Genomic DNA, 46259 nt, shown 5'->3' on the forward strand with positions numbered 1-46259 from the left:
GCCAAGCATCAGAAACAGCTGTTTGCCCAGTTCTTGGCGCAGATCGAGACTGTCGCTGATGACCTCCAGGTTGTGGGTGAGTGTGCGGTTTTGTGATTGGGTGAGCTGCAGCACGCTGAAAATACCCAGCATCAGGCCCAGCAGGGCAACGGTGAGCAGGGCGCTGGTGCTGAGAAAAAGCTTGCTGCGCAGCTTCATAGGCCGAGCTGCTTACGTTTTCGATACAGCGTCGAAGCATCAATACCCAGTGTTTTTGCGGCTTGATCAAGGGTATCGCTGTTGGCCAGTATCGCGGAGATATGGGCCTTTTCCAGTTCCTCTAGGCTGAGGTCGGCACCGACGCGCGGTGCGCTGCTGGTCGTTGGTGCGCTCATCCCCAAGTGGCCGATATCGACCCATTCGCCGGGGCAGATGATGCTGGCGCGTTCGATCACGTTGCGCAGTTCACGAATGTTGCCGGGCCATTGATAGTCGAGCAGTGCCTTCAGCGCTTCCTCGCTGAAACCGCGTGCTGGGCGGGCGTAATCCTTAACGAAACGGGCAAGGAAGCGGTCTGCCAGGGTAAGGATATCGTCCGCGCGTTCGCGCAGTGGCGGCAGGTTCAGGGTGATGACGTTCAGGCGGTACAACAGGTCTTCGCGGAAATGTCCTTCCTTGACCATTTCAGCGAGGTCACGGTTGGTCGCTGCGAGGATTCGTACGTCGGCGTGGCGGGTCACCGGGTCGCCCACGCGCTCGTATTCCTTGTCCTGGATGAAGCGCAGCAGCTTGGGTTGCAGGGTCAGCGGGAAGTCGCCGATCTCGTCGAGGAACAGCGTGCCGCCGTCGGCCTGGTTGACCCGCCCCAGGGTACTTTCGCTGGCCCCGGTAAAGGCACCGCGGCTGTGACCGAACAGCTCGCTTTCCATCAGCTCGGCGGTCAGCGACGGGCAGTTGATGGTCACGCAGGATTTCTTGGCGCGGCGGCTCCAGCCGTGGATGGCGCGCGCCAGTTCACCTTTACCAGTGCCGGACTCGCCGAGGATCAGGATATTGGCATCGGTAGCGGCTACCTGCCGTGCGGTTTCCAGAATCGCCATCATCGCCGGGCTGTGCGAGTCGATACCGTCGCTGGGCTTGCGCACCTCGCCTTCCAGGGCTTCCAAGCGTGCGGATAGCTGGCGCACCTCCAACTGTTTGGCAGCAGCCAAGCGCAACTGATCCGGGCTGCACGGCTTGACCAGGTAGTCGGCGGCGCCGGCCTGCATCGCATCCACGGCGCTGTCGATGGCCGAGTGCGCAGTCACGATCACCACACGCATCCAGGGCGCGAGGATGCGCATCTGCGCGAGCACATCCAGGCCGTTTTCATCCCCCAGACGTAGGTCGAGGAAGCACATGTCGAACACCTGCCTCTGCAGCAGCGACTCGGTTTGCGCCGCGCTGTTGGCAGTGGTGACCTGATAGCCCTCGTCCTCCAGGCAATAGCGGAAGGTACGCAGGATAGCCGCTTCGTCGTCGACCAGCAGGATGCGCCCGCTCTGACCTGTTGCTTCCATTTACGTGCTCCATGGGGTGGATGGCAGAGATTAGTCCAGAAATCTTCGTGCAAGTTGCACGGCCAGTATGACGTGATCTTGCATCGTGCAAGCGGCCAGCTGCCATGACTTGGATTTAACCGGCTGATTTTAGTTGGTTTTTATTTTTTTGGCGGCTGGCATAACGCTTGCGACGTCCTTCTGACCGCTTTGCTGCGGCATTTTTGAATTACAGGAGGAGGCGTTACATGCTGTTGAGACAATCCGCACTGGCCATGGCCATCACCGGTCTTATTACCCTGGCACCGCTTGCACAGGCGGCTGAGGAGGGGATTGACCGGCAGTTGAGCGATGCCCGGCAGCAGGGTGCCATCGATACGGCATTCGCTCTGAACCGGCACCTGAGTCCTTTCGAGATAGTGGTCTCGGTTGACGACGGCACTGCGACCCTGAGGGGCGTGGTGGAAAACTCCGCTGAGCGCGAGCTGGCCGCCGAGCTGGCGGGCAGCATCGAAGGCGTCCGTGAGGTGAGCAACGATCTTGAAGTCGACCCAGACATAGAGGTTGCTGTCGTCGACGAGCAGGCGCGAATCACTACTGAAAAGACGCTGGCCCAACGCTTCGATGACGCCACCCTGGCAGCTACGGTCAAATCCAAGCTGCTGTGGAACAGCAACACCGAGGGCCTGGACATTCAGGTGCGTGCCGAAAACGGCGTGGTCAGCCTCAGCGGCAATGCCGGTACGCCGGTGGCCAAGGAGCTGGCCGGTGAGCTCGTCACCAATACCGAAGGCGTTCGCGAGGTGCACAACCACCTCAGCATCAACACGGCCGACAGTGCAGCGGCCGAAGCGCAGAACGCTGCCAATGATGCGGCCGCCTCGATCAGCGACACCTGGATCACCGGCAAGGTGAAGTCCAGCTTCCTGTACAGCCGCAACCTCGACAGCCTGAACATCAAGGTCGATACCCGCGAGGGCTTCGTGAGCCTCAGCGGCACCGTGTTGAGCAATGCCGAGAAGCGCCTTGCCGTCGAGACCGCGCGCAACATTCGTGGCGTGCGCGGCGTCGATGCCGACGCCCTGCGCATCGCCAGCTAAAGAGCAGCAAGGGAGGTGGTCGCCAGCGACCGCCATTCTATGCAGTGCCGCTGACGGCACTGCCTATAAAAGACAGGAACATCGCCATGAACAACAAGACCGAGCAACTCAACGAACTGATCGCCATCATCCGTGACGGCCAGCGCTTCTACGAACACGCCCATGATGAGGTCAAGGACGTGCGCCTGCAGGCGCTGTTCCGTGACATGTCGCAAACCAAGAACCAGGTGATTCAGGCCCTGTCGGTCAAGGTCGCTGCCAACCAGGAAGAGCCGACGTCCAGCGGTACGGTGGTGGGCAAGCTGCGCCAGGCTTATGCCGACGCGCGTGCCACGTTGTCCAGTGATGAAGAAGCCACTTATGTGGCGCAACTGGAAGAGGCGGAAGATCGCATCCTGCATGCTTTCGAGGATGCGCTGGAGAGCGCCGAGCCAGACGTGCGTGCATTGCTGGCCGTGGAAATGCCCAAGGTGCGTGCCTGTCATGACCGTATGCGTGATCTGAAGCACGCCATGTAAGCCGGTTGGCACAGGGATGTGCCGCCTTTTTCGTCGTGCAGAACGCCCGAGCTTTGTAACGTGATCGTGCAGGATGCCAATGATGGCACTTGGTTTTGTTTTTTAAATTGTTGATTTATAAGGATTTTATTTTTTATTAGAGCTGGCACGCAGGCTGCAATTCTATAAGTCATGAAAAGAACGCTAAGCCGTTCGGCAACGATTTAAAGGAGCTTCAGATGAACCTTCACCGCGCCCACACCGAGATCCTGATCCTAGCGGTCGCCGCTGTCCTGGTTTTGCTGTTGAGCGTGTCGTTCAAGGCTCCCCAGTCGCAAGCCGTCGAACCGCAAGTCTCCAGTCAGGTTCATGTGCCAGTCACCGTTCAACCTGCTGCTGTCTCTGCTGTTCCGGCCTCCTTTCAGACAGTAAGCCAGACCGTAAGCGTGCAAACCACCGGTGATTGGGTACGTGCTGACACCGTGGAAGCGCCAGTCAAGCAAACCCGTTGGGTGTTCTGAAACGCCTGCCGATTTTTTAACTGTTACACCCGTAAGACCTCAAAAAACCAAGGAGAAACGCCATGCTGAGTTGGGCCATTACCTTTCTGATCATCGCCATTGTCGCTGCCGTTCTGGGCTTCGGTGGTATCGCAGGCACTGCCACAGGTATCGCGAAAATCCTTTTCGTGGTGTTCCTGGTCATGTTCATCGTTTCGTTCATCATGGGTCGCCGCCCTCGGGGTTAGGCCATGACGATGAATCGATTCAAGACGCTCGTTGCCGCCCTGATGCTGGGCGGTAGCGCGGCGGCCTTGGCCGCCAACGATGGTGAATTCCGCCTCAACGATCTGCTCGGGAGCAATTCTGACTATCGTGAAGCATGGAAGGAGCTCATCCAGGATGAGGAGCGTTTGCCCGAATGGGTGATCAACCTCAGCGGCGTGGCTACGCCCATGAAGACGCTGGAAGAAGACGGCGACCAGTACCTGGTCGGGCAGTTGTGCGAAACATCCAACTGTTTCAATCAGCGCCTCTACGTTGCCTTCACCCCGGACAAGGATGACGCGTACGCGCTCTGGGTGCAGTTGCCCGAAGGTTTACCGGAGGACAAGACACCCAGTGAGCATGCTGATCTGCGTTGGCTCGGTGAGCCGGACGACGGAGTCAAGCAACTGCTACAGGAACAGTTGAAGAAAGACCCCAACTGGTACTGATGCTGCTGACGGCGCCTTCTGGCGCCGTTGCTCTATCTGTAATCCGACAAAATCACTGTCTCTCGTTTGTCACTTCCCTTACCTGGCCGCGTTATCATCAGCCGCTATGTTCTAGGGGGTGACGTATGCTCAACGGTCTGTGGCTGAGCTTTTTCGTGGTAGCGGCGGTAGCGGGGCTCAGCCGCTGGTTGCTGGCCGACGATCCAGCCGTATTCGCCGCGATGGTGGAAAGTCTGTTCGCCATGGCCAAGCTGTCGGTCGAGGTGATGGTGTTGCTGTTCGGCACGCTGACCCTGTGGCTTGGGCTGTTGCGTATCGCCGAGAAAGCCGGCCTGGTGGATGCACTGGCCCGGCTGCTCGGCCCGCTGTTCGCCCGGCTTATGCCTGAAGTGCCGCGTGGCCATCCAGCGCTTGGTTTTATCACCATGAACTTCGCGGCCAATGGCTTGGGCTTGGATAATGCCGCCACACCCATCGGCCTCAAGGCCATGCGCGCGCTGCAGGATCTCAACCCAAGCAGCACCACAGCGAGCAACGCGCAGATTCTCTTTCTGGTGCTCAATGCCTCATCGCTGACGTTACTGCCCGTCACTATCTTCATGTACCGCGCTCAGCAAGGCGCGCCTGACCCGACGTTGGTGTTTCTGCCTATTCTGCTGGCGACCAGTGCGTCGAGCCTGGTCGGCCTGTTCTCCGTGGCCATCATGCAGCGCCTGCGTCTGTGGGATCCGGTGGTGCTGGCCTACATGATTCCCGGCGCATTGCTGTTGGGCGGTTTCATGGCGCTGCTTGCCGGCATGTCCGCTACTGCACTAGCGGCCCTGTCGTCTTTGCTGGGTAATCTGACGCTGCTTGGGGTGATCGTCGCATTCCTGGTGATCGGTGCGTTGCGCAAGGTGCAGGTCTACGAGCAATTCATCGAAGGAGCCAAGGAAGGCTTCGACGTGGCCAAAAGTTTGCTGCCTTATCTGGTGGCGATGCTCTGTGCGGTTGGTGTGCTGCGCGCATCCGGGGCGTTGGAGTTCGCGCTTGATGGTATTCGCTGGCTCGTTGCCTGGGGCGGCTGGGATACCCGCTTCGTCGATGCGCTGCCTACGGCGATGGTCAAGCCATTCTCCGGCAGTGCGGCGCGGGCGATGTTGATTGAAACCATGCAGAGCCAGGGCGTCGATAGTTTCCCGGCGCTGGCTGCAGCGATCATTCAGGGCAGTACCGAAACCACGTTCTACGTGCTGGCGGTGTACTTTGGCGCCGTGGGCATCCAGCGTGCCCGGCATGCGGTGGGTTGTGCACTGCTGGCCGAGTTTGCCGGCGTGGTGGCCGCCATTTCCGTCTGTTATTGGTTCTTCGGCTGAGAGCGGCTGAGATCGCTCAACTGCCTGCCGGGCGTGGTGGCTGATCTGCGTGCTCGGCATCGGGCTCTGCTTGCGGTTCAGGTTCAGGTTCCGGTGCTGGGTCGGCCTGCGGCTCAGGCTCAGGCTCAGTTTCTGGCGTGGCCGCGGGCTCTTGCACTTCTGGCGGCGCCTGCTTGGAGCCTGCTGAAGGACTCGCTGGCGCACCCGCATCGGGCGTTACCGCGAAGCGCAGCACGCCGATCATCTGGCCTGCTTCGGTCAACACCTGAATCTGCCAGTCACCCTCCACGTCCTGCGGGAAGTTCTTCTTGTGCGTCCAGGCGCGGTAGCCTTTTTCGCGACCACCGTGGATATTCAGAGCGATACGTTCCAGTTCGCGACCTTCATGTTCCCAGACGTGGTAGATGCGCTCATCCAGTCCACGCGGCGCATTGATCGCCGTGTAAGCGTACAGGCCACTGCTGCGCAGCTGGCTGACGCTGAGTTCTTCGATGCCTTCGCCGGGCGAGCGATTCTGGTTGTCGAATTCAGTGGTGATAGCCACCTCGGTCAGCCACAGCGTGGCCGGAGGCACCCAGGTACGCCCCAGCCAGCCAACAGCGCCGATGGCCAGCGTCAGGCCGACCAGCAACAGACCGCGCCACCATTTACGCACGGTGATGATGCTGAACAGGCTCGGGAACGACAGCAGTACGGCCGCTGCCAGCGAAAACTGATAGCTCTCGGTGGTGTTGAGCTTGAAGATGATTGGCAGCGCCGTGAGCAGCACGGCGAACAAGGCCAGCGTGTGATACGCGAGGAAGATCCAGCGCCGTGGTGCCAGCCACTTGTAGTAAAGCGGGTCGATGATCGAGACCAGCGCCGCGCCTGCCAGTAACCCACTGAACATTGCCTGGCCACTGTTCCAAGTGGTGGTGATAAAGAAGAACGGTAGGACGAAGAACAGACTTTCCTGGTGGATCATCTGTGTGGCATAGCGCAACAGCGGGCGGGGTAGCTCGAAGCCGAAGCGGGCGGCGATGCGCTCGCGCAGCATATTCTCCAGAATCAGCCAGAGCCAGCTGATCAGCATCACCAGAGCGAGCACCTTGGCCAGCCCGGCCTGGCGGTCGACCAGTACGAAGCTCGCCACCCCGGAGAGAAAACCGAATACAGCGATGGCGCCCGGATGGCGCTGCATCAGCGCGATGATCCGGAAAACGAGATTTTTACTGGAGGTGATAAGAGGCAAGGCGGCTCTGATAGTGATCAAGAACGATGCGCAGGATACTGTATTTGCCCGAACCTGAGGCTTCCGCCGATCAGGCGCGGCTAATGTTCACAGCCTGGCAAACCGGCCGATTGAGCGCAGCAAGGCGAAAGCGGACGTTCGATTTGGTGGGCTTCAGCCCACCAATTGATGGCTCCCACGCTCCAGCGTGGGAGCCCAGGCCAGGGTGCTTTGCCTCGCTTGGCCTCGACATCGGACGCAGAGCGTCCCTGCAGGCATTCCCACGCGAAGCGTGAGGAACGATCAGATCGAACCCCGCAGCAGATGACCGCTTTCGCCTTTCTGCGGCCGCAGAGTGAATCAGCCGTGTCCGCTCTCAGTGCGCACCTGCGGCCTTGTTCAGGTCGCTCTCGTTCCAGCTGTCGTACAGACAGGCATCGCTGGCGGCCCAGCGTACACGCGCCTGGGCGCCGGGCTGCAGGGGTTGCAGGCCGCTGCCCATGGCTTTTAGGGTCAGGTGGCAGCCGCCGGGTGTGACCACGTGGCAGGTCAGGCTCTCGCCCAGGAACACCACTTCGGTGACCTGCACGGGGATCTCGTTCCAGCCGGCTGGCAGTGGCGTCTGCGCGGCGACTTGCTGTGGCAGCACCTGGGCTTTTTCCGGGCGCAGCATCAGCAGCACGTCCTGATCGTTCTTCAGATTGGCGGTCGGGGTGATCGACAGGCTCTGCTGCTCGAACTGCACGGCGGCCTGGCCACTGACCTTCGTCCGCAGGAAGTTGGAGTTGCCGAGGAAGGAGGCGACGAAGGCGTTTGGCGGGTTCTGGTAAAGGTCATAACCGCTGCCCAGACCGACGATCTTGCCGTGGCTGAAGATAGCGATACGCTGTGACAGGCGCATCGCTTCTTCCTGATCGTGGGTCACGTAGACGATGGTGATGCCCAGGCGCCGGTGCAGGTGACGCAACTCGTCCTGCAGGTCTTCGCGCAGCTTCTTGTCCAGCGCGCCGAGGGGTTCGTCCATCAGCAGGATTCGCGGTTCGTAGACCAGCGCGCGGGCAATTGCCACGCGTTGCTGCTGGCCGCCGGAAAGCTGCGCCGGACGGCGGTGCGCGAACTCGCCGAGCTGCACCAGCTTGAGCATGGCCTCGACCTGACGCTGCTGTTCGGCGGCACTCAGTTTGCGGATCGCCAGGGGAAAGGCGATGTTCTGGCGCACGTCGAGGTGTGGAAACAGCGAATAGCGCTGGAACACCATGCCGATGTCGCGCTTGTGCGGCGGCACGTTGACCAGGGATTTACCCTCGACCAGGATTTCCCCGGAGCTGGGGGTTTCGAAGCCGGCCAGCATCGACAGCGTGGTGCTCTTGCCCGAGCCGCTGGAGCCGAGAAAGGTGAGGAATTCGCCCTCCTGGATCTCCAGGGAAATGTTATCCACAGCGGTGAAGTCGCCGTAGTGCTTGTTCAGGTTGCGCAGGCTGACCAGCGTCTGTGGCGCCCGGTTTTCTTGGATGACAGCACTCATGAAATTCTCCTCGGCACTCAGGCTTTGACGTCGGTGCGCCGGCGCACGATGGCGGCGATGACCATGACCAGCAGGGAAAGACCGATCAGCAGCGTCGAGGCGACGGCGATCACGGGGGTGAGATCCTGGCGCAGCGTCGTCCACATCTTCACCGGCAGCGTCTGCAGGCCGGGGCTGGCCATCATCACGCTGAGCACCACTTCGTCCCAGGAAACCAGGAAGGCGAACAGGCCGCCGGCCACCAGGCCCGGACGGATCGCCGGGAAGGTCACCTTGACGATGGCCTGCAGGCGCGTGGCGCCGCAGATCACCGCGGCATCCTCGATGGACTGATCGAACAGCTTCAGCGAGTTGATGATCGAGATGATGGTGAACGGCAGCGCGACGATCACGTGGCTGACCACGAAGGCGAACAGCGTGCCGGTGTAGCCGAGCTTGAGGAACAGTGCGTAGACCGCCACGGCGATGATCACCAGCGGCACGATCATCGGCAGGGTGAACAGCGCGTACAGCAGTTCGCGGCCCGGAAATTTTCCGCGCACCAGCGCGAAGGCACTGGGCATGCCGATGGCGACCGCGCAGACGGTCGTCAGCAGGGCGACCTTGAGGCTGACCAGCGCAGCGTCCATCCACTGCGCGTTGGAAAAGAACTGCCCGTACCACTTGAACGTCCAGCCCGGTGGCGGAAACACCAGCCACTGCGAGGAGCCGAACGACAGCAGCACGATGAACAGAATCGGTAGCAGCAGGAACACGGCGATCAGCGCGGTGACCGTATTGAGGCCGTAGCGCAGGCCGCGGCCCATGGCATTGGGTGACAGCAGCATGGCGTTTACCTCGCAGTGCTGGAAGCCACCGGCGATTCCGGTTGCAGCTTCAGGTAGACGTAGAACAGCACCAGCGTGATGAGGATCAGCAAGGCTGCCGCCGCGCTGGCAATGCCCCAGTTAAGGAACGATTGCACCTGCTGGATGATGAATTCGGGCAGCATCATGTTCTGTGCGCCGCCGAGCAGTGCCGGGGTCACGTAGTAACCCAGGGACATCACGAAGACCATCAGGCCACCGCTGAAAATGCCCGGCCTGCACAACGGCAGGAACACCTTGAAGAAGTTGCGCCACGGGCTGGCGCCGCAGATCGAGCCGGCCTGCAAGACCATCGGATCGATGGCGCTCATGGTCGCCTGCAGTGGCAGCACGATGAACGGAATCATGATGTAGCTCATGCCGATCACCACGCCGGTCAGGTTGTGCACCATCTCCAGCGGCTGATCGATGATGCCCATGGCCATCAGTGTCTTGTTCACCACGCCAGAGGACTGCAGCAGCACCAGCCAGGAGTAGGTGCGTGCCAGCAGGCTAGTCCACATCGACAGCAGGACGATATTCAACAGCCAGCGGCCCCAGCCGCGCGGCATCAGGGTGATCGCCCAGGCCAGGGGGAAACCCAGCAGCAGGCTGATCACGGTCACCAGCCCGGCTACCGCGAAGGTGTTGAACAGCACCTTGGAGTAGGCCGAATTGGCGAACAGTTGTGCGTAGTTGCCCAGGCCCGGCTCCGGTTCCAGCACGCCGCGCAGCAGCAGGCCGATCAGCGGCGTCAGGAAGAACAACCCGAGGAATAGCAGGGCCGGCAGCAGGTACGGGGCGCCGCGCCAACGCGCCGCCCGTTCCGCGTTACCGTCGGCGCTGTCGCGCCGACGGCTTGCTGCACCGACCTCAGGGGTACGGAGCGCGGTCATTTCACTTCACCAGCCATTCGTTCCAGCGGGTGGCGATGTCCGCCCCGTTCTTCGCCCAGTAGGCGTAGTCCAGGGTGATCTGATCGCTCACGTGCGCGGTGGGCAGGTTCGGTGCCAGCACCGAGTCCAGACGCTGTACGCTGTCGACGTTGACCGGCGCGTAGGCGGTGAGGTTGGCGAAGTCGGCCTGGCCCTTGGCGCCGCTGGCGTGAGCCAGGAACTTCATGGCCGCGTCCTTGTTCTTGGCGCCCTTGGGGATGACCAGGAAGTCGGCCATGACCAGGTTCTGCTTCCAGCTTGCCGCCACGGGTGCGCCTTCTTCCTGCAAGGCATAGATGCGGCCGTTCCAGAACTGACCGATGCTCGCCTCGCCGGAAGCCAGGAGTTGCTGCGACTGTGCGCCGCCGCCCCACCAGACGATGTTTTTCTTGATGGTGTCGAGTTTCTTGAAGGCGCGATCCAGATCCAGCGGGTACAGCTTGTCGGCGGCAACGCCGTCAGCCAGCAGGGCCAGCTCGATCACGCCCGGGCTCGGCCACTTGTACAGGGCGCGTTTGCCGGGGTAGGTCGCGGTATCGAACAGCGCGCTCCAGTCTTCCGGCTTCTTGTTGCCGAGGCTGCCCTCGTTATAGCCGAGCACGAAGGAGAAATAGAACGAGCCAACGCCGTGATCGGAGACGAAGCGCGGGTCGATCTTCTCACGCTCGATGACGCCGAAGTCCAGCGGCTCCAGCAGACCTTCGGCGGCGGCGCGCAGGGCGAAGTCGGCTTCCACGTCGACCACGTCCCACTGCACGTTGCCGCTTTCGACCATGGCCTTGAGCTTGCCGTAGTCGGTAGGGCCGTCCTGCACCACGGTGACGCCGCTGCTCTTGCTGAACGGATCTGCCCAAGCGGCCTTTTGCGCGTCCTGGGTGCTACCGCCCCAGCTCACGAAGTTGACGGTTTCGGCAGCGGCCGTGGTGGCGACTGCTGCACTCAGAATGCTCGCGGCGAGCACCGAGGTCACACCTTTGATAAACACCATCTTGCTTGCCCTCTTTGTTGTGTTTTTTCGCAAGCGAGCGTTGTGCCCGCTTAACCGGAGCAGTGGATCCAGGGGATCTGAATGGCGGCCAATATCGGTGCTGTCTTTGTGGTTTTCCCTTGCGGGGCACACGATAAACTGGCTGGCCTTAGGGATATCATATTATGGTATTCCAAACTTTCCGCAAGCGCTTTGCCGCACTTCTTGTCTCGCTTGCACGACCGGTCATCCGTGGCCTTCGCTCACTCGAAGGGCACGGTCTCCACAACCTCCAGTTCATAGCCGGCAAGACCCGCGTACTTGAGCGGCGGGCCCAGGTGACGCAGCTTGCCGACGCCGAGATCCTGCAGAATCTGTGCCCCGGTGCCGACCTCCGAATAGACACGTGTCTGGCCACGGTTGAACGGGCGCTGCGGCTGGGTCAGCTGCGGCACACGTTCGAGCAGCGCCTGGGACGATTCGTGGTTGGCGAGCACCACGACGACGCCCTTGCCGTCGGCAGCGATGCGTTCCAGGGCGGCCCATAGCGTCCAGCTGCGCGGGCCGGTGTATTCGGCGCCGACCAGATCGCGCAGCGGATCGATGGCATGTACGCGCGCCAGGGTCGGCTCGTCGTGGCGGATATCGCCCATCACCATGGCCATGTGCACACCGCCGGCGATACGGTCTTCATAGGTGATCAGGCGGAACTCGCCGTGCACGGTGGGCAGCTCGCGCTCGCCGATGCGGGTGACCGTGTGCTCGGTGCTCAGGCGGTACTGGATGAGGTCGGCGATGGTGCCGATCCTGATGCCGTGGGACTGGGCGAAGGCCTCCAGCTGCGGGCGGCGGGCCATGCTGCCGTCCTCGTTCATGACTTCGACTATCACCGCCGCCGGGGTCAGGCCCGCCAGCCTGGCCAGATCGCAGCCGGCCTCGGTATGTCCCGCGCGGGTCAGTACACCGCCTTCCTTGGCTCGCAGCGGGAATACATGGCCCGGCTGCACCAAGTCGGCCGCTGTCGCGCCGGGCGCAACGGCGGTGAGTACCGTGTGCGCCCGGTCGGCGGCGGAAATACCGGTGGTGATGCCGCTGGCGGCTTCGATGGAAACGGTGAAGGCGGTGGAAAACACGCTACCGTTACTCGGTACCATCTGCTCCAGGCCCAGACGCTGGCAGTGCTCGTCGGTCAGGGTCAGGCAGATCAGCCCGCGGGCTTCACGGGCCATGAAGTTGATCGCCTGGGGCGTACAGAACTGCGCAGCAAGCAGCAGGTCGCCTTCGTTCTCGCGGTCTTCGTCATCGACCAGCAACACCATCTTGCCCTGGCGGAAGTCATCGATGAGTTCACGAATGGGATGGAAGGGCATGGCGGATCTCGTCGGCTGGGTTATTTTAAATTATGGTATACCGTAATACGAAATCAAATTAAAGGAGGTCAATCATGAAGGGTTACTGGATCGCGCACGTGGACGTCACCGACCCCGAGCGCTACGTGGAATACACCAAGCGCGCCCCGGCGGCCTTCGCTGCTTTCGGTGGCAAGTTCCTGGCCCGCGGCGGCCGCTCCGAAGCGCAGGAAGGCCGAGTCACGCCACAACGCAGCGTGGTGATCGAATTCCCCACCTACGATCAGGCCGTGGCTTGCTATCGCTCCGAGGCCTACCAGGAAGCCAGCAGCTACCGGGCCGGCGCCGCGCGCTCGGAAGTGATCATCGTCGAGGGCATGGAGCCCTGAGCGTTTTTGATGATTGAGGGGGGAGACGGTTCAAGGGTGGGCTTTAGCCCACCAAATCGAATATTCGCTAACGCCTTCCGGCGTCTCAGCCTTCTTTGGTGCTGACGATACTGGCGACCAGGCCTGGCTTGCAGTTGATGAACGCCGACGATTGCAGCCAGCGTTTGTCCGGGTAGTACGAGAACATGAATTGGCCGCCCTTGAGGCTGTCTACCACCATGCGGGCGACTTCCGGGCGTACGGCAGGGCAGCCCTGGCTGCGACCAATGCGGCCTTGGGTCTTGATCCAGGCCGGGTTCACGTAGTCGGCGGGATGAATGACGATGGCGCGCTGGCGGGCAAGGTCATTGAAGCCCGGCTCCAGGCCGTCCATGCGCAGCGAGTAGCCGTGCTTGCCGGTGTAGCTTTCCTGGGTACGGAACAAGCCGATGCTGGACTGATGGCTGCCTTCGGTGTTGGAGAACCGGGTGGCGAAGTTGTCACCGGACTGCTGGCCGTGGGCGACCAGATCATGCAACAGCAGGCGTTTCTTGGTCAGGTCGAAGATCCACAGGCGGCGTTCGCTGGACGGCTTGGAAAAGTCGATGACGGCGAGACGTTGGGCCGGTACGGCACCGTTATTGATGGCGCAACGCATTGCGTCGATGGCATGGTTGAGTACCTTGCGCTTCAACGCCGGTGCTTCGGCAGACAGGCTTTCTAGCAGGGGATCGGGAGCCAGTGTGGCGGCCATCAGGGACGGAACGGGCAATGCTAGGCAAAGAAAGGCTAAGCAAATTCGCTGAATCGTGGTCATCATTTCAAGTCTCTGAGTTTCGGCCATCGATATGTCGAGCCTTCGCCAGGCGATGCGGGCACAACAAAGCCCGCGATTCTAGCAGCCGAAATCTTCTGACCCGCGGGCCAATCCGACGGGCTGTCATTCACTCTGTCGTAAATTGGAGCGGCGCTTTGTTTTCTCCCACTTCATCCGCCGCCTGGGCGTTGGCCCTGAGCGCTCCATTGGCACTGGCCGATGGAGCGCCACCCAGCCCCCTCCAAGAGCAGCTCTCCGAACCCAGCCTGACCTGCGTATCGCCCGCCCTGAGCCTTACCGCCAAGGATCGCGAATGGCTGGAGCCCTTCTATCTGCTACGTGGTTCGCAGCCGGTGTGGAGTGAGCAGAACCTGCCGGGGCTGTTCGCCGAGCTGGACGCGCTAGTGGACGATGGCCTTGATCCCCGCGCCTACCATCTGGAGCCGCTGCGTGAGCTGGCAGCGGTCGAGAGTCCATCGCCACGCCTTTCTGCCTGTGTCGAGGTGCTCGCCACCACGGCTTATCTACAGGCATTGCGTGACCTGGCCTATGGGCGTCTGGAGCAGGCCCAGGTCGAGCCACTCTGGGAGCCCGAGAGCATGGCCATGGAGCGGAGCCTGGCGCCGCTGCAGGCGATCGCCCAAGCGGGGTTGAGCAATCCGGCGCAGGCCTTCGAACAGGCCCGCCCGGATTTCGGCCCTTACCGGGACTTGCGTCAGCGCTACGCCGAGCTGCGTCGTCAGGCCTTGCCGCAATGGCTGGCGATTCCGGGCGGAACCCTGTTGCGTCCTGGCGCGGTGGACGGGCGCGTGCCCTTGCTCGAGCAGCGCCTGCAGCTGCATGGCGATCTGTCTCAGGGCGCCCCGGCATTGGTCGCCGAGGAAACGTCGGTGTACTCCACCGCGCTGGTTGAAGCCGTCAAGGCCTTCCAGCGCAACCACCTGCTCAAGCCCGATGGTGTGGTCGGCCCCGGTACACTGGCCGAGTTGAACCGCTCGGCCAGTGAGCGCATGGATCAGATCCGCATCAATCTGGAGCGCCTGCGCTGGCTGTCCCACGAGATCGAGCCGACCAGCGTACTGATCGACGTGGCTGGCGCCGAAGTGATGTTCCTGCGTGACCATGCGATCGCCTGGCAGGCACGCACCCAGGTTGGCCGCCCGGCCCGGCCGACGCCGTTGCTGCGCTCGCTGATCACTCACCTGACCCTGAACCCGACCTGGACGATTCCACCGACCATCCTGCGCGAGGACAAACTGCCGGAGCTGCGCCGTGATGCGGCCGGCTATCTGGCCGCCAACCATATGCAGGTGATCGATTACGAAGGCAATCCAGTGGATCCGCGTGGCGTCGACTGGGAGCGACCCGGCCGCGTGATGATCCGTCAGTCTGCTGGCGCTCACAGCCCATTGGGCAAAGTGGCGATCCGCTTCCCAAATCCTTTCTCGGTGTACCTGCACGACACACCGAGCCAGCGCCTGTTCGACAACCTGCCGCGGCTGTTCAGCTCAGGCTGTGTGCGCATCGAGCGGGTTACCGAACTGGTCGATCAGTTGCTCGCCGAAGCCACGCCAACCGATCGTGCCCGGATCGCCAGACAGTGGGACAGTGGCCGCACGCTGCGTGCCGATCTGCCGCGCCCGGTGCCTATCCTGATGGCGTACTGGACCGCTCAGGTCGGCGCCGACGGGCAGGTACAGTTCCGCCCCGATATCTACGGCCACGACGCTCGCCTGCTCAAGGCGCTGGATGCATCCAACCGGATCTAGGGTGAGTCGCAGTTCGTAGGATGTGTCGAGGAGATGAGCGATACCCGGTACTCGGATTTGATGATGCCGGCGCTCTAGGTAGGGTGGGCAACGCTCTTTTTGTCCACCATCAAGGCCTCGGAGCGGTGGATGGTTAATGAGCGTTGTCCACCCTATGAAGACTGCTGATTCAACGGTGTTCGGGCAGGTGCTCGTAGAGGCTGCGGCATACGCCGATGATGTGCTGGTCGAGCAGAGTGACCGCGCGCTCGATGTCACGGGCGCGGCAGGCGGCGATGATCTCGCGGTGTTCGCGGTCGGCGCGATCCTTGCCTTCGGAGAGGCTCATCTGCAGGCGCAGGTAGCGTTCCAGCTTGTCGTGGATGGAGCGGATCAGGCTGACCAGGAACGGCCGCTGCGCCGGTTCATAGAGGCAGGCATGCAGCTCCCAGTTGAGTTCGGCCCAGCGGCCGATGTTGTCCTCGCCGACGAACTCCTCGCAGATGCGCTCGGCGCGGGCGAAGGTGGCTTCGCTCATGTTGGGAATCGCCAGGCGCAGTACCTTGTCCTCAAGGAGGATGCGCACCTCGAACATCTGCGCCAGCTCCGGCTCGGAGATGCGTGTGACCACAGCCCCCTTGTTGCGCTGGAAGACCACCAGTCCCTCGGCCTCCAGACGCTTGAGCGCCTCGCGCACGGGGATCTTGCTGACGTTGAACAGCTTGGCGATGTCGTCCTGACGCACCGGTTCGTCTTCGGCGAAGTGGCCGGCGACGATGGCATCGCGCAGGTGCTTGGTGATCACCTCGGAGGCAGACGGAGTGATGCCTAGGTTGGGGGCGTTCAGGGGAGGTAATGGCACGCTACGGCACCCATTGTGTGAGGGTTTTGGATATCTTATACGAAATCCCTACAGTGAATTGCTCGCTCCGCTGAATTGCTCCGCCAAAGCGCCAATCTGCGTGCGCTCGTTACGCACGAAATTGAAGAAAGCCTGGGCCACCGGCGACAGGTATTTACCCCGCGGGTGCACCACGCACCAGCTGCGCAGCAGCGGCAGTTCGGCCACCGGCAATTCGCGCAACACGCCCAATTGCAGTTCGCGGCGTACCGCATGGCGCGGTATCAGTGCCAGACCCAGCCCGGCAATCACGCCTTCGCGTTGCCCTTCCATGGAGCCAACCTCCTGCAACTGCTCGAAATGCGCACGCTTCTGGTGGCAGTACTCCTCGCAAGCTCGCCGCGTGCCCGAGCCAGGCTCACGCACCAGCAATGGCCAGGCGCACAGATCCTGCAAATGCAACGATTGTGCCTGGCTCAGCGGGTGATCCGGAGGCGCCACTGCGATGATTGGATTGTTCAGGAAGGGCAGGAATTCCAGGGACATGTCTGCTGGCACCTGAGACATGATCAGTAGGTCGTCGCGGTTGGCGCTCAGTCTTCTGACCGCCTGGGCGTGATTGACCACGGTCAGTTGCAGGCTGACCTCCGGGTGCTCGCGGCGGAAGGCGGCGAACAGGTGCGGCATGAAGTACTTGGCGCTGGATTCGATGGCCAGGCTCAACTGGCCCTGCAGCGAGCCCTTGAGATCGGCCAGTTGCATGTCCAGGCTTTCCAGGCGCCCGAAGATGTCCTCGCTGGCGCGCTGCAGCGCTTCCGCTGCTTCGGTCAGGTACAGCTTCTTGCCAACGTAATCGAACAGCGGCTGATCGAGCAGCTCTTCGAGCTGGCGAATCTGCAGGCTCACGGCTGGCTGAGTTAGGGCCATTTCCTCGGCTGCGCGGCTGTAGGAGCGGTTGTCGCATACCGAGCGAAACACCTGAAGTTGGCGAAAGGTCATGCGTAACAATGACTTGCGAATTTTCTTCACCACTCGAGTGGATTCTTGTTCGCCAAGCATAAGTTTTTACTTATGCATAACCCAATAAATATTGATTTTGGTTAATTGTTACAGCGGCGTAGGGTTGCTCATAAGGCCGGGCGGACATATCCGGTCATATCTCGACCTCTAGAGGTCGCCTGTTCACGTGATCGAGGATGCTGGCTCGTGATCAAGAAAATCCTGATAGCCAACCGTGGCGAGATTGCCGTCCGCATCGTGCGGGCCTGCGCCGAGATGAACATTCGTTCGGTGGCCATCTATTCGGACGCCGACCGCCAGGCCCTGCACGTCAAACGTGCCGACGAGGCCTACGGCATTGGTGATGACCCGCTGGCGGGCTACCTGAACCCGCGCAAGCTGGTGAACCTGGCCGTGGAAACCGGCTGCGATGCGCTGCACCCCGGCTATGGCTTTCTCTCCGAGAATGCCGAGCTGGCGGAAATCTGCGCCTCGCGGGGCATCAAATTCATCGGCCCGAGCGCCGAGGTCATCCGCCGCATGGGCGACAAGACCGAAGCCCGGCGCAGCATGATCAAGGCCGGCGTGCCGGTGACGCCGGGCACCGAGGGCAACGTGGCGGATATCGCCGAGGCGCTGCTCGAAGGTGACCGCATCGGCTATCCGGTGATGCTCAAGGCCACCTCCGGTGGCGGTGGTCGGGGCATTCGCCGCTGCAACAGCCGTGAGGAGCTGGAGCAGGCGTTTCCAAGGGTGATTTCCGAGGCCACCAAGGCGTTTGGTTCGGCCGAGGTGTTCCTGGAGAAGTGCATCGTCAACCCGAAGCACATCGAGGCGCAGATCCTCGGCGACAGCTTCGGCAACGTGGTGCACCTGTTCGAGCGCGACTGCTCGATCCAGCGGCGCAACCAGAAGCTCATCGAAATCGCCCCCAGCCCGCAGCTGACCCCGGAGCAGCGCGCCTATATCGGCGACCTCGCCGTGCGCGCCGCCCAGGCGGTGGGTTACGAGAATGCCGGTACCGTGGAGTTCCTGCTCGCCGAGGGAGAGGTGTACTTCATGGAGATGAACACTCGGGTGCAGGTGGAACACACCATCACCGAGGAAATCACCGGCATCGATATCGTTCGCGAGCAGATTCGCATCGCCTCCGGCCTGCCGCTTTCCATCAAGCAGGAAGATATCCAGTACCGCGGCTTCGCCCTGCAATTTCGGATCAACGCCGAAGACCCGCGCAACAACTTCCTGCCATCGTTCGGCAAGATCACCCGCTACTACGCCCCTGGCGGCCCAGGCGTGCGCACCGATACGGCAATCTATACCGGCTACACCATTCCGCCGTATTACGACTCCATGTGCCTGAAGCTGGTCGTCTGGGCGCTCACCTGGGAAGAGGCCCTGGCCCGTGGCGCGCGTGCTCTGGACGACATGCGCGTGCAGGGTGTGAAGACCACCGCCACCTACTACCAGCAGATTCTCGCCAACGACGAATTTCGCAGTGGGCGCTTCAACACCAGCTTCGTCGACAACCATCCCGAGCTGCTGAACTACTCGATCAAACGCAAGCCGGGCGAACTGGCCCTGGCCATCGCCGCCGCCATTGCCGCCCATGCCGGCCTGTGAGGAACGCACCATGACAAGAAAAATCACGGTTACCGACACCATCCTGCGCGACGCCCATCAGTCCCTGCTGGCCACCCGCATGCGCACCGAAGACATGCTGCCGATCTGCGACAAGCTCGACAAGGTCGGCTACTGGTCGCTGGAAGTCTGGGGCGGCGCCACCTTCGATGCCTGCGTGCGCTTTCTCAAGGAAGACCCGTGGGAGCGTCTGCGCGAGCTGCGCGCGGCATTGCCCAACACTCGCCTGCAGATGCTCCTGCGCGGGCAGAACCTGCTCGGTTATCGCCATTACAGCGATGACGTGGTCAGCGCCTTCGTTGCCAAGGCGGCGGAGAACGGCATCGACGTGTTCCGCATTTTCGATGCCATGAATGATGTGCGTAACCTGCGCGTTGCCATCGAAGCGGTGAAGACCGCCGGCAAACACGCCCAGGGCACCATCGCCTACACCACCAGCCCGGTGCACACCGTCGCGGCCTTCGTCGCTCAGGGCAAGGCCATGCAGGCCATGGGCATCGACTCCATCGCCATCAAGGACATGGCCGGCCTGCTCACGCCGTACGCCACGGCCGATCTGGTCAAGGCGTTGAAAGCCGAGATCGATCTGCCGGTATTTATCCACAGCCACGACACGGCGGGCCTGGGTTCTATGTGTCAGCTCAAGGCCATCGAGGCCGGCGCCGACCATATCGACACGGCCATCTCCAGCTTTGCCTGGGGCACCAGTCATCCCGGTACCGAGTCCATGGTCGCTGCGCTCAAGGGCAGCGAATACGACACCGGCCTGGATCTCTCGCTGATCCAGGAAATCGGCATGTACTTCCATGCGGTGCGCAAGAAGTACCACCAGTTCGAAAGCGAATTCACCGCCGTCGACACCCGGGTGCAGGTCAATCAGGTACCGGGCGGGATGATTTCCAACCTGGCCAACCAGCTCAAGGAGCAGGGCGCGCTGAACCGCATGAACGAAGTGCTGGCGGAGATTCCGCGGGTGCGTGAAGACCTCGGTTTCCCGCCGCTGGTGACGCCGACCTCGCAGATCGTTGGCACCCAGGCGTTCTTCAACGTGCTCGCCGGTGAGCGCTACAAGACCATCACCAACGAGGTGAAGCTCTACCTGCAGGGCGGCTACGGACAGGCGCCGGGCACCGTCAACGAAACGCTGCGCAAGCAGGCCATCGGCAATGAAGAGGTGATCGATGTGCGCCCGGCCGATCTGCTCAAGCCGGAGATGGACAAGCTGCGCGGGCAGATCGGCGACCTGGCCAAGTCCGAAGAGGACGTGCTGACCTTCGCCATGTTCCCGGACATTGGCCGCAAGTTTCTCGAGGAGCGCGAAGCCGGCAGCCTGCAACCGGAGGTGTTGCTGCCGATTCCCGATGGCAGCGGCGTGGCGGCAGCCGGCGGGGCTGGCGTACCGACCGAATTCATCATCGACGTGCATGGCGAAAGCTATCGCGTGGATATCACCGGCGTCGGCGTCAAGGGCGAGGGCAAGCGACACTTCTACCTGTCCATCGACGGCATGCCCGAAGAAGTGGTGTTCGAAGCGCTCAACGACTACGTCGCCGGTGGTACCGGCAGCAAGCGCCGCACCGCCAGTGCGCCGGGTGACGTGAGCACCAGCATGCCGGGCAACATCGTCGACGTGCTGGTCAAGGAGGGCGATACCGTGAAGGCGGGGCAGGCCGTGCTGATCACCGAAGCGATGAAAATGGAGACCGAAGTGCAGGCGCCTATCGCCGGCACCGTCAAGGCCGTGCATGTGGCCAAGGGCGACCGGGTCAACCCAGGCGAGGTGTTGATCGAAGTCGAAGCCTGATTGCCCAACGTTTACCTCTGGGGGCCGCAAGGCCCCTTTTTTTGCCCGGCATTTGCCGCAGCTATCGCACTTTTCATATTTGCCTTGTTCATATCGGCGCAGTCGCTTGCGTTGGCCCAGCTGCTTTGGCATATAGCGGCTGCGTTCGTACCGCGTCGCTTCGGATTCACCGCAGCTTTGCGCTTTCAACCGTCGCTCCTGAAGGGCGAGGTCAACTCTGATAGGGATATTTCATGCTCCGTCGCTGCTGTTTCCTCATGCTGTTGCTCAGCCTGGCTGCCTGCTCCAATGGCCGCAAAATCGACTATTCCCAGGCGTATCCCGAGGTGCCGCAAACCTTCTCCAAGTCCGTCGAGGTGCAGGTGATCGATGAGCGTCCCTATGTACTGTCCGGTAACAAGAAGGGCCATTTCGTCGGCTTGATCCGCGGCAGCTATTACATCCCCTATGACGTCAATACCCGTTCTGGCGAGCCGCTGGCGCAGGAACTGCAGAAGTCCTTGCTGGGAGGTTTCGAGCGCAAGGGCGTCAAGGCCCGCGCCGTTGATAGCAAGGTAAGCCAGGCGTCATCCGCCGATGCCATGCTGCTGTCGGTTCGTGTACGTGAATGGAAGAGCGAGAGCTTCATGGGCGTGGTGCTGACCCACGCGCTGACTGCCGACGTGTTCAATAGCCGCGGTCAGCGCCTGGCCTCGGTGCCGCTGCAGGGCTCGTCCACCGTTTATGACTTCACCGATTCCGGCAAGATCATCCTCTCCAGCGTGCTGACCCAGCAGACTGTGCAGAAGGCCTTGAATGGCGAGCAGGTCGAAGTCGTCGAGGCAGCCGAGATCAAGGAAGGTTCGGTGCGCCGCGACCCGGCCGGGTTGTTCACCCCGCCGGCTGCCCGTGACGGGGTGTTCTGAGCACGTAGTACCTGCTGCTCGGCTCGCCAGTCATGGCCGCTGAGCCGCTGCTAACCATTAGGGCTGGGTTTGCACATCGCGCGGCTGGCATTCGTTGTAGCGCGGTGTCATAACCCTCTCAGGAATCGGTCTAACGATCAGCCAGCCCAGGCGCTCGGGGCAGGCTACAATAGCCGACCGTTTCAATTGGTTATTCGAAGGTCTATATGAATCTCTCCATTCCTGCGGCGGCGCCGGCCAATCGTCCGGGCACGCCGCTGGTTGCCGTGGCGCTGCTGCTGGCTGGCGCCCTGGCGCTCACCTTCGCGGTGAGTGGCCGTCAGGCGTTGCTGTTCATCGTCGGTGGTGCGCTGGGCCTGGTGCTCTATCACGCTGCATTCGGCTTCACCTCGGCATGGCGCGTGCTGCTCAACGAGCGCCGTGGCGCCGGCCTGCGTGCGCAGATGGTGATGCTGGCGATTGCCGTGCTGCTGTTCTTCCCGGCGCTGTCGGCGGGCACGCTGTTCGGTGAGCCGGTCAAGGGGCTGGTGGCGCCGGCAGGTACCTCGGTGATCGTCGGCGCTTTCATCTTCGGTATCGGCATGCAGCTGGGCGGCGGTTGTGCGTCCGGCACGCTGTTCACCGTAGGCGGCGGCAACGCGCGGATGCTGGTGACGCTGCTGTTCTTCATCATCGGTGGCGTGGGCGCGACTCATCACCTGGAGTGGTGGTCGGCCCTGCCGAGCCTGCCACCGACCTCGATTGTAACCAGCCTGGGATTGTTGCCGGCACTGCTGGTCAGCCTCGGATTGTTCGCGGCCATTGCGGCGATCAGCATCCGTCTGGAGCGCGCCCGGCATGGCAGCCTGGAACGCGCGGCGCCAAGTGAGCAGCAAGGCTGGCAGCGTTTCCTGCGCGGCCCCTGGCCGCTGATCTGGGGCGCAGTGCTGCTGGCGCTGCTCAACTTTGCCACCCTGGCTCTGGCCGGTCGCCCGTGGGGCATCACCTCGGCGTTCGCGTTGTGGGGCGCCAAGGTGCTGCAAGGCGGCGGGGTGGATGTGGCCGCCTGGGCGTTCTGGCAGCAACCGGGCAATGCCCAGGCGCTGGCTGCGCCGCTGTGGGAAGACATCACTACGGTAATGGATATCGGCATCGTCGTCGGCGCACTGCTGGCCGCTGGGCTGGCCGGGCGCTTCGCGCCGAACCTGAACATTCCGCTGCGTTCGCTGATCGCCGCGGTGATCGGTGGCCTGCTGCTCGGCTACGGCTCGCGTCTGGCTTATGGTTGCAACATCGGCGCTTACTTCAGCGGCATCGCCTCCGGCAGCCTGCACGGTTGGCTGTGGCTGGTGGCGGCGTTTATCGGCAATGGCGTGGGCGTTCGCCTGCGGCCGTTCTTCTTCCCCGGCGAACGTCGCGAGGCGAAGCTGACGGGATGCTGATGGCCAGCCGCGCAAGGTCAGCCGCGCTGCTTGTTGGCGTGTTGCTGACCGTTGCATTGAGCGGCTGCCAATCCCCGCTGCAACAGCTCGACGAGTTGGCGGGGGAGCAGAGCCAGCGTTTGCAAACCCTCGACCTCAAGCCCTTCCCCTTGCTCCTGAGCGCGCCGAGCAACGCTGTGTCCGCGTCGCGTCTCCGGATTTATCTGGAGGGTGACGGCCATGCCTGGGCCACGCGTTCGCAACCCAGTCTCGATCCCTCTCCCCGCGATCTGCTGGTGGCGCGGCTGGCGTTCAGCGACCCGACGCCGAGCCTGTACCTGGCGCGGCCCTGTCAGTTCGTACGCAGCGCTGCCTGCGAAACCGGCCTGTGGACGGATCGGCGCTTTGGCCGCGAGGTGCTGGCCAGTCTTGACGGTGCTCTCGATCTGATCAAGGCGCGCTACGGCAACCGAGACTTCGAACTGGTCGGTTACTCCGGCGGAGCGGCGCTGGCGTTGTTGTTGGCGGCGCGCCGCGACGATATTGCCGTAGTGCAGACCCTGGCCGGCAACCTGAGCCCGCGCTATTGGGCACAGTTGCAGCAATTGAGCGCGCTGAACGGTTCGCTGGAGCCGCTGGACGACCGCGAGCGGTTGGCGCAGGTCGCGCAGCGTCACTTGGTGGGTAGTGAGGATCGCGTGGTGCCCGCCGAAGTGCTGCGCCATTACCTCGATGGGCTTGGCGAAGCGCGATGCGTGGAAGCCGTGAGCCTGGCTCAGGTGTCGCACCGCGACGGTTGGGCGCCCGCCTGGGCGCAGTGGCGCCAGCAACCGCTGAACTGCGCCGAATGACCTCTGGCGAAGGCCGGTCAGGCGAGGCGAACGCCTGATTCAGTGCGCTACTGCAGCGAAATTCCCCGTTTTTTTCAGCCCTTTCGTGGGCAAGTTGTTATAGCCTTGCCGTCCTGGCAACAATCGGCTCTGTCGCAATTGATTGATTCGCCTAATGATTTGTTAAGTCCCTGGCATTCGTAACGATGTCACTCGACGTTGCACGGACGCATTCGCGTTCATCTCTTGGCAACAGCGCTCTACCAGCTCTGGCGCCGTTCCTGCCGGCCACGAGCCGCACTGGATAGAACAAAAAGGACATCCTCGATGGAACAACTTCTCGCAGTGCTTTCTGCCATCAACGGCTTTATCTGGGGGCCGTTTCTGCTCATCCCCTTGTTGCTGCTCACCGGTCTGTACCTGACCGTCCGTCTGCGTGGCATCCAGTTTCGTGTACTCGGCCATGCCTTCTGGTTGGCCTTCGTCAAACGTAAGGAAAAGGGCGACGTCCCCGGAGACGTCACTCACTATCAGGCGCTGGCCACCTCACTGGCGGCGACCATCGGCGTTGGCAATATCGCCGGGGTGGCGACCGCTATCGGTATCGGCGGCCCAGGCGCGTTGTTCTGGATGTGGATGACCGGTTTGGTCGGCATGGCGACCAAGTATTCCGAAGCCCTGTTGGGCGTGAAGTACCGGGTGACCGACGCCAAGGGCGAGCAGAGCGGCGGGCCAATGTACTACCTGACCCGCGGTGTCGGCGGCACTCTGGGCAAGACGCTGGGTATCGCCTTTGCCATCTTCGGTGCAATCGCTTCGTTCGGGATCGGCAACATGGTGCAGGCCAACACCGCAGCCCATCAGCTTTATGACACCTGGGGCATTTCGCCGACCATCAGCGGCCTGGTGCTGGCGATCGGCACGGCGGTGGTGATAATCGGGGGGATCAAGAGCATCGGACGTTTCGCCGCTGGCGTGGTGCCGGTGATGATCGTCCTGTACATCATCAGCAACGTCGCGGTGCTGGTGGTGTTCGCCGACCGTCTGCCGGACGCCATCGTACTGGTGTTCACCGATGCCTTCAGCGGTAGCGCGGCGGCCGGTGGTTTTCTCGGTTCGAGCATCATTCTGGCCGTGCAGATGGGCGTGGCGCGCGGCATCTTCTCCAACGAGTCGGGCCTGGGCACCGGCGCCATCGCCGCGGCCGCAGCGAAGACCGACAAGCCGGTGCGGCAGGCCATGGTCTCGATGACCCAGACCTTCCTCGACACTCTGGTGATGGTGACCTTCACCGCCATGGCGATCATCGTCACTGGCGCCTGGACACAGGAAGGTCTCAAGGGCGCGCCGATGACCGCCTGGGCGCTGGAGCAGGGCCTGGGTGGCGGCTGGGGCATCTACACAGTGACTATCGGTGTGCTGGTGTACGCCTTCACCACCATCCTCGGCTGGTCGTACTACGGCGAGCGCTGCATGGAGCGGCTGATGGGCCGCGTTGCGGTGATGCCGTACCGGTTGATCTTCTCGATGGTGGTGTTCGTCGGCGCAGTGACGTCGCTGGAGGTGGTGTGGACCTTCTCCGACATCGCCAACGGCCTGATGGCGCTGCCCAACCTGATCGGCCTGTTGTTGCTCTCCGGCATCGTGGTCAAGGAAACCCGCGATTACATGAGCCGCAAGAACTGGAAGACCGAGGACTGAGAGTCCGCGTGCCAATCAAAACGCCCCGCTAAACAGCGGGGCGTTTTGCTTATGCCGGGATGAGTTACAAGCCGCAGACGCTACCGTCGCTGCGCGGGTCGGCGGCACCTTCCAGAATGCCGTTGGGATGGCGCAGCAGGGCGCCGGCGTGGCCCATGGTGTCGCTGAAGGCTTCGTCCAGCACATCGATGACGTGCCCGGCCTGGCGCAGCCGCTCGACCAGTTCGCTCGGGAAACGGCTTTCCAGCTTGAGCGTGGTGCTGACGTCCCCCCAAGTGCGGCCGAGTAGCCAGCGCGGTGCGCTGACGGCTGCCTGCAGGTCGCTACCCAGGCGGTAGCGGGTGAGGATCGCGGCCTGGGTCTGTGGCTGGCCTTCGCCGCCCATGGTGCCGTAACTCAGGGTGCGGCCATCGTCGAACAGCGCCAGAGCCGGGTTGAGGGTGTGGAAGGGCTTGCGGCCCGGTTCCAGGGTCTGCAGCGCGGCGGGATCGAGGGAGAAACTGATGCCGCGGTTCTGCCAGGCGACGCCAGTAGAGGGCAGCACCACACCGGAGCCGAACTCCCAGTACACGCTCTGGATGAAGCTGACGGCACGACCCTGATCGTCGATGCAACCCATCCAGATGGTGTCGCCCGGCGCAGCCGGTTGTGGCCACGGTAGCGCGTGCTGCGGGTCGATGGCGGCGGCCAGGCGTTGCAGGTTGGCGTCGTCCAGCAAGGCTTGTGGATCTTGCGGCACGCGACCTGGATCTGTCACCACGCGATCGCGGATCAGGAATGCCTGCTTGGTCGCTTCCACCAGCCCGTGTACATGAGCGAAACCTTCGGCCTGCTCGATATCGAGTTTTTCGAAGATGCCGAGGATCAGCAGCGAGGCCAGGCCCTGGGTCGGCGGCGGCATGTTGTACAGGGTGGCGTCGTTCAGGCGCACGCTCAGCGGCTCGACGACGCGGGCGCGATAGCTCTGCAGGTCGGCCAGACGCAGCGGGCTGCCGAGGCGTTCGAGTTCGGCTGCCATGCGTGTGGCCAGTTCACCACGGTAGAAGTCGTCCAGACCGGCATCGGCCAGGCGTTGCAGGGTTTCGGCCAGGGCTGGCTGGCGCAGTAAATCGCCCTCTTTGGGTACCTTGCCATCGTTCAGGTAGACGTCGGCGAAACCAGGCACGTCCTTCAGCTCGGCCAGTTTGCCTTGGGTCAGTTGCGCCTGGCTGCGGCTGACCACGATGCCGCAACGGGCGTGGCCGATAGCGTCGCTCAGCAGGTCGGGCAGAGGCATGCCCTGCCCCCAGTGAGCGGTCTGTGCCAGTGCTTCGGCCCAGCCGCCGACGGTGCCCGCCACGGTCAGCGCAGCCAGCGGGCCGCGGCTGGGAATCTGTGCGCGGCCGGCGTAAAAATCGCGGTCGGCGAGGGCGGCACTGCTGCCGCAGGCATCGACAGCCAAGGGCTTTTTACCCGGCTCGTGAATCAGCCAGAAACCATCACCGCCAATGGCGTTCATGTGTGGATAGACCACGGCGATGGTTGCCGCTGCCGCAACCATCGCCTCCACGGCGGTGCCGCCGGCCTTGAGCACGTCGCGTCCGGCCTGGGCAGCAAGATGGTGGGGAGCGACGAACAGGCCGCCGGTGGCGTGGGTGCTTTTCAGCATGGGCAGTCCCTTTCTTATAGGAAGATGGTGGGCCGATCATCGCCGGCCCAACCGAATTTAGCCATCACCAACCAATGGCGGCCGGCAGCCAGGTAGCCAGTTGCGGGAAGCAGAACACCACGGCCACGGCCAGCATCTGCAGGAACACATAGGGCAGAGCGCCGATGTAGATGTCCCGCGTGCTGATACCCGGTGGCGCGACGCCCTTGAGGAAGAACAGCGCCCAACCGAACGGCGGGGTGAGGAACGACATCTGCAGGTTCAGCGCCACCAGAATACCCAGCCATACCAGATCGGTGTCGTAGGCGATGAACACCGGCAGGAACATCGGCAGGGCGATGTAGGAAATCTCGATCCACTCAAGAAAGAAGCCGAGCACGAACAGCACCGCCATGAGGAACAGGATCGCACCCAGTTCGCCGCCTGGCAGCAGGGTGAACATCTCGTGTACCAGCGCTTCACCACCGAGGCCGCGGAAGGCCAGGGAGAAGGGCTGCGAGCAGAGCAGGATGAGGAAAATCATCGCACTGATGGTCAGCGTGCCGTGCAGGGTGGCCTTGAGCGTTGGCCAGCTCAGGCGCCGGGCGCAAGCGGCGATGATCAACGCCCCGAGTGCGCCCATGGAGGCCGCCTCGGTAGGCGCTGCGACGCCGCCGATGATCGAGCCGAGCACCGCCATCACCAGCAGCAAGGGCGGGAGCACGCTGCGCGCCATGTCCTTGAACAACTGCTTGCGGCTGGTCAGGGCGCGCTCCTCGGCGGGAATCGCCGGCACCCAGTCCGGGCGCAGCCAGCCGAGGATCAGCATATAAGTCACGTAGATCAGCGCCAGCACCAGGCTGGGGATGAAGGCTGCGGCGAAGATCGAACCCACCGATTGACCGAGGATGTCGGCCAGCAGGATCAGCACCAGGCTCGGTGGAATCACCTGGCCCAGGGTGCCGGAAGCGCAGATGGTGCCGCAGGCGACGCTCTTGTTGTAGCCGCGGCGCAGCAGCGTCGGCAGGGTCAGCAGGCCGATGGTCACCACGGTGGCGCCGACGATACCCGTGGAGGCGCCGAGGAGCACGCCGACCAGAATGATCGCCAGCCCCATGCCGCCATTCAGCCCGCCCATGGCGCGACCAATGGTTTCGAGCATGTCCTCGGCGACCCTGGACTTCTCCAGCATCACCCCCATGAAGGTAAATAACGGAATCGCCAGCAAGGTGTAGTTGCTGACCACCCCGAACATGCGGGCCGGCAGCAGTGCGAAGAGCATCGGGCCGAAGCCGATCATGCCGGCGACAAAGCCGGAGACGGCCAGAGAAATGGCCACCGGCACCCCCGCCATCATCATGGCGAAGAAGCCGATGACCATGGCGATGGCCAGCCACTCGTTGGGGCTCATGGTCGCACCTCCTGAGTCTGTACAGGCATCAGCAGAGCGCACAGCGCCCGTAGGCTATCGGCAACACCTTGTAGCCCGAACAGGCCGAAACCCAGTGGCAAAAAGGCCTTGATCAGAAAGCGATAAGGCAGCCCACCTGGATCCGGCGAGCCTTCGCCCATGTTGTAGGACTGCATGGTGTAGTTGAACGCCAGGCGGGCGATGTAGAAACCGATCGCTGCGGTGGCGATCCCGCTGAACAGGTCGACGGCGGCCTTGGTCTTCACCCCGAATTTCTCGTAGAGAAAGTCCACGCGCACATCCTGGCGGTGCTTGAGGGTATAAGCGATGCCAAGTAGCGCGATGGGCGAGATCAGGTACCACTCCAGTTCCTGCAGCGCCACCGGGCTGAGGTCGAAGAGGTAACGCATCAGTACGTCGAACGACACCAACAGCACCAGTAGCAACACGCAGGCGCGCGCGATGGCGCCCAGTGCCTCGACCAGTTGTTCGATGCGGGTGACGACGAACATCATGCCTCGCCCATCCCGATATTCATGAACGCCTTCTCGCCCACCGAAGCCCAGGAGATGTACTGCTTGCGGAAGGCGAAGAAGTGCTCGTAGACCTTCTTGGTCGCCGGGTCGCTCGCTGCCATGCTCGACAGGGTGTCGTTGGTGACTTCATGCAGGCGCTTGATGATGTCGTCCGGCAGCGGCCGGGCGATCACGCCCTGGTTGTTGACCAGATCCTGCATGGCTTCGGCGTTGACCGCATCGCACCATGACCAACTGTCGGTGTTGCAGGCCTGGGCGCAGAAACGCACGATGGCCTGGAGGTCGGCGGGCAGGCTGTCCCAGGCCTGTTTGTTGATGATCAGCTCGGTGACGTTGGTCGGCTCGTGCCAGCCGGTGGTGTAGTAGTTCTTGGCCGCTTTGTGCAGGCCCATGCGGCGATCCTGGTAGGGGCCGACGAACTCGGCGGCGTCGATCACGCCACGCTCCAGGGCTGGGAAGATCTCTCCGCCGGGCAACAGGCGCACGGCCACGCCCAACTCGCTGTAGACCTTGCCGGCTAGCCCTGCGATGCGCATCTTCAGGCCTTTCAGGCTGTCGACGTTCTCCAGTGGCTGGCGGAACCAGCCGGTCATCTGCGTACCGGTGTTGCCCATCGGCATGGGTACCAGGCCGTGGGGTTCGTAGAGTTCTTCCCAGAGCTTCAGGCCGCCGCCGTTGTACAGCCAGGCGTTCATGCCCTGGGTGTTCATGCCGAACGGCACAGCGGTGAAGAACTGCGCTGCGGGGATCTTGCCCGCCCAGAAGAAGGCGTTCGCCGCGTTCATTTCCACCATGCCGCTGGACACGGCGTCGAAGCCCTCAAGCGCAGGAATCAGCTCACCGGCGGCGAAGTGCTGGATCTTCAGGCGCCCACCGGACATTTCCTCGACGCGTTTGCAGAAGTCGGTGGGGCTGCCAGGGCCCTGTACATAGAACGGCGAGCCTGGTGCGTAGGCGTTGGTCATCTTCCAGTTGAAGGTCTTGCCGCTGACTGCCGCACTGGCCACACCGCTGGCGCCCATCGCCAGGCCAGCACCTGCTGCGAGGGCGCCGGCGCCGATGAAGTTACGTCGATTGAGGCTCATGGGATTCTCCTTTCACTGTGGCCATTGCGACGGGCGTTTGCCTGCCGGATGTAAAGTCGTTACCGAATGCCTTCAGCAACAGCCATGCCAGGAGAAAATTATTTTAACTGTATGATTTTAAATGAATTATCTGATTTTCCAGATTTGCCTTCGAAATGCCAAACGCACACAAAACAAGCGTGGCGCAGGTTCTTGAGGTGACGAAACGGTATCCGCAGCAGGTAGTGCTGAACATTTGTCAGGTCACGCCGGTTATCCGGGTACGTTCCGGTAAGCAGGGCTGCGGTGAGCGAACGAATGTCATTTGTGCACCAAAACGCACCGAGGGCACGCTTTTGACGCAGTGCGCAGCATTACCGATCTCAGGTAGCGAGCTGCCAACAACGGCTTACAGACGCGCGCCACCACGCCGATGCTTGACCCGGGTCATCAGCGCCTTGCAATCGACCGTGAGGATTTCCGGGTGATTGAAGATGTGCTGGCGCACGAAGGCATCGAAGGTTTCGTAGCTGTCGGTCAGGGTGTGGATGTGCAGGCTTTTCAGGTCGCTCATGATGTACAGGCTGACCACTTCCATGGTCGCTGAAAGCCGCTCGGCGACCGCTTCGATGGCGTGCGGCGCGACGGTCAGGTCGACGAAGGTGGAGATGCCCTTGCCGAGCTTCTCCGGGTTGACCACCGCGGTGAATTTCTCGATCACGCCGCTCTCGACCAGGGCTTGCACCCGGGTGCGGGCGTGAGCGCGGGAGATGTTCAGTTGGCGGGCGATATCGGCGAAGGAAGTGCGCGAATCCTTGATCAGGATATTCAGCAGCGCGTTGTCCAGTTTGTTCATGGGCCGCTCTGTCGGTGGTTAAGGCCGACAGAGATGCGGGTTACGTGCCAGCTGCGATCAGAGCAACTTGCGATACTGCTCGAACCCCGAACGTTCACCGATGCGCTCGTAGAGCAGCTTGGCCTTGGCGTTGCTCTCGTGGGTCAGCCAGTGCACGCGTGAGCAACCGGCTTGCTTGGCCGCAGCATAGACGTGGTCGATCAACTGGCGGCCGACGCCACCGCCACGCACGTCCTTGGCGATGAACAGATCCTGCAGGTAGCAGTAGTCGCCGGTCGTCCAGCAGGAGCGGTGGTAGATCCAGTGCACCAGGCCGATGGCCACGCCGTCGCGCCAGGCCAGGGCGGCGAACATCGGCTCGGCCGGGTCGAGAAAGCGCTGCCAGGTGGTGGCGCTGACGTCGGCGCCGATTTCGGTCATGTAGAAGCGCTGGTAGCCCTGCCACAACGGTAGCCAGGCAGCGTGGTCGTCAGCGGTGACGGCGCGGATTTCCACGGGGATGCGGACGGTCATGGTCAAGGCTCCGGTAGGCGGTCAGGCGTCCATCCTGCGGCGCCTCGGCAGGCACCACAAGAGTCAGTTGCCTAACGCCCGTTCAGATAGGCCTTGCCGTAATGCCGTTCGAGACGTGCCTGGATCAGCTCCAGGCCGATCGACAGCAGCCAGTAGATCACTGCCGCGGTGGTCAGCATCTCGATATAGCGATAGGACGAGCGGCCGTAGGATTGGGCCAGGAACATCACTTCCCAGACGCCCATCACCGAGATCAACGACGAGTCCTTGAGCATCGAAATGAACTGGCTGGTGGTCGGCGGAATGATGGTGCGCATTGCCTGGGGCAGGGTCACCCGCCAGAAAATCACTGTTGGCTTGAGGCCCAGGGCTAGGGAGGCTTCGCGCTGGCCGGGCGCCACGCCAATCAGGCCGGCGCGGAATATTTCACTCAGGTAGGCCCCGTAGTTCAGCGACAGGGCGATGATCCCGGCGGTGATCGCGCCCGGCACCAGGCCCAGCTGCGGCAGGCCCAGGTAGATCAGCAGAATCTGGATCAGCAACGGCGTGCCACGGAAGAACGAGGCGTAGAAGCTGGCGATCCCGAACGCCACGGCGCTCTTCGACAGGCGCGCCAGGGCGGTGACGAAGCCCAGCGCCAGGGATGCCCAGATCGAGCAGAAGCACAGGAACAGAGTCAGCGCCGCGCCCTGCAGAAAACCGTTGGGTGCCAGATTGGCGCCGAGCAGGTTGGGGAGCTTGTCGAGGATGATCGAGAACTTCAGGTCGAAGCTCAGGAAGAACGCCACGCACAGGGCGAACATGATCGCCCAGGTGACATACAGGCGGGTGCGAAAGCCGAACAGACGCTGCAGCAACGACTCGCTCGCCATGGGTGGCGGGCGAGGGGATTCAGGAGGGGGTGTCATTGGCTGATATCGGAACCGATCCACTTCTTGGAGATGGCCGCCAGGGTACCGTCCTTGCGCAGCTCTGCGAAGACGCTCTCGACCTTGGCGCGCCACTCGGCGTCATCCTTCTCGATGGCCACGGCATTCGGCTCGGCGTACAGCGCAGTGCCGGCCAGCTTGAAGCGCTTGTCCTGGTCGATGCGCGGTTGCGCGGTGACCAGGTTGGTGAGGATGGCATCTAGGCGCACGCCGGCACCCAGGGCGAGGTCGTGGAAAGCCACGGTATCGTTGTCGTACGGCGCGACCTGTACAGTGTCGAACGGGTACTCCAGCGGCTTGTCCTCGGCACCTTCGATGACCAGATCCTTGTTCAGGTAGCCTTCGTACGAAGAAGCACTGGTGACGCCGACCTTCAGGCCGGAAAGATCCTTGGCCGAGTGGATGCGCTCATCAGTGGCGTTGACCACGATCACCGCCGGGGAGGCGTAATAGGTGACCGGGAAATCGAAGACCTGGGCGCGTGCCTGGCTAGGTGTCATCGAGCAGATGCAGATGTCGTAGCGACCGCTCCAGCGGCCTGCGGCGATCACATCCCAGGACGGGGTTTCCAGGCGCAGCTTGACGCCGAGCTTGTCAGCCACTGCCTTGGCCACATCGACGTCGAAGCCGTCGAGCTGGTTCTGATCGTTGAGGAAAGAGAACGGCGGATAGTTTTCCATCAGCACGTTGACCAGCTCACCGTTCTTTTCGATACGGTCGAGCGTGGGGCCTGCCAGAGCCAGGTTGCAGAAGGATGCGAGGGTCAGGCCGATGGCCGCGAATAGCGTGGTTTTCACAGAATTCCTTAAGCACGAAAGGGGTTGTGACAGGCGAGGTGTGTGTATTAAATAGTTATAAATCAATGCGTCCAAATGAATTGAATGCATATCGATATGACTGGAGCTTATATGAGCGTGCGACCTCTGATTTTGCTGGATGGCGGCATGGGCCGCGAGCTGCAGCGCCGTGGTGCGCCGTTTCGTCAGCCGGAGTGGTCGGCGCTGGCGCTGAGCGAGGCGCCCGAACAGGTGGAGGCGGTGCACGCCGCCTATATCGCCAGCGGCAGCCAGGTGATCACCAGCAACAGTTACGCGGTGGTGCCCTTCCATATCGGCGAGCAGCGTTTCGCCGAGGAGGGCCGCGCCCTCGCGGAGCGTGCCGGTCAGCTGGCGCGTAACGCGGCTGATCAGGCTGCCTCCGGGGTACGGGTCGCTGGCTCGTTGCCGCCGCTGTTCGGCTCCTATCGGCCTGATCTGTTCCAGCCCGAACGAGTAGCCGAGGTGCTGACGCCGCTGATAGAGGGCTTGGCGCCCCATGTCGACCTGTGGCTGGCCGAGACCCAGAGCGCCATTGCCGAGGCGCGGGCCATCCGTGCTCATCTGCCCGATGACGGCAAGCCGTTCTGGTTGTCCTTCACTCTGCGCGACGAAGACACCGACGAGGTGCCTCGCCTACGCTCCGGCGAGCCGGTGGCCGATGCTGCTCGCGCCGCCGCCGAACTGGGTGTCGAGGTGCTGCTGTTCAACTGCAGCCAGCCGGAAGTGATCGGCACGGCCATCGACGTGGCGCGCGAAACCTTCGCCAGCCTCGGCGCGGACATCGCCATTGGCGCCTATGCCAATGCCTTCCCGCCGCAGCCCGAAGAGGCCACCGCCAACGATGGCCTGGATCCGCTGCGCGAGGATCTCGACCCGCCGGGTTACCTGCGCTGGGTCGCCGACTGGCGCGCTCGTGGGGCCAGCCATCTGGGCGGCTGCTGTGGCATCGGCCCGGAACATATCGCGGTGCTGGCGCAGCGCCTGAACTGATCAATTCGGCTCGGCGTGCCATGTGCTCTGAATGGCGATCCTGGCGTCTTCCTAGGGTCGCTCAGGCAGCTTGCCGAGCATCACTGCGAGTCCGAGCATGCAAGCGTTGCTGAATGAAGTCCTCGATCAGGTCAGGCCGCTGATTGGCAAAGGCAAGGTTGCCGATTACATCCCCGCGTTGGCCGATGTGCCTGCCGATCGCTTGGGCATCGCGGTATATGGCAATGACGGCGAGTTGTTCACCGCCGGTGATGCGCAGACACCGTTCTCGATCCAGTCCATCTCCAAGGTGTTCAGCCTGGTACAGGCGATCCAGCACAGCGGCGAGGCCATCTGGGAGCGGCTTGGTCACGAGCCTTCCGGGCAGCCGTTCAACTCGCTGCTGCAGCTGGAACTGGAGAACGGCCGGCCGCGCAATCCATTCATCAATGCCGGCGCATTGGTGATCAGCGATATCAACCAGTCGCGCTTCGCCGCGCCGGTGCTATCGATGCGTGATTTCGTGCGGCGGCTGTCGGGCAACGCCCATGTATCGGTGGATATGCGTATCGCCGAGTCCGAGTATCAGCATCGCGCGCGCAACGCGGCGATGGCGTATCTGATGCAATCGTTCGGCAATTTTCACAACGATGTGGAGATGGTGCTGCGCGGCTACTTCAGCCACTGCGCCCTGAGCATGAACTGCGTCGACCTGGCCAAGGCCTTCTGCTTTCTGGCCAACGACGGCTTCTGCAAGCACAGCGGCGAGCAGATTCTCACGGCACGGCAGACCCAGCAGGTGAACTCGATCATGGCCACCAGCGGGCTCTACGATGAGGCCGGCAATTTCGCCTATCGCGTTGGCTTGCCGGGCAAGAGCGGGGTGGGTGGCGGCATCGTCGCAGTGGTGCCAGGGCAGTACACCATCTGCGTGTGGTCGCCTGGGCTCAACGCAGCCGGCAACTCGCTGGCCGGCATGGCAGCGCTGGAAGTGATCAGCGAGCGGATTGGCTGGTCGGTGTTCTGAAACGGCGGGATCGAAGTATGCCTCGACCCCGCGTCGATCAAGGCTGCCAGAGCGGCAGCCTGGGCATCAGTTGTTGTCGCGGTATTCCTGGCGCAGCGTCCACAGATCCTGATGGGTGCAGGAGCCTGGCATGACGCCGGTCATGTCATAGCAACGCTGGCCGAAGCCCATTGGCCAGTAAATGATGCTGTACGGCGGCCAGAAGATCGACACCACGCGAAAGCGCGTACGCAGCTTGCCTTCGGCGAGGGTTTCGCCGGTTGCGCTGGTCAGTTTGTACGGCACACCGCCGGCACGGTTCCAGAAGAACGGGCGGGTTTTTACCAGGCCTTGAGTATGTTGTTCAGCGCGGTCGTTGACGCTGATGGTGGCGTGCTCTGGCAGCTTGAAAAAGGCTTTGGTCGAGCAGCCGGTGATGGCCAGGAGGAGCAACAGAAAAACGCTGGAGCGAAGCAAAGGCATGTGACGTCCCTGTGGGAAAGAAGTGGAGCGAAAGAGTGCTGGCTACCGTCAGCGGGCGCGACTATACCGGCTCGTCATGTCCTAATCCATGACTCACTCCGCACGCTCGCCGCATAAATCCAGGCTGAACAGCCGTTCGACTTCATCCTGGGGCAAGCCTGCGCCCAGCAGCGCGAACAGTTTGCCCAGAGCCGCCTCGCGGGTCATGCCGCCCGCAGAAACCAGGCCAACCGAAGCCAGCTGACTGCCAGCTGCGTACACGCCGAATTCCACATGCCCCTGGGGACACTGGCTGATGGCCGCCAGCAACACGCCGCGTGCATGGGCCTCGCGCAGTACGTCGAGCAGCTTGGCATTGTCGGACGGGCCGGTGCCGCTGCCGTAGCATTCCAGCAGCAGGCCTTGCACGCCGCTGTCCAGCAATGCACGCAGGTGCTCGGCACGCAGACCGGGGATCAGTGGCAGGCTGAGCAGGTTGACGGGCTGACGCGGTTGGCGGAAGTCGATGCGCGCCGGCAACTCGGCCACACGCTCGCCTTGACGCAGGCGCGGTACCACCTGGAACGCGTCGAAGGCATCGCTGCGCAGTTTGCTGACGCGTGCACCATGCATCAGCGCCCCGTTGAAATACACATGCACGCCCGGCTCAACACCGTCGTGCAAGGCCTGCATGGCGCCGAACAAGTTGACCCAGGCATCGCTGTTGGCAGCACCAGCCGGCAGCATGGAGCCCGTCAGTAGCACTGGCACCGGCAGGCCCAGCATCAGGAAACTCAGCGCCGCGGCACTATAGGCCAGGGTATCGGTGCCATGCAGCACCAGCACGCCGTCGCAGCCATCCTGCTCGACGCCCTGACGGATCGCCGCGACCATCGTCAGCCAGTTGTCCTGGCTCATGTTGGCGCTGTCGATCAGCGGCAGCAGTTCGCGGAATGTCCAGTTCGGGACGCGCTCGGTTTGTTCTGCCTGCTGGGTACGCAGGCGCGCCTCGAATCCGGACGCGGGAGCCAGGCCGGCAGCGCTCGTCTGCATGCCGATGGTGCCGCCGGTGTAAAGCACGAGGATATTCAGGGAAGACATAGGGCACCTGGGAAACAATCGTAGGCAATGGCCCGGGATGGGTAAGCTGCGGCGAGATGCCCTAGGGCGAGCAGCATACCGGGTGCGGTGTACCGCTGCTCCACGAGCAACGGTACACGCGGATAATCAGCGCTGCTGAGTATCCTGAGCCGTGTGCTCCGGCTTCAACGCAGGCCAGGACGTCTTGTCCAGATCCAGATCGGCAAACTTGGCCGGATCGAATACCGGGGTCTTCACGCCTGCCTTGATCTGCGCGTCGTAGTCATTCATCAGGCGCAGGCCGGTTTTGAACAGCAGGGTCATGGCGATCAGGTTGACGATGGCCAGCAGGCCCATGGTGACGTCGGCAAAGCCGAACACGGTACCCAGATCCTGAGTGGAGCCCCACATCACCAGCACGATCACCAGTACTCGGTAGACGTGCAGCATCAACCGGCTCTTGCTGAAGAAGCCCAGAGCGTTTTCGCCCAGGTAGTAGTTGTAGATCAGTGTGGTGAACACGAAGAGGGCCAGGGCGACGCTGATGAATACCCGGCCCCACTCACCGACGATGGCGGCCAGAGCGCTCTGCGTGAGGATCACGCCACCGACTTCGCTGCCTGGAGCATAGGTGCCGGACAGCAGGATGATCATCGCCGTGCAGGTACAGATGATCAGCGTATCGATGAACACGCTCAGCGACTGCACCACGCCCTGAGCGGCAGGGTGCGGCACTTCGGCCACGGCCGCTACGTTGGGCGCACTGCCCAGACCGGCTTCGTTGGAAAACAGGCCGCGCTTGACGCCCATGATGATGGCCGCGCCGATACCGCCAGCGAAGGCCGGCTCAAGGCCGAAGGCGCTGCGTACGATCAGCATCAGGGTGTCCGGCACCTGGGAGATGTTGCTGCCGATGACGAACAGGGCCAGGGCAATGTAGGAGCCGGCCATGACCGGAACCAGCACGTCGGCGAACTTGGCGATACGTTTGATGCCGCCGAAGATGATCAGGCCGATGATGCATACCAGAACGACGCCGCTGACCCACTCGGGAATGCCGAAGGTGTCGTGCATGGAACTGGCCACGGTAAACGACTGCAAGGCGTTGAAGCCGAAACCGAAAGTGATCAGCAGAAGGATCGAGAAGACGATTGCCAGCCAGCGCTGACCCAGACCATGCAGGATGTAGAAGGCCGGGCCGCCACGGTAGGTGCCATCCCCTTCATTCTGCTTGTACAGCTGTGCCAGCGAGCATTCGAAATAGCTGGTGGCCATGCCGACCAGCGCAACCAGCCACATCCAGAACACGGCGCCTGGGCCGCCCAGAGTAATGGCCACGGCCACCCCTGCGATGTTACCGGCGCCGACGCGGCCGGCAACGCTGAGCATCAGCGCCTGGAACGAGCTCAGCTGCCCTGGTTTGCGTACCAGCGCCTGGCTGAAAATCTGGAACATACTGGTGAAGTAGCGAAACTGAACGAAGCGCGAACGGATGCTGAAGTAGAGCCCGAGGCCCACCAGCATTACGATCAGCACTTTGCTCCAGATTAGGTCGTTGAGTAGATCGAGCATGGCACTCTTCCTGTTTTTTATTAGGGGACGACGCGTGAGGCGGGCGATTAGCCTGCGCCTGGGGCGACCGCGCTATAGCAAAGCCTGGCATAGACTCTGTACGCACCTGCGTGACCGACGAATAGACGGCGTAAGCGGGTCGACCGGCGCCATGGTTGGCCAAAGACGACAAAGCAGCAATTTCGCGTGTCGATCCTAGGTGGCGCGACTTGATGCTATGATCGCGTCACTCGCATCATCTGAGCCGCCCATGTCCAGTCTCCTCGGTGACAACCTCCGGTTGCTGTGCAGCCACTACCGCTCCATTGCGGAGGTGTGCCGCAAAGTCGGCATCAACCGCGCGCAGTTCAACAAGTATCTGTCTGGAGAGAGCCAGCCGACGGCCTATAACCTCAAGAGGATTGGGGATTTCTTCGGCGTCGAGGGCTATGAGCTGGGCTTGCCGGGTGATCAATTCGCCCGCCTGATCGGCGCCCGAGGTACGCAGATCGGCGCACCTGCGGAGCAGGATCCGCTACACGCGTTGTTACAGCCGTTGCGTGAGCAGTCCGGTGATCTTTCGCGTTATTGCGGCTATTACTTCGAATACGCCAACTGCATGTCGGTACCCGGCACCATCCTGTTGTCGCTGATTCACATGCGCGAGGAAAGCGGCACCTTCCTGTTCGAGCGTCAGGAGCGGCAGGTGACCTCCGCCGGCGGGCTCGCCGAAGACTCGGCACGTTGCCGCTACCTGGGCGCCGCGTTCCAGCTGCAGGATCGTCTGTTTCTCATCGATTACGAGTCGCTGACGGTCAACGAGATGAGCCAGACCATCCTGATCCCCAGCTTCAAGAGCCGCATCACGCGTTTGAATGGCCTGAAAACCGGGGTCTCCAGCGGAGACCGCCGCACCCCGGCGTGCACCCGTGTGGTGTGGGAGTTCCTGGGCACGGAGATCAACCGCATCAGCACCTATCGCCAGGTGATGCTCTATCAGCCGGATGACCCACGCATCGACGAAGATATCCGCGAACGCCTGGCCCACGCGCCGGTGCGTGACGGGCTGTTCGAGGTTGAGTGAGCGGGGCGTGACGAAATGCCGAGCGGCTGCTTCAAGGCGGAAGCGGCCGGTCGCGATCTCGTGGGAGGGGCTTTAGCCGCGAGCTCTTTACGCCTAGCTAGGCACAATCGAGGCTAAAGCCTCTCCCACAAAAGCTCTGCCCACCGTCCGCTCCCGCCTTATTGCCGCCACTCACTGCTGCTCAACCCATCACTCGATACCGCTGCGCTTCACCCAACAGCCAGTCCCGAAAAGCCTTAAGCGCCGCCGATTCGACCTTGCGCTCCGGTACGGTCAGGTAATAGGCGCGGCCGTTGTCCGGCACCGGTCGGTCGAGGGCGACCACCAGGCTGCCGTCGGCCAGCTCGCGTTGGATCAGGAAGGGCGGAATCAGCGCCACGCCCATCTCGTGGCAGGCTGCCTGGGCGAGCATCGAGAACAGCTCCAGGCGCGGGCCAGTCATGTCGCGGCCAACATTCAGCCCTTGTGCTGCGAACCACTGGCGCCAGGCGTAAGGCCGCGTGCTCTGCTGCAATAGCGGCAGTTCGGCGATCCGCTCGGCGCTCACCGCGCCACCGTCGAGCAGCGCCGGGCTGCACACCGGCATCAGGTGTTCGTGCATCAGAAAGTGCGCCGCGGTGCCTGACCAGTCGCCATCGCCGAAGTAGATCGCCGCGTCGAAACCGGTATCGGCGAACAGGAACGGGCGGGTGCGGTTGGTCAGGTGCACGGTGACCTCTGGGTGCAGGCGCTGGAAATCCTTCAGCCGCGGCAGCAACCATTGCGTGGCGAAGGTCGGCACCACGGCCAGCTCCAGACTCATGGCGCCTTGAGCCCCCATCAGCGCCAAGGTTTCGCGCTCCACGGCATCGAGCTGAGCGGCGACCTTTCCGGCGTACGCCGTGCCCGCTTCGGTAAGCACTACTCCGCGTCGCGAGCGGCGGAACAGCTCCACGCCCAGGAACTCTTCCAGCCCGGCGATCTGCCGGCAGACGGCGCCCTGGGTCAGCGCCAGCTCGTCCGCTGCGCGGGTGAAGCTCTGATGGCGTGCCGAGGCCTCGAAGGCGATCAGCGCTGCCGTACTGGGAATCTTGCGGCGCATGTATGCGAACACCTCACTAATTGGTGCTTTCATCAGGTGGTCAGGCTATCTCGGAGTGAGCTAAGCGCACAACTGCGTGCGAATTACTCGTTTGCCGATAGGTCGGTAGCTGCCTAGGCTAAGCCCAACAAGAACTGTTCACGCACGAGGATTCTGCGATGGCCGCCAAGGCAAGCTTCAACTGGATCGACCCGCTGCTGCTCGATCAACAACTCACCGAAGAAGAACGCATGGTGCGCGACAGCGCCGAGCAGTTCGCTGCCGACAAGCTGGCGCCGCGGGTTCTCGAGGCCTTCCGGCATGAGAAGACCGACCCGGCGATTTTCCGTGAGATGGGCGACACCGGTCTGCTCGGCGCGACCATTCCAGAAGCCTACGGCGGCAGCGGTCTCAACTATGTGTGCTATGGCTTGATCGCCCGTGAAGTGGAGCGTGTGGATTCCGGCTACCGCTCGATGATGAGCGTGCAGTCGTCGCTGGTGATGGTGCCGATCAATGAGTTCGGCAACGAAGCCACCAAGCAGAAGTACCTGCCCAAGCTGGCCAGCGGTGAATACATCGGCTGCTTCGGCCTGACCGAACCCAACTACGGTTCCGATCCGGGCTCGATGATCACCCGTGCGAAGAAGGTCGACGGCGGCTACCGCCTGAGCGGCAGTAAAATGTGGATCACCAACAGCCCGATCGCCGACGTTTTTGTGGTCTGGGCCAAGGATGACGCCTGCGAGATCCGCGGTTTCGTGCTGGAAAAGGGCTGGGAAGGGCTGTCGGCCCCGGCGATCCACGGCAAGGTCGGCCTGCGCGCCTCGATCACCGGCGAGATCGTCATGGACAACGTGTTCTGCCCCGAAGAAAACGCCTTTCCGGACGTGCGCGGCCTGCGCGGCCCGTTCACCTGCCTGAACTCTGCCCGCTACGGTATCAGCTGGGGAGCGCTGGGCGCCGCCGAAGCGTGCTGGCACACCGCGCGTCAGTACACCCTGGATCGTCAGCAGTTCGGTCGCCCGCTGGCTGCCAACCAGTTGATCCAGAAAAAGCTGGCCGACATGCAGACCGAGATCACCCTGGCCCTGCAAGGCTGCCTGCGCCTGGGGCGGATGAAGGATGAAGGTACCGCTGCGGTGGAAATCACCTCGATCATGAAGCGCAACAGCTGCGGCAAGTCGCTGGATATCGCGCGCATGGCTCGCGACATGCTCGGCGGTAACGGCATCAGCGACGAGTTCGGTGTGGCCCGCCATCTGGTCAACCTCGAGGTGGTGAATACCTACGAAGGTACCCATGACGTGCACGCGCTGATTCTTGGCCGCGCGCAGACCGGCATCCAGGCGTTCTTCTGACTGTCGCTCGCTCCCACGCCTGGCGTGGGAGCGTCCCCGTGACGCCGAGCGTCACGACTGCACGAGGCTTCTGCGATGTCCGGTGCCCTTTCCCATCTCCGTGTGCTCGACCTGTCCCGCGTACTCGCCGGGCCTTGGTGCGGGCAGAACCTCGCCGACCTCGGTGCCGAGGTGATCAAGGTCGAACGCCCGAAGGTCGGCGACGACACTCGCCACTGGGGCCCGCCTTACTTGCGCGACGATGAGGGGCGGGACACCAGCGAGGCCGCCTATTTCCTGTCGGCCAACCGCAACAAGCAATCGCTGACTCTCGACTTCACCCAGGCGGAAGGGCAGCGCCTGGTGCGCGTGCTGGCGGGCAAGTCGGACATCCTCATCGAGAACTTTAAGGTCGGCGGCCTGGCTGCCTACGGGCTGGACTACGCCAGCTTGAAGGCGATCAACCCACGGCTGATTTACTGCTCCATCACGGGTTTCGGCCAGAGCGGCCCTTATGCCAAACGGGCTGGCTACGACTTCATGATTCAGGGGCTTGGCGGGCTGATGAGCCTCACCGGCCAGCCCGACGGCGGGGAGGGCGGTGGGCCGGTAAAGGTCGGCGTCGCGCTGACCGATATCCTCACCGGGCTCTACGCGACGGTCGCCGTGCTGGCCGCCCTGACCCATCGGGAAAAGACCGGCGAAGGCCAGCACATCGACATGGCGTTGCTCGACGTGCAGGTCGCCTGCCTGGCCAACCAGGCGATGAATTACCTGACTACCGGAGTTTCCCCGAAGCGCCTGGGCAATGCTCACCCGAATATCGTCCCCTACCAGGCATTCCCCACCGCTGATGGCGACCTGATCCTCACGGTCGGCAACGACAGTCAGTTCCGCAACTTCTGCGAGGTGGCCGGGCATCCCGAGTGGGGCGTCGATCCGCGTTTCGCCAGCAACGCTCAGCGCGTCGCCCATCGCGCCGAGCTGATCCCGATGATCCGCCAGGCCACGGTGTTCCGCACCACGGTCGAATGGGTCGGCCTGCTGGAAGCTGCAGGCGTGCCGTGCGGGCCGGTCAACGATCTTGAGCAGGTGTTCGCCGACCCGCAGGTGATCGCCCGCGGCTTGCGTATCGATCTGCCACACCCCTTGGCCGGCAGCACGCCGCAGGTAGCCAGCCCGCTACGCCTGTCGGCCAGCCCAGTGGAGTACCGCCAGGCGCCTCCGCTGCTGGGCGAGCATACCGAGCGCGTCCTTGCCGAGGTACTCGGGCTGGATGCTGGCCAGATCGAGGCGCTACGCGCTCAGGGCGTGATCTGACCCGCCACTATTGAGAGAGCGCGTCAGGCATCCAGCTCGGAGGCCGGGCCGAAGAACTCGTAGTGGCACTGCTCCGTTGGTACGCCGAGCTCCCGCAAGTGACGCTTCACCTGAGCCATGAAGGGTTTCGGGCCGAGGAAGTAGGCGTCCAGATCGCGCTCTTCAGGCAGCCAGTCCGCCAGTTGCTCGCGGTTGATCACGCCCTGGCCGTGTGGCTGGTCGCCATCGCGCGGCTCGCTGTAGCAGAACCGATAGCTGATCTGCGGGTAGTCGCGGCTCTGCTCCTCGATCCATTTCTTGAAGGCATGCACACCGCCATGGCGTGCGTAGTGGATGAAATGGATGGGGCGTCCGCTCTCGCGGGCGGCTTCGACCATCGTCAGTGCCGGAGTGATGCCCACGCCGGCAGTGATCAGCGCCAGAGGCTTGTTCGAATCACGCAGCACGAAGTCGCCGGCTGGCGGGAACAGCTCAAGCGTATCGCCGACCTGGATGTGGTCGTGCAGGTAGTTGGAGACCTTGCCGTCGGCCTCGCGCTTGACGCTGATGCGGTACTCACGGCCATTGCCCTGGGCGGACAGCGAGTAGTTGCGGCGCTGCTCCTTGCCATCGATGACCATGCGCATGCCGATGTACTGGCCGGGCTGCTGAATCAGCACGGCACCGCCATCGACGGGCGCCAGATGGAAGGAAGTGATCTCCTCGCTTTCCACGGCTCTGGCCACCACCTTGAAGTCCCGCGAGCCACGCCAGCCGCCCTGTGCCTGTTCGTGTTCACGGTAGGTGTTTTCCTCGGCACCGATCAGGATGTCTGCCAGCTGCCCATAAGCGGCAGCCCAGGCAGCGATCACCTGGTCGGTGGCTATCTCTTCGCCGAGCACTTCCCTGATGGCGCGCAGCAGGCAGGTGCCGACGATGGGGTAGTGCTCCGGCAGGATTTGCAGGGATACATGTTTATTGACGATACGGCCCACCAGCGGGCCGAGTGCTTCGAGCTGGTCGATATGTCGGGCATACATGAGCACGCCAGTGGCCAGGGCACGCTGCTGGTCGCCACTGGCCTGGTGGGCCTGGTTGAACAGCGGGCGAACCTGGGGATATTCCTCCAGCATCATGGCGTAGAAGTGCCGGGTCAGCGCTTCACCGCCGGTTTCCAGTAATGGGACGGTGGCTTTGATGAGGGTGCGTTGTTGGCTGGTCAGCATGGTGATGGTTCCTGTCGTAAGGCATGAGAGTTTTCTGCTCTGGTCATTACAGATCCCGTGCCAACTCGCAAAGCCTCTGGATTACTGGGTTTGCGCGTGCTATGAGTCTTTTAGACTCTCGTTGATATGCGTCTATATGACTCTTTTGGTGTCTTTATGACCTCTAGTCCCTTACTCGTCGCTCTGCTGCCATTGGTCGATGACCTGTCTCGCGAGCTGCCCGAGAGTGAGCGCTATCGTCGGTTGCTTGCTGCGTTGCGGCAGCTATTTCCCTGTGATGCCGTGGCGCTGCTCAGGCTCGATGGCGATGTGCTGGTACCGCTTTCGGTGGAAGGGCTGAGTGCCGACACCATGGGGCGGCGCTTCAAGGTGAGTGAGCATCCGCGTCTGCATGAGTTGCTGCAGCACCGCGGGCCTACTCGTTTTGCCGCGGACTGCGAACTGCCCGATCCTTACGACGGGCTGCTCGAGGGGCAGCATGGTCATCTCGAGGTTCATGACTGCCTGGGCTGTCCGCTCTATATAAAGGAGCAGCTCTGGGGGCTGCTGACTCTGGACTCGCTGCAGTCGAGCAGCTTTGGCCTTGTCGACCTGGGCATGCTGGAGGCTTTCGCCAGTCTCGCAGCCGCGACGGTGGCAGCCAGCGAGCGGATCAGTCTGCTAATGGGGCGGGTGGAAGACGAACAGCGGCGCGCCGAACTCTATAAACAGGCGGCCGACGCCGTGCGTCCTCGGGAGATGATTGGTCAGAGTCCGAGGCACAAGGTGCTGCTTCAGGAGATAGAGCTAGTAGGCGGCAGTGACCTGACCGTTCTCATCAGTGGCGAAACCGGGGTGGGTAAGGAGCTGGTCGCCGAGGCGCTGCATGCAGCGTCCACGCGTGCATCGCGGCCGATGGTCAGCATCAACTGCGCGGCATTGCCCGATACCCTGGTGGAGAGTGAGCTGTTCGGTCACGTGCGTGGGGCGTTCTCGGGGGCTGTCAGTGAGCGGCGTGGCAAGTTCGAGGTGGCCGATGGCGCCACCCTGTTTCTCGACGAGGTGGGCGAACTGCCTCTCGCCGTGCAGTCGAAGCTGTTGAGGGTGCTGCAGAGTGGTCAGTTACAACGGGTAGGCTCGGACCGCGAGCATCGTGTAGATGTGCGGGTGCTGGCTGCCACTAATCGTGACTTGGCCGAAGAGGTACGGGCCGGGCGCTTTCGCGCCGACCTTTATCATCGCCTTAGCGTGTACCCATTAAAGGTGCCGGCGCTACGTGAGCGGGGGCGTGATGTACTGCTGCTCGCCGGTTACTTCCTCGAAGACAACCGGTCGCGTCTGGGGCTGCGCAGCCTGCGTCTCGCGGCCGATGCTCAGAAAACCCTGTTGCAGCATGACTGGCCAGGCAATGTCCGGGAGCTGGAGCACCTGATTGGCCGTGCTGCTATCAAGGCCTTATCATCCTGTGGAGAGCGCCCGCAGATCCTCACCATCGATAGCTGTTCTCTGGATCTGCAGCCATCCTTGGCAATGCATATAGAAGAAGAGAATCCCTTGATCGCCAACAGCGAGTTGCCTTCAGCGGAACTAGGCCTGCGCGATGCGGTGGATGAATACCAGCGGCGCCTTATAGAGGCAGCACTGGTTCGCCATGTCGGGCGATGGGCCGAGGTGGCGCGCGAGCTGGATGTGGATCGCGCCAATTTGCAGCGTCTGGCCAGGCGTCTGGGCCTCAAGTAGTTGCCTCTGAAGCGCTGCTTATATAGAGGGAAGGCCGCCAGAGCAGTTTTATTGCAGTTAGATGAAATAAACCATTGACCTGAGATTCTGGCTGCCTATAATGCGCACCACTTCCGGCGCAGCCTGATCTGAAAACTCC

General features: G+C 62.6%; 44 protein-coding genes (1 of these 44 cut by a window edge). 20 read left to right on the forward strand and 24 right to left on the reverse strand.

Annotation, left to right across the window (positions count from 1 at the left end):
• Together ACZ3GY_RS20805 and algB are read right to left on the reverse strand one after the other, a co-directional pair.
• Positions 1 to 198: the 5' end (the start) of a KinB sensor domain-containing domain gene (locus tag ACZ3GY_RS20805; RefSeq protein WP_465911816.1), read on the reverse strand. Its footprint begins 1587 nt before the window's first position; the window shows 198 of its 1785 coding nt (coding positions 1–198); the start codon lies at positions 196 to 198; the stop codon falls past the left edge of the window.
• On the reverse strand, positions 195 to 1538 hold the full coding sequence (algB, locus tag ACZ3GY_RS20810) for a sigma-54-dependent response regulator transcription factor AlgB (protein ID WP_465911817.1): 1344 nt from the start codon (positions 1536 to 1538) through the stop codon (positions 195 to 197). The genes ACZ3GY_RS20805 and algB overlap by 4 nt, the downstream gene beginning before the upstream one ends.
• 227 nt (positions 1539 to 1765) lie before the next feature.
• On the opposite strand from algB, the gene ACZ3GY_RS20815 reads away from it, so the two are divergent.
• From ACZ3GY_RS20815 to ACZ3GY_RS20840, 6 genes are all read left to right on the forward strand, one after another.
• Positions 1766 to 2617, forward strand: a complete 852-nt coding sequence (locus tag ACZ3GY_RS20815) for a BON domain-containing protein (protein ID WP_465911818.1) — start codon at positions 1766 to 1768, stop codon at positions 2615 to 2617.
• An 86-nt stretch (positions 2618 to 2703) separates the two neighbouring features.
• The gene (locus tag ACZ3GY_RS20820; RefSeq protein WP_463563152.1) at positions 2704 to 3135 is read left to right on the forward strand and encodes a PA2169 family four-helix-bundle protein; all 432 of its coding nucleotides are present in this window, start codon (positions 2704 to 2706) and stop codon (positions 3133 to 3135) included.
• A gap of 218 nt (positions 3136 to 3353) precedes the next feature.
• Positions 3354 to 3635, forward strand: a complete 282-nt coding sequence (locus tag ACZ3GY_RS20825; RefSeq protein ID WP_463563153.1) for a hypothetical protein — start codon at positions 3354 to 3356, stop codon at positions 3633 to 3635.
• 62 nt (positions 3636 to 3697) lie between these two features.
• On the forward strand, positions 3698 to 3862 hold the full coding sequence (locus ACZ3GY_RS20830) for a DUF1328 domain-containing protein (RefSeq protein WP_013789335.1): 165 nt from the start codon (positions 3698 to 3700) through the stop codon (positions 3860 to 3862).
• 3 nt (positions 3863 to 3865) lie between these two features.
• On the forward strand, positions 3866 to 4330 hold the full coding sequence (locus tag ACZ3GY_RS20835; RefSeq protein ID WP_225836351.1) for an inhibitor of vertebrate lysozyme family protein: 465 nt from the start codon (positions 3866 to 3868) through the stop codon (positions 4328 to 4330).
• Positions 4331 to 4455: 125 nt separating this feature from the next.
• Positions 4456 to 5685 (forward strand): nucleoside recognition domain-containing protein, encoded by a 1230-nt coding sequence (locus tag ACZ3GY_RS20840; RefSeq protein WP_463563154.1) that lies wholly within the window; start codon positions 4456 to 4458, stop codon positions 5683 to 5685.
• A 16-nt stretch (positions 5686 to 5701) separates the two neighbouring features.
• Here the strand turns inward: ACZ3GY_RS20840 and ACZ3GY_RS20845 are convergent, their stop codons facing one another.
• The 6 genes from ACZ3GY_RS20845 to ribBA all read right to left on the reverse strand — a co-directional run bounded on the left by ACZ3GY_RS20845 (position 5702) and on the right by ribBA (position 12537).
• The gene (locus ACZ3GY_RS20845) at positions 5702 to 6907 is read right to left on the reverse strand and encodes a DUF5924 family protein (RefSeq protein WP_463565973.1); all 1206 of its coding nucleotides are present in this window, start codon (positions 6905 to 6907) and stop codon (positions 5702 to 5704) included.
• Between the two features lie 364 nt (positions 6908 to 7271).
• Positions 7272 to 8420: an ABC transporter ATP-binding protein gene (locus ACZ3GY_RS20850; RefSeq protein WP_465911819.1), complete on the reverse strand. Its 1149-nt coding sequence runs from the start codon at positions 8418 to 8420 to the stop codon at positions 7272 to 7274.
• Positions 8421 to 8437: 17 nt separating this feature from the next.
• A complete protein-coding gene (locus tag ACZ3GY_RS20855) occupies positions 8438 to 9247 on the reverse strand; it encodes an ABC transporter permease (protein WP_465911820.1) in 810 nt (269 codons plus the stop codon).
• 5 nt (positions 9248 to 9252) lie between these two features.
• Positions 9253 to 10161, reverse strand: a complete 909-nt coding sequence (locus ACZ3GY_RS20860) for an ABC transporter permease (RefSeq protein ID WP_465911821.1) — start codon at positions 10159 to 10161, stop codon at positions 9253 to 9255.
• Position 10162: 1 nt separating this feature from the next.
• Positions 10163 to 11188: an ABC transporter substrate-binding protein gene (locus ACZ3GY_RS20865; protein ID WP_225836562.1), complete on the reverse strand. Its 1026-nt coding sequence runs from the start codon at positions 11186 to 11188 to the stop codon at positions 10163 to 10165.
• A gap of 242 nt (positions 11189 to 11430) precedes the next feature.
• Positions 11431 to 12537, reverse strand: a complete 1107-nt coding sequence (gene ribBA / locus ACZ3GY_RS20870; RefSeq protein WP_465911822.1) for a bifunctional 3,4-dihydroxy-2-butanone-4-phosphate synthase/GTP cyclohydrolase II — start codon at positions 12535 to 12537, stop codon at positions 11431 to 11433.
• A gap of 74 nt (positions 12538 to 12611) precedes the next feature.
• Here ribBA and ACZ3GY_RS20875 point away from each other — a divergent pair, with 74 nt between their 5' ends.
• Positions 12612 to 12905, forward strand: a complete 294-nt coding sequence (locus ACZ3GY_RS20875) for a DUF1330 domain-containing protein (RefSeq protein WP_463563158.1) — start codon at positions 12612 to 12614, stop codon at positions 12903 to 12905.
• Positions 12906 to 12990: 85 nt separating this feature from the next.
• On the opposite strand, the gene ACZ3GY_RS20880 is transcribed toward ACZ3GY_RS20875, so the two are convergent.
• On the reverse strand, positions 12991 to 13704 hold the full coding sequence (locus ACZ3GY_RS20880; protein WP_463563159.1) for a murein L,D-transpeptidase catalytic domain family protein: 714 nt from the start codon (positions 13702 to 13704) through the stop codon (positions 12991 to 12993).
• A gap of 152 nt (positions 13705 to 13856) precedes the next feature.
• On the opposite strand from ACZ3GY_RS20880, the gene ACZ3GY_RS20885 reads away from it, so the two are divergent.
• Positions 13857 to 15470, forward strand: a complete 1614-nt coding sequence (locus ACZ3GY_RS20885; protein ID WP_465911823.1) for a L,D-transpeptidase family protein — start codon at positions 13857 to 13859, stop codon at positions 15468 to 15470.
• A 169-nt stretch (positions 15471 to 15639) separates the two neighbouring features.
• Here ACZ3GY_RS20885 and ACZ3GY_RS20890 read toward each other — a convergent pair whose 3' ends face one another.
• Both ACZ3GY_RS20890 and ACZ3GY_RS20895 read right to left on the reverse strand, forming a co-directional pair.
• Positions 15640 to 16311: a GntR family transcriptional regulator gene (locus tag ACZ3GY_RS20890; RefSeq protein WP_463563161.1), complete on the reverse strand. Its 672-nt coding sequence runs from the start codon at positions 16309 to 16311 to the stop codon at positions 15640 to 15642.
• 48 nt (positions 16312 to 16359) lie between these two features.
• On the reverse strand, positions 16360 to 17310 hold the full coding sequence (locus ACZ3GY_RS20895) for a LysR family transcriptional regulator (RefSeq protein WP_465911855.1): 951 nt from the start codon (positions 17308 to 17310) through the stop codon (positions 16360 to 16362).
• A gap of 186 nt (positions 17311 to 17496) precedes the next feature.
• Here ACZ3GY_RS20895 and ACZ3GY_RS20900 point away from each other — a divergent pair, with 186 nt between their 5' ends.
• The 6 genes from ACZ3GY_RS20900 to ACZ3GY_RS20925 all read left to right on the forward strand — a co-directional run bounded on the left by ACZ3GY_RS20900 (position 17497) and on the right by ACZ3GY_RS20925 (position 25570).
• The gene (locus tag ACZ3GY_RS20900; RefSeq protein WP_465911824.1) at positions 17497 to 18912 is read left to right on the forward strand and encodes an acetyl-CoA carboxylase biotin carboxylase subunit; all 1416 of its coding nucleotides are present in this window, start codon (positions 17497 to 17499) and stop codon (positions 18910 to 18912) included.
• Between the two features lie 10 nt (positions 18913 to 18922).
• Entirely contained in the window at positions 18923 to 20734 is a 1812-nt protein-coding gene (gene oadA / locus ACZ3GY_RS20905; protein WP_465911825.1) for a sodium-extruding oxaloacetate decarboxylase subunit alpha, read from the forward strand.
• Between the two features lie 233 nt (positions 20735 to 20967).
• Entirely contained in the window at positions 20968 to 21639 is a 672-nt protein-coding gene (locus ACZ3GY_RS20910) for a hypothetical protein (RefSeq protein ID WP_465911826.1), read from the forward strand.
• Positions 21640 to 21845: 206 nt separating this feature from the next.
• Positions 21846 to 23060 (forward strand): YeeE/YedE family protein, encoded by a 1215-nt coding sequence (locus tag ACZ3GY_RS20915; protein WP_465911827.1) that lies wholly within the window; start codon positions 21846 to 21848, stop codon positions 23058 to 23060.
• Positions 23054 to 23890 (forward strand): alpha/beta hydrolase, encoded by an 837-nt coding sequence (locus tag ACZ3GY_RS20920; protein ID WP_465911828.1) that lies wholly within the window; start codon positions 23054 to 23056, stop codon positions 23888 to 23890. Before ACZ3GY_RS20915 ends, ACZ3GY_RS20920 begins: the two co-directional genes overlap by 7 nt.
• Before the next feature lie 306 nt (positions 23891 to 24196).
• On the forward strand, positions 24197 to 25570 hold the full coding sequence (locus ACZ3GY_RS20925) for an alanine/glycine:cation symporter family protein (RefSeq protein ID WP_465911829.1): 1374 nt from the start codon (positions 24197 to 24199) through the stop codon (positions 25568 to 25570).
• Between the two features lie 64 nt (positions 25571 to 25634).
• Here ACZ3GY_RS20925 and ACZ3GY_RS20930 read toward each other — a convergent pair whose 3' ends face one another.
• The 8 genes from ACZ3GY_RS20930 to ACZ3GY_RS20965 form a co-directional block, all read right to left on the reverse strand.
• Positions 25635 to 27218, reverse strand: a complete 1584-nt coding sequence (locus tag ACZ3GY_RS20930; protein WP_465911830.1) for a gamma-glutamyltransferase family protein — start codon at positions 27216 to 27218, stop codon at positions 25635 to 25637.
• A 64-nt stretch (positions 27219 to 27282) separates the two neighbouring features.
• A complete protein-coding gene (locus ACZ3GY_RS20935) occupies positions 27283 to 28608 on the reverse strand; it encodes a TRAP transporter large permease (protein WP_463563168.1) in 1326 nt (441 codons plus the stop codon).
• On the reverse strand, positions 28605 to 29123 hold the full coding sequence (locus ACZ3GY_RS20940; protein WP_463563169.1) for a TRAP transporter small permease subunit: 519 nt from the start codon (positions 29121 to 29123) through the stop codon (positions 28605 to 28607). The genes ACZ3GY_RS20935 and ACZ3GY_RS20940 overlap by 4 nt, the downstream gene beginning before the upstream one ends.
• Positions 29120 to 30229: a TRAP transporter substrate-binding protein gene (locus ACZ3GY_RS20945; protein ID WP_463563170.1), complete on the reverse strand. Its 1110-nt coding sequence runs from the start codon at positions 30227 to 30229 to the stop codon at positions 29120 to 29122. Before ACZ3GY_RS20945 ends, ACZ3GY_RS20940 begins: the two co-directional genes overlap by 4 nt.
• A gap of 388 nt (positions 30230 to 30617) precedes the next feature.
• Positions 30618 to 31064 (reverse strand): Lrp/AsnC family transcriptional regulator, encoded by a 447-nt coding sequence (locus ACZ3GY_RS20950; RefSeq protein WP_070881064.1) that lies wholly within the window; start codon positions 31062 to 31064, stop codon positions 30618 to 30620.
• Positions 31065 to 31121: 57 nt separating this feature from the next.
• A complete protein-coding gene (locus ACZ3GY_RS20955) occupies positions 31122 to 31577 on the reverse strand; it encodes a GNAT family N-acetyltransferase (RefSeq protein ID WP_465911831.1) in 456 nt (151 codons plus the stop codon).
• 71 nt (positions 31578 to 31648) lie between these two features.
• A complete protein-coding gene (locus ACZ3GY_RS20960) occupies positions 31649 to 32485 on the reverse strand; it encodes an amino acid ABC transporter permease (protein WP_465911832.1) in 837 nt (278 codons plus the stop codon).
• The gene (locus ACZ3GY_RS20965) at positions 32482 to 33303 is read right to left on the reverse strand and encodes an ABC transporter substrate-binding protein (RefSeq protein ID WP_465911833.1); all 822 of its coding nucleotides are present in this window, start codon (positions 33301 to 33303) and stop codon (positions 32482 to 32484) included. The genes ACZ3GY_RS20960 and ACZ3GY_RS20965 overlap by 4 nt, the downstream gene beginning before the upstream one ends.
• A 111-nt stretch (positions 33304 to 33414) precedes the next feature.
• On the opposite strand from ACZ3GY_RS20965, the gene ACZ3GY_RS20970 reads away from it, so the two are divergent.
• Positions 33415 to 34314 (forward strand): homocysteine S-methyltransferase family protein, encoded by a 900-nt coding sequence (locus ACZ3GY_RS20970; RefSeq protein ID WP_465911834.1) that lies wholly within the window; start codon positions 33415 to 33417, stop codon positions 34312 to 34314.
• Positions 34315 to 34411: 97 nt separating this feature from the next.
• Positions 34412 to 35320 carry a glutaminase B gene (gene glsB, locus ACZ3GY_RS20975; protein ID WP_463563175.1) on the forward strand — a complete coding sequence of 303 codons (909 nt, stop codon included), beginning with the start codon at positions 34412 to 34414 and terminating at the stop codon, positions 35318 to 35320.
• 66 nt (positions 35321 to 35386) lie between these two features.
• Here the strand turns inward: glsB and ACZ3GY_RS20980 are convergent, their stop codons facing one another.
• The 3 genes from ACZ3GY_RS20980 to ACZ3GY_RS20990 all read right to left on the reverse strand — a co-directional run bounded on the left by ACZ3GY_RS20980 (position 35387) and on the right by ACZ3GY_RS20990 (position 38413).
• Entirely contained in the window at positions 35387 to 35782 is a 396-nt protein-coding gene (locus ACZ3GY_RS20980) for a hypothetical protein (protein ID WP_465911835.1), read from the reverse strand.
• 93 nt (positions 35783 to 35875) lie between these two features.
• Positions 35876 to 36862, reverse strand: coding sequence for an asparaginase (locus tag ACZ3GY_RS20985; protein WP_465911836.1), 987 nt, complete (start codon positions 36860 to 36862; stop codon positions 35876 to 35878).
• Positions 36863 to 36988: 126 nt separating this feature from the next.
• Positions 36989 to 38413: an alanine/glycine:cation symporter family protein gene (locus ACZ3GY_RS20990; RefSeq protein WP_465911837.1), complete on the reverse strand. Its 1425-nt coding sequence runs from the start codon at positions 38411 to 38413 to the stop codon at positions 36989 to 36991.
• Positions 38414 to 38663: 250 nt separating this feature from the next.
• On the opposite strand from ACZ3GY_RS20990, the gene ACZ3GY_RS20995 reads away from it, so the two are divergent.
• Positions 38664 to 39476 carry a helix-turn-helix domain-containing protein gene (locus ACZ3GY_RS20995; RefSeq protein WP_463563179.1) on the forward strand — a complete coding sequence of 271 codons (813 nt, stop codon included), beginning with the start codon at positions 38664 to 38666 and terminating at the stop codon, positions 39474 to 39476.
• A gap of 181 nt (positions 39477 to 39657) precedes the next feature.
• On the opposite strand, the gene ACZ3GY_RS21000 is transcribed toward ACZ3GY_RS20995, so the two are convergent.
• Positions 39658 to 40557, reverse strand: a complete 900-nt coding sequence (locus ACZ3GY_RS21000; RefSeq protein ID WP_465911856.1) for a LysR family transcriptional regulator — start codon at positions 40555 to 40557, stop codon at positions 39658 to 39660.
• Between the two features lie 158 nt (positions 40558 to 40715).
• On the opposite strand from ACZ3GY_RS21000, the gene ACZ3GY_RS21005 reads away from it, so the two are divergent.
• Together ACZ3GY_RS21005 and ACZ3GY_RS21010 are read left to right on the forward strand one after the other, a co-directional pair.
• Entirely contained in the window at positions 40716 to 41897 is a 1182-nt protein-coding gene (locus ACZ3GY_RS21005) for an acyl-CoA dehydrogenase (RefSeq protein ID WP_465911838.1), read from the forward strand.
• A 75-nt stretch (positions 41898 to 41972) separates the two neighbouring features.
• The gene (locus tag ACZ3GY_RS21010; RefSeq protein WP_463563182.1) at positions 41973 to 43196 is read left to right on the forward strand and encodes a CaiB/BaiF CoA transferase family protein; all 1224 of its coding nucleotides are present in this window, start codon (positions 41973 to 41975) and stop codon (positions 43194 to 43196) included.
• 23 nt (positions 43197 to 43219) lie between these two features.
• Here ACZ3GY_RS21010 and hmpA read toward each other — a convergent pair whose 3' ends face one another.
• Positions 43220 to 44401, reverse strand: a complete 1182-nt coding sequence (hmpA, locus tag ACZ3GY_RS21015; protein WP_465911839.1) for an NO-inducible flavohemoprotein — start codon at positions 44399 to 44401, stop codon at positions 43220 to 43222.
• A 156-nt stretch (positions 44402 to 44557) separates the two neighbouring features.
• Here hmpA and norR point away from each other — a divergent pair, with 156 nt between their 5' ends.
• Positions 44558 to 46120 carry a nitric oxide reductase transcriptional regulator NorR gene (norR, locus tag ACZ3GY_RS21020; RefSeq protein ID WP_465911840.1) on the forward strand — a complete coding sequence of 521 codons (1563 nt, stop codon included), beginning with the start codon at positions 44558 to 44560 and terminating at the stop codon, positions 46118 to 46120.
• Positions 46121 to 46259 lie beyond the last annotated feature (139 nt).

The organism is Pseudomonas sp. PME37.24/006, assembly GCF_055556635.1.

What these genes read in the sequence shown, in the direction of transcription:
- ACZ3GY_RS20980 (WP_465911835.1), bottom strand. Translation starts at nt 35,782, where the DNA reads ATGCCTTTGCTTCGCTCCAGCGTTTTTCTGTTGCTCCTCCTGGCCATC.
- ACZ3GY_RS20960 (WP_465911832.1), bottom strand. Translation starts at nt 32,485, where the DNA reads ATGACACCCCCTCCTGAATCCCCTCGCCCGCCACCCATGGCGAGCGAG.
- ACZ3GY_RS20825 (WP_463563153.1), top strand. Translation starts at nt 3,354, where the DNA reads ATGAACCTTCACCGCGCCCACACCGAGATCCTGATCCTAGCGGTCGCC.
- ribBA (WP_465911822.1), bottom strand. Translation starts at nt 12,537, where the DNA reads ATGCCCTTCCATCCCATTCGTGAACTCATCGATGACTTCCGCCAGGGC.
- ACZ3GY_RS20815 (WP_465911818.1), top strand. Translation starts at nt 1,766, where the DNA reads ATGCTGTTGAGACAATCCGCACTGGCCATGGCCATCACCGGTCTTATT.
- ACZ3GY_RS20935 (WP_463563168.1), bottom strand. Translation starts at nt 28,608, where the DNA reads ATGAGCCCCAACGAGTGGCTGGCCATCGCCATGGTCATCGGCTTCTTC.
- ACZ3GY_RS21000 (WP_465911856.1), bottom strand. Translation starts at nt 40,557, where the DNA reads ATGCGCCGCAAGATTCCCAGTACGGCAGCGCTGATCGCCTTCGAGGCC.
- ACZ3GY_RS20950 (WP_070881064.1), bottom strand. Translation starts at nt 31,064, where the DNA reads ATGAACAAACTGGACAACGCGCTGCTGAATATCCTGATCAAGGATTCG.
- ACZ3GY_RS20990 (WP_465911837.1), bottom strand. Translation starts at nt 38,413, where the DNA reads ATGCTCGATCTACTCAACGACCTAATCTGGAGCAAAGTGCTGATCGTA.
- ACZ3GY_RS20940 (WP_463563169.1), bottom strand. Translation starts at nt 29,123, where the DNA reads ATGATGTTCGTCGTCACCCGCATCGAACAACTGGTCGAGGCACTGGGC.
- ACZ3GY_RS20820 (WP_463563152.1), top strand. Translation starts at nt 2,704, where the DNA reads ATGAACAACAAGACCGAGCAACTCAACGAACTGATCGCCATCATCCGT.
- hmpA (WP_465911839.1), bottom strand. Translation starts at nt 44,401, where the DNA reads ATGCTGACCAGCCAACAACGCACCCTCATCAAAGCCACCGTCCCATTA.
- ACZ3GY_RS21010 (WP_463563182.1), top strand. Translation starts at nt 41,973, where the DNA reads ATGTCCGGTGCCCTTTCCCATCTCCGTGTGCTCGACCTGTCCCGCGTA.
- ACZ3GY_RS20945 (WP_463563170.1), bottom strand. Translation starts at nt 30,229, where the DNA reads ATGAGCCTCAATCGACGTAACTTCATCGGCGCCGGCGCCCTCGCAGCA.
- ACZ3GY_RS20925 (WP_465911829.1), top strand. Translation starts at nt 24,197, where the DNA reads ATGGAACAACTTCTCGCAGTGCTTTCTGCCATCAACGGCTTTATCTGG.
- ACZ3GY_RS20880 (WP_463563159.1), bottom strand. Translation starts at nt 13,704, where the DNA reads ATGATGACCACGATTCAGCGAATTTGCTTAGCCTTTCTTTGCCTAGCA.
- ACZ3GY_RS20910 (WP_465911826.1), top strand. Translation starts at nt 20,968, where the DNA reads ATGCTCCGTCGCTGCTGTTTCCTCATGCTGTTGCTCAGCCTGGCTGCC.
- ACZ3GY_RS20875 (WP_463563158.1), top strand. Translation starts at nt 12,612, where the DNA reads ATGAAGGGTTACTGGATCGCGCACGTGGACGTCACCGACCCCGAGCGC.
- glsB (WP_463563175.1), top strand. Translation starts at nt 34,412, where the DNA reads ATGCAAGCGTTGCTGAATGAAGTCCTCGATCAGGTCAGGCCGCTGATT.
- norR (WP_465911840.1), top strand. Translation starts at nt 44,558, where the DNA reads ATGACCTCTAGTCCCTTACTCGTCGCTCTGCTGCCATTGGTCGATGAC.
- ACZ3GY_RS20840 (WP_463563154.1), top strand. Translation starts at nt 4,456, where the DNA reads ATGCTCAACGGTCTGTGGCTGAGCTTTTTCGTGGTAGCGGCGGTAGCG.
- oadA (WP_465911825.1), top strand. Translation starts at nt 18,923, where the DNA reads ATGACAAGAAAAATCACGGTTACCGACACCATCCTGCGCGACGCCCAT.
- ACZ3GY_RS20985 (WP_465911836.1), bottom strand. Translation starts at nt 36,862, where the DNA reads ATGTCTTCCCTGAATATCCTCGTGCTTTACACCGGCGGCACCATCGGC.
- ACZ3GY_RS20835 (WP_225836351.1), top strand. Translation starts at nt 3,866, where the DNA reads ATGACGATGAATCGATTCAAGACGCTCGTTGCCGCCCTGATGCTGGGC.
- algB (WP_465911817.1), bottom strand. Translation starts at nt 1,538, where the DNA reads ATGGAAGCAACAGGTCAGAGCGGGCGCATCCTGCTGGTCGACGACGAA.
- ACZ3GY_RS20865 (WP_225836562.1), bottom strand. Translation starts at nt 11,188, where the DNA reads ATGGTGTTTATCAAAGGTGTGACCTCGGTGCTCGCCGCGAGCATTCTG.
- ACZ3GY_RS20850 (WP_465911819.1), bottom strand. Translation starts at nt 8,420, where the DNA reads ATGAGTGCTGTCATCCAAGAAAACCGGGCGCCACAGACGCTGGTCAGC.
- ACZ3GY_RS20855 (WP_465911820.1), bottom strand. Translation starts at nt 9,247, where the DNA reads ATGCTGCTGTCACCCAATGCCATGGGCCGCGGCCTGCGCTACGGCCTC.
- ACZ3GY_RS20970 (WP_465911834.1), top strand. Translation starts at nt 33,415, where the DNA reads ATGAGCGTGCGACCTCTGATTTTGCTGGATGGCGGCATGGGCCGCGAG.
- ACZ3GY_RS20915 (WP_465911827.1), top strand. Translation starts at nt 21,846, where the DNA reads ATGAATCTCTCCATTCCTGCGGCGGCGCCGGCCAATCGTCCGGGCACG.
- ACZ3GY_RS20860 (WP_465911821.1), bottom strand. Translation starts at nt 10,161, where the DNA reads ATGACCGCGCTCCGTACCCCTGAGGTCGGTGCAGCAAGCCGTCGGCGC.
- ACZ3GY_RS21005 (WP_465911838.1), top strand. Translation starts at nt 40,716, where the DNA reads ATGGCCGCCAAGGCAAGCTTCAACTGGATCGACCCGCTGCTGCTCGAT.
- ACZ3GY_RS20920 (WP_465911828.1), top strand. Translation starts at nt 23,054, where the DNA reads ATGCTGATGGCCAGCCGCGCAAGGTCAGCCGCGCTGCTTGTTGGCGTG.
- ACZ3GY_RS20995 (WP_463563179.1), top strand. Translation starts at nt 38,664, where the DNA reads ATGTCCAGTCTCCTCGGTGACAACCTCCGGTTGCTGTGCAGCCACTAC.
- ACZ3GY_RS20830 (WP_013789335.1), top strand. Translation starts at nt 3,698, where the DNA reads ATGCTGAGTTGGGCCATTACCTTTCTGATCATCGCCATTGTCGCTGCC.
- ACZ3GY_RS20955 (WP_465911831.1), bottom strand. Translation starts at nt 31,577, where the DNA reads ATGACCGTCCGCATCCCCGTGGAAATCCGCGCCGTCACCGCTGACGAC.
- ACZ3GY_RS20930 (WP_465911830.1), bottom strand. Translation starts at nt 27,218, where the DNA reads ATGCTGAAAAGCACCCACGCCACCGGCGGCCTGTTCGTCGCTCCCCAC.